This is a genomic window from Bradyrhizobium sp. Leaf396, from assembly GCF_001424605.1.
Lineage (GTDB): Bacteria > Pseudomonadota > Alphaproteobacteria > Rhizobiales > Xanthobacteraceae > Bradyrhizobium > Bradyrhizobium japonicum_C.
This window is the reverse complement of record NZ_LMQJ01000056.1, coordinates 168,063-225,392: the sequence shown is the minus strand read 5'-3', so window position 1 is coordinate 225,392 and position 57,330 is coordinate 168,063. Positions and strand designations below refer to the sequence as shown.

Here is a 57,330-nt window from a genome sequence, read left to right as displayed (position 1 = left end):
TCCCCCCGGTGGATGAGCCGCCGGCCGGGCACTTTGCTCTCACCGCCAAGATTGCCGCACGCAATGGATTGAAGAATCTCTCGATGGGCATGAGCGCGGACTTCGCCACCGCCATCATGTTGGGTGCCACCCATGTGCGGGTGGGAAGCGCGATCTTCGGGCACCGGTGAGAGCCGTTAGCGAGGAACGCGCTGGCAACCGCCATCGATGACGCGGAGTGAGCCGCCTACACGAACCCCACCGACACCTTTCCCAGCACGCCGAAATCCGCGGCGAAATGATCGCCGCCCTGGATCGGCAGCGGCGGGTGGCATGTGCCCGTCGTCACCACCTCCCCTGCCCGCAAGGTGATGCCGAGCCCGCGCAGCTCGTTGGCAAGCCAGGCAAGCGCAATGCGGGGATCGCCGAGCACGTTCCTGCCGTGGCCGATATGGCGCTCGCCGCGCAGTGCGATCTGCGGCCGTTCCGCAACGAGATCCATCGCCCGCCAGTTCGCAATGGTCGGCGCGCCCAGCACGAACAGATGCGCGCAGGCGTTGTCGGCGATGAGCTGCGCCTCGCCCGCGCTGACGAAATCGGCAAAGCGCGAATCGGGAATCTCGATCGCGGGATGCAGGGTCTCGACGGCGGCGAGCACCTCGTCGGCGCTGTAGGGCGTCGCGCGCGGCGGCAGATCGCGCCCCATGCGGAAGGCGAATTCAGGTTCACCGACGCGCATCTCGTTGCCCTTCATCGATGCGGTCCCGCCGTCGGCGATCACGGTGTCGCTCATGATGCGCCCAGCCAGCGGCCCCGTGACGTTGATGTGCTTCTGGCCGGCCTCGCTCGTGGCTGCGATCTTCCAGCCGAACAATGTCCCGCTCGATCGTCGTTCGAGCGCGGCCTGGATGGCGTAGCCTTCAGCGCGACTCTGCGGCCGCAACCGCGTCTCCAGCGCGTCGAGCTTGGTGCCGTCGCGCCAATGCCTGACCAGGAGCTCTGAAGCGGCGTCGATCTGATCCTTGTCGAGCATGCACCCTCACCCGATGATGATTCTCGTTCGCGGGCCCAAGCGCCGCAGCAATTGCAACATCGCAGATTTCGTCATGGAGACGCAGCCCGCGGTCGGGCCGAAATTATCGCGCGCCAGGTGCAGGAACACCGCGCTGCCCCGGCCGGCGACGCGCGGCCGGGTGTTGTGGTCGATCTCGACGATAAAGTCGTAGAGATGGTCGGCCCGCTTGAGCCGGTCACCGCCCTGTCCCTCGCCGAGCCGGATGCTCTGGTTGTAGTGACGGTCGCCTGGATCCTCGCACCAGGCATCCGCCGCTGTGATCATCCGGGTCGGCAGGAATGTCTGGGGGCGGCTGTGCCGGTCGCCCCGCCACCACAGCCGCCTGGGACGGAAGCTGCCTCTCGGGGTGCCGCCATCGCCCTCGCGCTTGTTGGCGAGAATACCGCCCCGCCCCAGCGCAACCGGGATGGTCAACGCTCCGGCCGTCAGCCAGCCCCGGCGCGGATTACCTGCAGCAGGCCTAACACGGATCGCAGAGAGCGGCCCAGCGCTGCGAGTCTCGTTGTAACCGACTGAAACTGCTTTATTTTTCATGTGAACGTGCAATGTCGAATTCATTACAGGACATTCATCAAAACGGCCTGCTATTCTGAGTTAGAGTAGTTCTGGCTTGTGAATCGGTAACAGCCCACTACTTCAACACGAACAACAAAAATAACGGCGACCCCTAAACTTCCCCTCGCGGCTGGGCGCGGCATGGATGCGCGCCGAGCCGGACTCCAAAAGGATGACTTCCCATGCCCAACGCCCGCAAGATCCTGATCGTGGATGACGATACCGATCTGCGCGACACGCTGGTGGAGCAATTATCGCTGCACGAAGAATTCGAAGCCTCCGCCGTGGATACCGGCGCGAAGGGCGCGAGCGCCGCGAAGGCGAATTCTCCCGATCTCGTCCTGATGGACGTCGGCCTGCCCGACACCGATGGCCGCGAAGTGGTCCGCTCCCTGCGCAAGGGCGGCTTCAAGGCCCCGATCATCATGCTGACCGGGCACGACACCGATTCCGATACGATCTTGGGGCTGGAATCCGGCGCCAACGACTATGTGGCCAAGCCCTTCCGCTTCGCGGTTCTGTTGGCCCGCATCCGCGCGCAGCTCCGCCAGCACGAAGCCAGCGAGGACGCGGTGTTCTCGGTCGGCCCCTACTCCTTCCGTCCCGGCTCCAAGATGCTGACCGCGGCCAATGCGCGCAAGGTCCGGCTCACCGAGAAGGAGACCGCGATTCTCCGCTTCCTCTACCGCGCCGGCCAGATGCCGGTGTCGCGTGAGACCCTGCTCCAGGAGGTCTGGGGCTATAATTCCGGCGTCACCACCCACACGCTGGAAACCCACATCTACCGTCTGCGCCAGAAGATCGAGAAGGACGCGGCCAACCCGGAAATCCTGGTCACCGAAGCCGGTGGATACAAGCTGGTGCCGTGATACGTTCCGGAAACGCGCGATTCGTCGTAAATTGGCGCGTTCCTCGAGCCACGGACCGGAATGTCAATCGACGACGACGTAGCGCTTCTCGAGCGTGTCCCGACACTGCGCCTGTTGGGGGACGCCTCGTTGCGCATGCTGGCGATCGGCTCCGAGCAGCGCGACTTCGTCCGCGGTGACGTCCTCTTCAATCTCGGCGATGACGCCGATGCCGGCTTCGTGGTCCAGCGCGGCGCCTTCAGGGTCGAAGACGGTGCCGGTGCCGAAATGATCGCCGGGCCCGGCGCACTGATCGGCGAGCTCGCGCTGGTGGTGCCGATGAAGCGGCCATCGAGCGCAATCGCGCTGGAGCACGCCTCCGTCATCCGCATCGCACGCAGCCTGTTCCAGCGCGTGCTCGAAAGCGACCCTGCCGCTGCGGTTCGCCTTCGCGACGAGTTCGCGGTGCGTTCGAGTCAAATCGCGAGTGATATCCTCATGGCCGGTGCGAAGCTGACGTCCTGAGTGTCTCTGTTGTCATTCCGGGCTCGCGCTGCGCGCGCCCCGGAATGACAGGTGACGGTCATAGATCGAGCGTCACCGTGACCGGGACATGGTCCGACGGCCGATCCCAGCTCCGCGCATCACGCAGAATTCTAAAATCCTGCACCGAGTCCTTCAGCGCCCGCGAGACCCAGATGTGGTCGAGCCGGCGGCCGCGGTCGCCGACGGTCCAGTCGGGGGAGCGGTAGCTCCACCACGTATAGACCTTCTCCGACATCGGGATGCGCTCCCGCGCGACGTCGACCCATTCGCCCGCCTCGAGTGCCGCCTTCAGCTTCTCGGTTTCGACAGGCGTGTGCGAGACGACCTTCAGAAGCTGCTTGTGCGACCAGACGTCGTTCTCGTGCGGGGCAACGTTGAGGTCGCCGACCAGGATGTGACGGTCCTCGCCGCGCGGATGCAGCGGCTCGCACGCCTTCATCTCGTCGAGGAAACGAAGCTTGTGATCGAACTTCTCGTTCAGCGCGGGATCGGGAATGTCGCCGCCGGCGGGCACGTAGAAATTATGCAGCACCAGCGGCTTTGCGATGCCGGCCTTCTCGCCGAACGACACCGAGATGTGACGCGAATCAACCTTGTCGCAGAAGGTGCGGATGTCCTTCGTCTCGAACGGGATCTTCGAGACGATGGCAACGCCGTGATAGCCCTTCTGCCCGTTCAGCGCCACGTGCTCATAGCCGAGCCGCTTGAATCGCTTCAGCGGAAAGGCGTCATCGATGCACTTGGTCTCCTGCAGGCACAGCACCTCCGGCCGCGCGCTCTTCAAGAACTTCGCGACCAGGTCGATGCGCAGCCGCACCGAATTGATGTTCCAGGTGGTCAGGGAAAGTCGCATGGCGACGGTCTAACAAACTCCATCAGTCATGGCCGGGCTTCACCCGGCCATCCACGCCTTTTTATAAGGCCCAAGACGTGGATGCCCGGGCAAGCCCGGGCATGACGACCGTCGCAGACGCCATCAGCCATCAACCCGGCGATGGTCCGTAATTGGTGAAATCGATCTTGAACATGCCGGGGTCGAGCTTCTTGCTCGAGTCCAGATTGTAGACCGCGATCGTGGTGTCGTAGCCCTGCGGGTCGGTGACGGTCCACTGCTTGAGCTGGCCGTCCTTGGCGCCGAACATCAGGAGCAGCCGGCTGGTGCCGACCAGCGCCTGCTTCTCCTCGATGGTGACGCTGACATAGACGTCGTCGGCCGAGACGTTGACGACGTTGGTGTCCTTCATCAGGTCGATACGGTCGGACAGCAGGAAGCGCAGCGGCGTCTGCGACAGCGGATAGACGTCCTGGGTCGCGAGCTTGCGGTCGCGCACCACGAGCGAGGATCCGTCCGCGACGATGTCGATCGGGCTCGGCGCGTCATATTCGAAGCGCACCTTGCCGGGCTTCTGGATGTAGAATTCTCCCTGCGTCTTGCTGCCGTCGGGGCCGACCTGGACGAAATTCCCGACCAGCGTCTGAAGCGACGACAGATAGGCGCTGACCTTGGCGGCCTGCGCCTTCTGATTGGCGTCGAAGGTCTGGAAGATGCTGCTCGGCACGTTGCGACGCGGATCGGGGATGACCGGGTTCGGCGGCGTTTGCATCGCGCCGGTGACGGTTGGCCCACCGCCGGCTGGAGCACCTTCGCGGCCTTTCGGTGCGGGCTTCGGCACCGGCACGGTTTGCGCGAACGATGCACCGGTCACCATCGCGGCGGTGACGAGAAGCACGCCGGCCACGCGCGCGCTTCGCGCAGCGATGAAGGCAGCGTATCGAATGTCCGGATGTCTGATCAACGCCTCGTCCTGTATTGCTGGGCGCCCTTTTAGCGTGATTTCGGGCAAAAGCAGATATCGATTCTGCGTGAAATGATGTTCAGAGGCGCCTCGCCTCACATATGGCTGTCTTCTTCCTCGACCAGGATCTCGCGCTTGCCGGCGTGGTTGGCGGGACCGACGATGCCCTCCAGTTCCATGCGCTCCATCAGCGATGCGGCGCGGTTGTAGCCGATCTGCAGGCGGCGCTGGATGTAGCTGGTCGAAGCCTTGCGATCGCGCTTGACGATGGCAACCGCCTGCTGGAACAGATCGCCGCCGCCATCGCCGCCCATGCCGGTGGCGTCGAACACGGCGCCATCCTCGTCCTCGGTGGGCTCTTCGGCCGTAACCGCCTCGAGATATTCCGGCTGTCCCTGCGTCTTGAGATGACGCACCACCTTCTCGACTTCCTCGTCAGAGGCAAACGGTCCGTGCACGCGGCTGATGCGGCCACCGCCCGCCATGTAGAGCATGTCGCCCTGACCGAGCAGCTGCTCGGCGCCCATCTCGCCGAGGATGGTGCGGCTGTCGATCTTGGAGGTGACCTGGAAGGCGATGCGGGTCGGGAAGTTCGCCTTGATGGTGCCGGTGATGACGTCGACCGACGGGCGCTGCGTGGCGAGGATGACGTGCAGGCCGGCGGCGCGCGCCATCTGCGCCAGACGCTGCACCGCGCCTTCGATGTCCTTGCCGGCGACCATCATCAGGTCGGCCATCTCGTCGACGATGATGACGATATAGGGCAGCGGGTCGAGCGAGAGCTTCTCTTCCTCGTAGATCGCCTTGCCGGTTTCCTTGTCGAAGCCGGTATGCACCGTGCGTGTCGGCTCCTCGCCCTTGGCCTTCAATTCGAGCAGGCGCGTGTTGTAGCCGTCGATGTTGCGGACGCCGAGCTTGGCCATGTTCTTGTAACGCTCTTCCATCTCGCGCACGGCCCATTTCAGCGCGACAACCGCCTTCTTCGGATCGGTCACGACGGGCGTGAGCAGATGGGGAATGCCGTCATAGACGGAGAGCTCGAGCATCTTCGGATCGACCATGATCAGCCGGCACTGGTCCGGACGCAGCCGGTAGACCAGGCTGAGGATCATGGTGTTGATGGCAACCGACTTGCCCGAGCCGGTGGTGCCGGCGATCAGCATGTGCGGCGTGCGCGCGAGGTCGATGATGACGGGGTCGCCGCCGATGGTCTTGCCGAGGCACAGCGGCAGCTTTGCCACCGTGTCGGTCGCCTCCTTTGCGACGAGCAATTCGCGCAGATAGACCTTCTCGCGATGCGCGTTCGGCAGCTCGATGCCGATCGCGTTGCGGCCGGGCACGACGGCGACGCGCGCGGACAGCGCGCTCATCGAGCGGGCGATGTCGTCGGCAAGCCCGATCACGCGCGAGGACTTGATGCCGGGCGCCGGCTCCAGTTCGTACAGCGTGACCACGGGGCCCGGATTGGCCTTCACGATCTCGCCGCGCACGCCGAAATCCTGCAGCACGCCTTCGAGCGAACGGGAATTGGCCTCAAGCTCGGCCTTGCTGAGCGGCTGGCGATCGCCGGCCTTCGGAGCGGCCAGCATGGAGACGGACGGAAGGTCGAACTTGTCGGAGGACTTCTTGGCCGCAGTCTTCGGCGCCGCCTTCTTGCGCGGGGCGCGCGCGGCGGGCTGCTCCTCTTCCTCCTCCTCGCCTTCCTCCTCTTCGTGCTCGTCCTCGGTGTCCTCGTCTTCGGACTGCGGCGAGATGGAAGGCGCGGCGCGGCCACCGCCCAGATTGGGCTCCTGGCGGCTGAACTGCGTGGCCTTGGTCTTCGGTCCACTCGATACCAGTGAGCGGTAAGCGGCGCCAAGCAGCCAGCCCAGCCGAGCCTTGGTGCTCATCAGGGCATGGAACAGCCAGCCCAGCGACACCGAGCCACGATCGCTCTCCTCGTCTTCGTCGAGCGGCTTGTCCTCGTCCTCGATCGCCGAGAGCTCTTCGTCACGCTCGCGCGCGCCGAGACCGCAGGCGATCAGGAAGGTCGCCGTCATCGCGACGAACAGGATCGTGCCCAGCACGATGCGGTAGATGGTGCCGGCCGGCCCGAAGATCACCGCCGGTGCGCGCACCAGCGCGTCGCCGACCACGCCGCCGAGTCCGGTCGGCAGCGGCCAGGCGCCGCCATGCCGCCAGCAGCTGGCGAAGCCCGCTGCGATCACCGTGCAGAGAATCCAGGAACCGAGCCGCAACGCCTCGCGGTCGAACGGGCGATGCGTCATCATCCGCCAGCCCCAGACCGCGACGGTCAGGACCAGCATGATCGCGCCGAGCCCGAGGATCTGCATGGCAAGATCGGCGCCGATCGCGCCGGCATAGCCGAGGATGTTCCGGATTGGCCGCGAGGTGGCATGGCTGAGGCTGGGATCCTGCACCGACCATGTCATCAGCGCGGCCGAGGCGACGCCTGCCAGCGCGATCAGGCCGAGCCCGGTGAGCTCGCGCATGCGACGCGCCAGCCCCTCTCGGATCGAGGGCGGCAGATGCCCGACCAGTGGAATGACACGTTCGATTGCCGACATGCTCATGGGCCCGCCTAACCCAGAGTCTCGACCAGGCGGTGCAGCGCCTGCGCCGTGGTCTCGCCGTCCTGCACCAGCGCGAGCCGGATGTAGCCCGCACCTGGATTGAAGCCGTCGGGCTGAACGCGGGCCAGATAGCTGCCGGGCACCACGCGCACGCCTGCTTCCTTGAAGAGTCTCAGCGTCACCGACACGTCGTCGCCGACTGCGGATGTGTTGAGCCAGACGCAGAAGCCGGCGTCGGGCCGGCGGTAGCCGTAACGATTGCCGATGATCTGGTCGGCGAGATCGAACTTGATCCGATAGAGCCTGCGGTTCTCCTCCACATGCGCCTCGTCGCCATAGGCGACGGTCGCCACGTGCTGGAGCGGCACCGGCACCTGGGGCGCTGCGATGTTACGCAGCTCGAGGAACATGCCGATGAACCTCTTGTCGCCGGCGGCGAAGCCGACGCGCAGGCCCGGCAGGTTGGAGCGCTTCGACAGCGACTGGAACGCGACCACGCGGGTGTAGTCGGGGCCGGCGCATTCCAGCGCGCTGCCCGGGGCCTCGCGCGTGTAGATCTCGGAATAGCACTCGTCGCTGAGAATCACGAAGCCGTAGCGGTCGGCGAGCTGCTTCAAGCGCCTGAAATAGTCAGGCTTGGCGACCGAGCCTTGCGGATTTGCGGGCGAGGCCAGGTAGATCGCGACCGTGCGCGCCAGCGTCGTCTCGTCGATGGCGTCGAGGTCGGGCAGGAAGCCGTTCTCGACCGTGGTCGGCAGATGAACCGGCTCGCAAGCCGCTGCGAGGGCGCCTGCGCCATAGACCGGATAGAACGGGTTCGGCATCAGGATGGCGGGCTTGCCGGGACGCGGGCCGACATATCGCGCAGCCGCGATCGCAGCGAGGAACAGGCCTTCGCGGCTGCCATTGAGGACGAGAATCTCGTCCTCTGGGTCGAGCGGTCGCGGCAGCTTGAAGCGCGACGACAGCCAGGCGCCTGCAGCCTTGCGGAACGGGTCGGTGCCCTTGTTCGCGGGGTAACGGCCGAAATCTGCGATGTGCTTGGCCAGGACCGGGCCGACGAAGTCGGGCACGGGATGCTGGGGTTCGCCGACCGCGAGCGAAATCAAAGGCTTGCCGGGCTGATGCGGCGCCAGCAGCTCGTTCAGCCGGACGAAGGGCGAGCGTTCGCTGTCGGAGCTTCCACTGGCCTGCGGCGCACGGGATGAAGCGGTCATGACCATTCTGGGCGCCAGCACTCTTGGAACAGCCGGTCGCGCGAAGGCACCGGCGGGAAGCGGTTCAGTTCACCATAGATAGGGCGAGGTTAAGACGCGATTAACCATCGGCCGGCGCCTGCGTCCAGAGCAGGAATAATGAAGCCGGATAACAGCGGGTGCACGGCCGTTCAACCTCTCCCCCGCAAGGGAACCGACCAAAAGAAAGGGGCTCCAGCTTGCGCTGGAGCCCCTCAACGGTCAGGGCATTGCCGGGTATGTGCCCGAACCGTAGTTGTGGACGCGGTTTCCGGGGAGACCGCGCCCGGGAGGAGGGCTTACATGTTGTAGGCGCGCTCGGTGTGCTCGGTGATGTCGAGGCCTTCGCGCTCACTCTCGATGTTGGTGCGCAGACCGACGATCACATCGACCACCTTGTAGAGGATCGCCGAACCGATGCCCGACCACACCAGCGTGGTGACGACGGCCTTGATCTGGGCGAGCATCTGCGTGGCGAAGTCGTAATCGGCGACCTTCGGCGGGATGGCCGAGTAGTCGATGATGCCGGCGCCGCCGAGCGCGGGGTTGACGAGAATGCCGGTGCCGATGGCGCCGACGATGCCGCCGACGCAGTGCACGCCGAACACGTCGAGCGAGTCATCGTAGCCGAGCGCGTTCTTCACGACGGTGCAGAAGAACAGGCAGACCACGCCGGCCACGAGGCCGAGCACGATTGCTCCCATGATCCCGGAGAAGCCCGCTGCAGGGGTGACGGCAACGAGGCCCGCGACCGCGCCGGAAATGACGCCGAGCACGGAAGGATGACCCTTGACGATCCACTCCGCGAACATCCACGACAGCGCGGCGGCTGCGGTGGCGACGAAGGAGTTGGTCATGGCGAGTGCAGCGCCGCCGCTGGCTTCGAGGTTGGAGCCGGCGTTGAAGCCGAACCAGCCGACCCAGAGCAGCGAGGCGCCGATCATCGACATGGTCAGCGAGTGCGGGGCCATCAGCTCCTTGCCGTAACCGACGCGCTTGCCGATCAGGAGAGCGCCGACGAGGCCCGCGATGCCGGCGTTGATGTGCACCACGGTGCCGCCCGCGAAGTCGATCGCGCCCATCTTGAAGATCCAGCCGGCGTCGGCATTGAGCTCGTCGAGCTTGGCCTGCGCCGCGGTCTTTGCCGCCGCGTCAGTGGCGGCAGCGAGCGCCTTGGCCGCATCCTGGATCAGGTCCGGACCCTGCCAGTACCAGACCATGTGCGCGATCGGGAAATACACCAGCGTGACCCAGAGGGGGACGAACAGCGCGATCGCGGCGAACTTCATGCGCTCGGCGAAGGCGCCGACGATGAGGGCGGGCGTGATCGCCGCGAAGGTCATCTGGAAGCACACATAGATGAGCTCCGTGATGTTGGTGTCGACCGAGAAGGTCGCAGCCTTCGTCTCGGGGGTGACGCCCATCATGAACGCCTTGGAGAAGCCGCCAATGAAGTCGGAGCCGCCGGTGAAGGTCAGGCTGTAGCCGTACACGGCCCAGATCACGGTGACGACGCAGACGGTGTAGAACACCTGCATCAGGACGGAGAGCATGTTCTTGGAACGGACGAGACCGCCGTAGAACAGCGCGAGGCCGGGGATCGTCATCAACAGCACCAGCACTGTCGATGTCATCATCCAGGCGTTGTCTCCCTTGTTGACCGTTGGCTCGGCATAGGCCGCGGTCGCAGCGAACAGGCCGACTGCGAGAGCCGCCAATCCCGCGCCATGGGGACGCTTGAACGTCATATCATTCACTCCTGATTGGATAAGGTTGAGCGCGAAATCAAAGGGCCGCGGCATCGGCCTCGCCGGTGCGGATGCGCACCGCATGGTCGAGGTTGATGACGAAGATCTTGCCGTCGCCGATCTGTCCGGTTTTCGCCGCGGACGTGATGGCGTCGATGGTCTTGTCGACCTGGTCGGATGCGACAGCGACCTCGATCTTGATCTTGGGCAGAAAGCTCACGGCGTATTCGGCGCCGCGATAGATTTCCGTATGGCCCTTCTGGCGGCCATATCCCTTGACTTCCGTCACCGTGAGACCGTGAACGCCGATGGCGGTCAGGGCGTCACGGACTTCTTCCAGCTTGAATGGCTTGATGATCGCCATAACAATTTTCATGGGTCCTATCCCCGCTTGGGCCCGGTCCGGACGTGGCCGGGCGTTCTCGACTGGTTCGCCACGAGGGAGAGTTCACTACGCGGGCACAGCCAGGACCCTTAGAATCAAATGCCGTGCCAGATCGGCATATTGCCTAATGGACTATGAAACCGCGGGTTTTCACGTCGGGCGGGTACTGCGGTGCGGTGCGCTATTCCGTCGCGCCCAAATCGTGACCATGTCTGCCCAAAATACGGGCATGACAGGCTGCCGACACAATGTTGCTCACGTGTCGGGCAGGATAGTGGTAATTCAGTAGTGTGTGCGCCTATTGCAGCGCTTCTCCGTGCTGCGAAATATCCAGCCCCTCGAGCTCCTGCTCACGGGATACGCGCAGCGGCACGAACAGGCCGACGAGCTTGAGCAGGATGAAACTGACGCCCGCCGACCAGACGAGGGTGACCGCAACACCGTAGAGCTGGATCAGGAGCTGTTGAGGATTGCCCTCCAGCAGGCCGGCGGTGCCGCCGATGGCGCTGGTCGCGAACACGCCGCCAAGCAGGGTGCCGGTCAGGCCGCCGATGCCGTGGACGCCGAACACGTCGAGCGAATCGTCATAGTTGAAGCGGTGCTTCAGCCAGGTGCAGGCCCAATAGCAGACCGCCCCGGCGACGATGCCGATGACGATGCCATGCCAGGGCGCGACGAAGCCCGAGGCTGGCGTGATGGTGCCGAGGCCCGCGACCGCGCCGGAGATCATGCCGAGCACCGAGGGCTTGCGCCGCGTCGACCATTCGATCACGGCCCAGGTCAGCGCGCCGGCGCAGGCCGCAAGATGGGTCGCGGTGATCGCCATCACTGCGCGTGAGTTCGCCGCCAGCGCCGAGCCGCCGTTGAAGCCGAACCAGCCGACCCACAACAGGCCGGTGCCCATCACCGCGAGCGAGAGGTCGAACGGCGAGAGATTCTCGGTGCCGTAGCCGTGACGGCGTCCCAGCACCTTGGCCGCAACCAGGCCGCCGGTGCCGGCCGACAGATGCACCACGAGGCCGCCGGCGAAATCCAGGACGCCCATGCTGGCGAGGAAGCCGCCGCCCCACACCCAATGCGCCAGCGGAATGTAGACGAAGATGAACCAGGCGACCGAGAACAGGAGATAGGCGGAGAACCGCATCCGATCGGCCACCGAGCCCGCGACCAGCGCCACCGTGATGATGGCAAAGGTCATCTGGTACAGCATGAACAGCGATTCCGGGATGGTCTTCGCAGCCGGATTGACGCTGTCCATGGTCATGCCGGCGAGAAACCAGCGATCGAGCGTGCCGATCCATGGGCCATCGCCGACGAAGCATAGCGAATAGCCGAACGCCACCCAGAGAATGGAGATCAGCGCCACCGCGGCGAGGCTCTGCGCCATGGTCGCAAGCACGTTCTTCTTGCGCACCATGCCGGAGTAGAACAGCGCAAGTCCCGGGATCGTCATCATCAGGACCAGCGCCGTGGCAACGATCATCCAGGCGGTGTCCGCGGTGTTGATCTCGGAGCCTGCGGCGTACGCCGACGATGTTGCAGCCGACGCAAATCCGATTCCCGCAGCCATGGCAGCTGCGCGGCGCAAATATCCCGCCATCTCGTTTCCCCCAGCGTAGAAATTACGTCGCACGCTGTGGCGTATTGCCCGGTGCGATCGACGAAGACGTTATCGGAGCGCTTTCGAGCGGAGTGGATACCGGCTCGCGGCAAGAAAGCGCGTCAAACCAAGCCTAGAGCGCGTCGCTGTCGGTTTCGCCGGTGCGGATGCGCAGCGCATGATCGATCGGCGTGACGAAGATCTTGCCGTCGCCGATCTGCCCGGTGCGCGCGGTCGCGGTGATCACGCTGACGGCCTTGTCGGCGAGGTCGGAGGCGACCGCGATCTCGATGCGGAGCTTCGGCAGGAAATTCACGACATATTCGGCGCCGCGATAGATCTCGGTGTGGCCCTTCTGGCGGCCGTAGCCCTTCACCTCGGTCACGGTCATGCCGTGGATGCCGATTGCGGTCAGGGCCTGGCGGACCTCATCGAGCTTGAAGGGTTTGATGATCGCGACGACGAGTTTCATGGTCAGCCCTATTCCCCGGGATGCGCTGCGGCGTATGTCCCCGGCGCAGCGTCAATCTGGCATCTTTCCGGGCAGATGGCATAAAAAAGTTGCAGATTGAAGCGGAAAAACACCTGACCACGTCAACGGGCGCCTCTGTACAGGGCAACCGTTCATCCTTCACAATGCATTTTTGGCATGGATGCGGTGAACCCAGGCGTTCCGGCTGGTACAAAAGTATGTTTGAGGGGGACTCTACATGGCGAGTTGGTTCTACGCATCCGAGGGCAAGCAGCAGGGGCCCTTTCCGGAAGGGCAATTCCGCGACCTGATCGCCCAAGGGGTCGTGCGCCCGGACACCCTGGTCTGGACCGAAGGCATGGCCGGCTGGCAAAAGGCCGCCGAAATCCCCGGCCTGATCGGAGGCGGCGGCGCCCCGCCGATGATGCCTGGCGGCCCGCCGATGATGGGCTCGGGCGGTTATGCCGGCGCGGGCGGCTATGGCGGCCCGGGTGGAGCATCGCTCGCGGTCGATTTCGGCATCCTCGAGTTCACCTGGCGTACGCTCGCGCTGGTGATCGGTTCGTTCTTCATCATCCCGGTGCCGTGGCTGTTCGTCTGGTACACGCAATGGATCGTGTCCTGCGTGAAGGTCCCGGGCCGGCCGAATCTCAGCTTCACCGGCAATGCAATGACGCTGGTGCCCTGGTTTTTCGGCTTCATCGTTCTGGCGATCGCGATCGGCTATATCGGCAGCGAAATCCTGAGCAATCTGCTGTTCATCGTGCAGATCGTTCTCTACTGGCTCCTGATCAAATGGATGATTGCGAACCTCGCCTCCAACGGGCAGCCGCTGGGCCTGAGCTTCACCGGCTCGATCTGGGCCTATATCGGCTGGAATCTGCTGTTTGCGATCTCCATCATCACCATCATCGGCTGGGCCTGGGTGGCCGCGGCGCAGATGCGCTGGTTCTGCCGCAGCATCGAAGGGACCCGGCGCGAGATCGTGTTCAAGGGCAGCGGTCTCGACATTCTCTGGCGGGGTATCGTGGCCGTGATCCTGTGCAGCCTGATCATCCCGATCCCGTGGGTGTATCGCTGGATCATGAACTGGTTCGCCTCGCAAACCGAGCTCGTTGCGCGAGGCTCCGTTACAGCGTGACCTGAAGGCTCCTGTTGCGCGATGAGATCAGGATGATGGTCATCGCGCCTTCGGCCGTTGTTTGCCCGGTGGCCTGGAGCGATCAGGACTTCCGCTCGCGCACAGAACCCTCCTGCGCGACGGAGGCGACCAGCGTGCCGTCGGGCTTGAAGATCGAGCCGCGCGTCAGGCCGCGGCCGCCGCGCGCGCTCGGCGAGTCCTGCGCGTAGAGCAGCCATTCGTCGGCGCGGAACGGGCGGTGAAACCACATCGCGTGGTCGAGGCTCGCCGGCATCATGCGCTTGTCGAACAGCGTGCGGCCGTAGCGCGCCATGATCGCATCGAGCAGCGAAAAGTCCGAGGCGTAGGCGAGCGCGCACATGTGCAGGGCCGGATCGTCCGGCAGCGTCGCTGCCGTCTTGATCCAGACGTGAATGCGGCCATCGTCGATCTTCTGGCCGAAGTAGCGTCCCAGCTCGACCGGACGCAATTCGATCGGACGATCGGATTCATAATACCGGCGGATGAACTCCGGCATTTCCTTGAACATCGGCTGCTTCGCCACCTCCTCCGCCGTCAGCTTCTCCGGCGGCGGCACGTCGGGCATCGTATCCTGATGATCAAACGCGCTCTCTTCCTCGGTGTGGAAGGACACCATGATCGAGAAGATCGCGTTGCCGTGCTGGATCGCGGTGACGCGCCGTGTCGAATAGCTCTTGCCGTCGCGCAGGCGCTCGACCTGGTAGATGATCGGGATCTGCGGATCGCCCGGCAGGATGAAATAGCAATGCAGCGAATGCGGCAGCCGTCCCTCGACGGTGCGGCAGGCCGCAACCATCGCCTGCCCGATCACCTGACCGCCAAACACGCGCTGCCAGCTCGTCTTCGGGCTGTTGCCGCGGAACAGGTTCACCTCGAGCTGCTCGAGCTCGAGGATCGCAATGAGGTCGATCAGGCTTTTGGACATGATGGTGCTTTCGAGATCTCGTCATTCCGGGGCATCGCGATAGCGATGAACCCGGAATCCCGAGCTGACAACCTCTGGATTCCGGGTTCGCGCGTCGCGACCCCGGAATGACGGAACGAGGGGCTAGCCGCCCTTGTTTCACCGCACTGTTTCGCCCAGCTCAAGTCTGCTAGCAAGACCGAGAATTGGCCGGGAAACTTGGTATGTCGGTACAGGGTAGCATTGTCATCGGCGGCGGCGCATTTGCGGGCCTGGCCTTGGCCCTGGCATTGCGCCAGGGGCTCGGGCCCGAGATCCCCGTCATCGTCGCCGACCCCGCGCTTGGCGCACGGCCGAGCCGCGATCCTCGCGCCACCGCGATCGTGGCTGCCTGCCGCCGCCTGTTCGAGGTGATCGGCGCCTGGGACGCCGTCAGGGGCGAAGCACAGCCGATCCTCGACATGGTCGTGACTGATTCCAGGCTGGAGGACGCCACCCGTCCGGTGTTCCTGAACTTCGCCGGCGACGTCGCGCCGGGCGAGCCCTTTGCACACATGGTCGAGAACCGCCGCCTGATCGATGCACTGGTGGCACGCGCGGAAGCCGAGGGCATCGATCTCCGCGCCACCACCGTTGCGTCCTACGACGCGCGTTCCGAAGGCATCGACGTGACGCTCGGCGACGGCAGCGTGATCGCCGCGAGCCTCTTGGTCGCCGCCGACGGCGCGCGCTCGAAGCTGCGCGAGCGCGCGGGCATCGCTACCCATGGCTGGGAGTACGACCAGTCCGGCATCGTCGTCACCGTCGGCCATGAGCGCGATCACGAGGGCCGCGCCGAGGAGCACTTCCTGCCGGCCGGCCCGTTCGCGATCCTGCCGCTTTCGGGCAGGCGTTCCTCGCTGGTGTGGACCGAGCGCCGGGCCGAAGCCGCGCGCATCGTCGCGCTCAGTGACGAGGAGTTTCACGCCGAGCTCGAGCGGCGTTTCGGCCTGCATCTCGGCGAGGTCAAGGCGCTCGACAAGCCGCGCGCGTTTCCGCTGTCCTATTTCGTTGCGCGCTCCTTTATCGCAGAGCGCCTCGCGCTGGTCGGCGATGCCGCCCACGTCATCCATCCGATCGCGGGCCAGGGCCTGAACATGGGGCTGAAGGACGTCGCAGCGCTGGCCGAAGTGGTGGTCGATGCTGCACGGCTTGGCATGGACATCGGCGGGGCGGACGTGCTCGAACGCTATCAGCGCTGGCGTCGCTTCGACACGATGGCGATGGGGGTTGCCACCAACTCGCTGAACTTCCTGTTCTCCAACGAATCGACGCTGCTGCGCACGGTGCGCGACATCGGTCTCGGCCTCGTCGACCGTGCCCCGCCGCTGAAGAATCTCTTCATCCGCCAGGCAGCGGGGCTCACGGGCGAGGTGCCGCGGCTGTTGAAGGGCGAGGCTCTGTGAGGGACGAATGGTGAGTAGCGAACAGCGAGTGATTTTCCATTCGCCATTCGCCGCTCCCTACTCGCCATCCTCAATCGATCTTGCGCGCTTCTTCCGGCAGCATGATCGGGATGCCGTCGCGGATGGGATAGGCCAGCTTGGCGCTGCGCGAGATCAGCTCCTGCTTGGCGGAATCGAACTCCAGCGGACCCTTGGTCAGCGGGCAGACCAGAATCTCCAGCAATTTGGGATCGACGCTGGCTTCGGGACGTTCGGTGGCGGCGTTCATTGAAGTCTCCGGCAATGCCTTGCCTGTAGCACAGAAATTCCCGGCTGCCATCGCGGGGCGGATGCGGGGGAAGAGGGACGCAGGGTCCTCGCGGAAGCCTGCTCCCTCACTGCAGCGGCGGATCGCCGCTGGTGCGCTTCTTGGCGAGATCCATCTCGGTGACGGCGATAAGGATCTCGGCCCGGGTCTTCAGGTCAGGCGCCTCCAGCATGGCCTGCTTCTCCGCCGGGCCATAGGGTGACATCATCGCCAGCGCGTTGACGAGTGCCTCGTTGGGCGCGCTTTCGACGCCTTCCCAGTCGACCTTGAGATTGTTGGCTTTGAGGAAGTCAGCCAGCACCGCCAGCAGCGCCTCGCGGTCGACGTCGTCCTCGCCCATCCGCGCGGTGAAGTCGTCGACGAAGGCGAAGAAATCCACCTTGCACTGCCGATAGGGGGTGAGCACCTCGAGCTCCTCGACCACCTTGAAGCGCGACACGCCGGTGAGCTCGAGGATGTAGCGGCCGTCGCCGGACTCGGCGAGCTGGGTGATGCGGCCGACGCAGCCGACCCGAAACAGCGCCGGCTTGTCGGAATTCTTCGGCGTGTGCGCCACGTCGGGCTGGATCATGCCGATCAGGCGATGTCCGTCGCGGAAGGAATCGTCGACCATCGCGAGATAGCGCGGCTCGAAGATGTTGAGCGGCATCTGGCCGCGGGGCAGCAGCAGCGCGCCCGGCAACGGAAAGACCGGAATGATCTCCGGGAGGTCGGCGGGCCCGCGATATTCGATGTTGATTGGCATCTGCCCGGTCCCCTTGGCGTCGCCAGCAAGTCCCTTATGAAAATAGGATCGTCGACAAACGCTTGCGTCCCTCGACGGTTGCATCATCCGTGCCGCCCCAGGCCTCGAAGAATTGCACCAGCTGCTTGCGGGCGCCATCATCGTTCCATTTGCGGTCGCGCTTGATGATCTCGAGCAGCTGCTCGGTCGCCGCCGCGCGATTGCCTTGCGCGTTGAGCGCGGTGGCGAGGTCGAATCGGGCCTGATGATCGAGCGGGTTTGCGGCGACTTTCTGTTCCAGCTCGGCGACCGGTCCGAGCGATTTTGCCTGCTCGGCGAGATCGATCGCGGTCTGCACCGCCTTCACGGCAGGGTCATTGCGCTTGGATTCCGGCACCATGGCCAGCGTCTGCTTGGCCTGCTCCATCGCCCCGGAGACGGCGTAGCACTTCGCGAGGCCCGCAAGTGCCGCGATATTGGTCGACTCGTGCTGCAGCGCCTCGGCATAGATCTGCGCCGCTGCCGCCGCGTCGCCCTCGGCGAGCACCGCTTCGGCCTCCTGCACGATCTCGGCGACGTTGACCTCGCCCGGCGCGGTGACGCCCTTGGTCAGCCGCTCGATGAAGGCATTGACCTGGCTCTCCGGCACCGCACCCATGAAGCCGTCGGCCGGCTGGCCGTTGACGAAGGCGATCACGGCGGGGATCGACTGGATGCCCATCTGGCCCGGGATCGCCGGATGGTGGTCGATGTTCATCTTGACCAGCTTGACCTTGCCCTTGGCCGCCTTCACCGCCTTTTCCAGCACGGGGGTGAGCTGCTTGCAGGGGCCGCACCACTCCGCCCAGAAATCGATCAGCACCGGCTGGCGCTTCGATTCCTCGATCACGTCCTTCACGAAGGCTTGGGTGGTGGTGTCCTTGATCAGGTCGGCCGCAACCGGGCCCGCCGCTCCGTTACCCTGGTCGATGATCGTCACGGGATCCCCTCGTCATGTCTGGAATGGCGGCTCTTAGCACGCCGCCATATCATATGCTTGCTGTTGGCTCCTAAATTGGGCCGAATGGGCCGAATTTCAATCCAGGCGACCCGATTCGCCGGTTCCGGGGCACTTTCGCGCGGTTTGGCCGCATCCGGGGTCCATATAGGGCCTCCGATTGCGCATTGATGCCGCCGGTAGCTGTTGCATTCCCTGTCCGCTTTTGGCATACGACAGCCGTTGCCGGCGCGTCACGCGACCGACACAGGATGCGGGTGTAGCTCAGTGGTAGAGCACGACCTTGCCAAGGTCGGGGTCGAGGGTTCGAGCCCCTTCGCCCGCTCCAATTTTTCCGAGCATCAGCAATGAATTAGCAGTCCCCACCCGGGGCGAGCCGACGCGCCGATTGGAAGCGGGGTAAAGCCAGGGTAAAGTGCAGGGGTCGCGGCATGCTTCCGGCCCGGCTTTCCGCTTGAGAGGCCGTGCGAGACCCCAGGTTGAGGCTGAATCTCCTCCGCAACACATATTAAGGAATTTCCCAGCTTTCTCCTCTTAAGCCTTAGTTGCGCTTCCCATTCCCGCAATTTGCGATATGCATTGCTTAAAAGCGAGGGGGAACTGGGTGAAGGCTTCGGCACAGGTTAAGTATAAAGGCCATCCTCTTCCGGCAAGCTGCCCTCCACAAGGTGCTTCAATTACCTCGAACAGCACCTATCTCAGGTTGGTCCCAGCGTCTAAGGTGACGGCCGACGACTTTAAGTCGGGCGACGCGCTTGGTCGAAAGAAGCCATCCCACGTCGATGAGTGCACTTGGAAAGCCTGTTCGGTGTTCGTGGATACGACGCCGCGCCACAAGCTGGCTGATCTGACCAAGTTGCCCAACTTGAACCACATGAAGTTTGTTGCGCACCTAAGTGTCGACAAATCCGCGGGCATGGTCAAACCTCACGCGCGCGACCCGGAACACATTAGCTTTTGGATGTACGCCAGCTACGAGCCCGAGAAAGCAGTAATCAAAATCGAACCGCTGTCATGACGGCTCAAGCAAAAACAGCAAAGGTGGTGGAGGACCTCGTTGACTACGAGGGGCCTCAGTTGTTGCTGCTAAAAACCAACCGAAAATTTCACATGCTGGCGGTTGCGATTCAGCGAGAAGGATTTGAGTCCGCTTTTTTTGGCTGCGAAGTGACCGAGAAAGTGTTCGAAACTTATTTTGATGAGATTGCTGATTTGAATTTTGTCTTCCAGCGCGCCTATGGAAAGAATTATTACTTTTTCGACTTGTCTAGCGCTGACAATGGGGAGGTGGCGCTCCAAAAAGCATCCGTCGATGACTCGCAAAAGCCAGAGTACTGGCCACAGGTGGGTTTCTTTGCCCGCTCGCATACCAGCCCTTTACATCGCTCCAAGCGAGCGGGTTCAACAAAGACATTCAAGATCGACGGACGTTGGGGTGCGGACGATTTCTCGCATTTCCACGGCAAGATGGACGATCTGTACAGCCTCTTCGGTGTGATTGAGCGGCTTGATCCATCATACACCAACAGCGCTGAAGAAAATCACTTTATCAGGCAGGCGATCAAAGACCGCTTCTGGCAAGGTGGAGGAAGCTACGGCGGGTTTTATGGTAGCCTTACTGAGCGCAGCAAGCATACTAACTTTGCTCCCTTGGAAGTCGCGAGGATTGCTTATGCGTCTCCGGGAGAGATTTCTCTTCGCGGGAACAAGAAGGCGCTCACGGACATTGCCAACACAATTCAGACCTTCGACGAGCATTGGGAAATGCTTCGAGGTGCCTATCTGAATATCTACGGCGTCCTTCGAAAGGAAAAACTTCTATCCGCTCGACCGACCAAGTCTTTTTCTAGTGTTGCTGTTCGCAACATCATCAGAAAGAATTCAAGCGACTTGGCAATCAAGATGGGTATAGACAAGGTCGATGAGTTGTATGCGGTTTGCGACTCCAACACGCTTGTATTCAGCAAAGTAGTTCTTTCGATCTTTCGGCGCGCGAACGAGCTCTACCTCTATTACGCCGAGGGCCGAGTTCAGGCTGCGGACTAAAGGGACGCCGGTCCTTCGAACGCGTTGTGCGTTTATGTAGTTGATCGGACCCGTTTTAGTTTGATCATTCGGACATCGGCCAACAGCTCAGGCTTCGACTTTTCGACTCGATCAAGAATATCGGAAACGCCGTAAGGCCAATGTCTAGCGTTCTCACCGAGAATGGCATCGAGCAAGGACAGCACACTTTCGGGGTACTTTTCCACCAGTCGCTCGTTATCGTGCCGTTCTATGGGAAGGTTGATGTAGTCCTGATCCGTAGGAACCAGCAACGGAAGAATGCAGTCAACGAAGAGTGGAAATCGGCTGCCTTGCGCAAAAGCTAGTTCCGCCAGCTTCGCAGAAATCCTTGGGGTCTTAAGTGAGATCTGTTTCGGCCACACGCGCTTGAGCAAATTAAAAGCGTCTTCTCGCCACTTCTCATCTGCTCGTTTTGTCCAATTTTGCAAATGCCAAAGCAACTGCTCACGGAATTCGTCATCGGCCTCCTGCAAGGTGTGTGTTAGCTCGGCATCGCTAACAGCTCGCGCATCTCCATCATCTACTCTGGCGCCCCAACCTGCCAATATCATTCCGGCTAGAATTTCCGCATGTTTGCGCCGGGTCTCGGACTGCCTGTGCGCAAGGCGGAGCAGAGCTGGCTTGATCAGCTTAAATAAGGGCGGCTGCGGAATCCTGGCTCCCCAAAAGAAACCTGCCCAGAAAGCATCGCTGTCAGCATCCTGGCGCTGAATACATGGAAGCAAGGAGCTGATTACCCAGGCTTCGTCCCGCGCAAACAGCCAAACGAGATTGTGACAGAGAATCGCGAGGGCATGACGACGATGATCTTTTGGCAACGAAAGAAGCTCGTCAGCACGAATCTTCCACCAATCTGGCATTCGGTCGTTTCGATCCAGTTTGCCTATGACGGAATCTGTCAAAAGTAGCTGTGCGAGATATCCCACAGGGGAATTCAGGGCCTCCGTGGCCCAATCAACACTTTGGGCGCGAGCGCCCCCTCGATCGCGCTCGGCATCTGGTCGTGCTAAGAGGGGCACTAGCCGGCCCCAGAGATCATTCAAAATTTCGCGGTGGTCGGGCAGCAAGTTCTTGTGAACGCGCAGCATCCAATCGGATGCGGCGTTCAGTATCTTGCTCAGCGATTCATCTGGCAGGCGAGCTAGACGGCAGGCTATCAATACTGAAAAGCGTACTTTTTCCTGTCGGCTACTTGTGTGATTGAGAAACTCTCTCCAGAACTCGTCCCTGAATTTCCCATCTCTCAATGCAGCATTCAGTGCTCCGAAAGCACGAACGGGCTTTGTGTCACAGAGTCCAGCGAATGGGTCGCGCTCGACGAAAAATCGATCTTGCGCTCGTCCTGATAGAGACGCGGCAACGTCCAGAATCTCAGATAGCGGCTTGTCTTGCAGCTCGTCGCTTCGGGTGTCTGTCTTTACCCAACCTGTGCGCATACCCATAGAGAATGCGGCCCCCTTCGCCCACTCGGGCTTCCACTGAGGCGCATCGGCTTGGAGCGTTCGCGAAACGGCATCTATGTCAAAGGTGAAGACACATTGTTTAGAGTGGAGATAGTGTATCCGATTGAGAATTGCATGGGCTCTGCTCTCTTTGAAGTCATTACCTGATTCTCGCGGCCACCTTTTCCTTCCCTGCAAAATTCGTCGTTCGATACTCTGCTTTGTGCGGGTGGGCATCTCGCTCCAGCGCGCCGACAACGCCAATAATAGGTCTCGCTGGTGGGCGCTGTTCCAAAACTCTTCACGCGAAACGATTCTAAGTACATCCGCGATTTCGTTTCTAGGAACGAGCCGTTTGTCGTTCAAAGACCAGATTATCAGGTGCGCTGCAATCGGGCCAGTTGACCCTCTCCATGAGCCGATCTCGGATTTTGCGGCGAGAGCGTCGACTTTTAGCAGGGCCTGCAAAAGATCGAAATATCGGAAAAGAGGACTATTGATGCCGTGCTTATACTCGCGTTCCGAAGTTTCCTCGCCTTCCTCTTTCTCGATCGAGAGCAAGCTGTGCAATCCATATCCGCCCAGCTCCTCCTCTAGAGCCGCACCTAATTCGAGATTGTCGCGAAACGTCTTGATCACAGCTGGAAGAAAGGAATCAGGTATCGTGAGCCCCTCGTCGTGCACAGGATATGTCACGTCCAGGTGCATCAGGTCCCCTAGCCGCTCTACAGCGTTCGGGGGCCGCGGCGAACTATTGAAAGGCCTATCGACTTTCACAACGGGACGAAGGATTACTCCGAGAGCACGGACCGCTTCCGGAGTCCATCCCTCAGCTTTTACTTGGGCTACCCATTGGTAATACTCATCAGAGGCGTCCCGATTGCGGGTCCTCCAAGAATTTATCAAATAGCGCCAAGCCTTTCTGACTAAGGGTGCCGAAGTCGGTTCCGCCCGCTCACTGCTATACACAATTTGGCGCTGTATGTCGGGATGGAGACCGTGTTGGAACGCAGCCCACCAGATTGCAGCCGGTTGATCTGCGACCCTTTGAAACCAACGTCCAAGATGGGCAATCCTAGGTGCCAAGCGAGGAGCGTTGATTGCCCAATGACCTCGCAGCGCAGAAACTTGATCTTCTTGCAAGTTCTGGCGATCCTCACGCGTGAGTGAGAAAGCGCTCCACGCATTCGCGGGTATTTCGAAACGATCAAACGCACTACTCTCGGGATCAGCGAGGGGCGGCACCGGATCGCTGTCAAGCCCGTACGCGTCAAAAGGAGCGAAGTGACGGCCGGGATTCGCGAGCGATCCGGTGCGACCCGGTCTAGCGAAGCGAAAGAATGGATCAAAGGTGCATAACCACTCTGCTGGCAGCGCATCAACATTCGTGGCAATGCGCCTTGCTCCATCTAGCGTGGACGCAACATGAGCAATTTGACCCCGAACGTGAGGTTCACAAGCTTCAGGACCCCCCATCGCTGTGGCCAGAAGACGCGCATGCCAATCGCTTGGATTTCGTGCTCTCTGAGCCCACAATTCCAGCGAACTCCACAGAACATCATGATTGCCAGCCTCGTACACAATCGGCTTCACGCCCTTCTGCATCCACCGAGCTTGAGCATCCTCATACGAGCCGGATTGCAGCGCGTAAGCCCCGCTGAATTGACCGGGAGAGCGGTTGAGCGCCTCAAGCAAATATTGCATTGGCGGATCGTCGGCTGAATATCCAACGAACACGACGAAATACCGCTCCAGTACTTCCTTTATAAAGTCCGACGCCCACCGTTCGGATAGATAGGCACGGCCAAACTCCGCACTCGAAATAATAAGGCCATCACCAGCGGCGTCGGTATAGTCCGGAGTGACATGCCCATGGAGGTGAATGATCCCGCGGAACTCATCACCGCGTCTGGGGTCTGGTAGTCGCGGATATCTCGAAACTGGAATCGATTTCTCGCAATCCTCAAACAATAGGTCGAAGTTGGTAGTTATCAGTCGAACCGTTCCATCCGGCCCACGTGCGAGGTCGATGAGCACGCGGTGCGCCGTCAAATCCGGAGTCCCTTCCGGTTTCAAAGATTCCGCGATCGCGCGGTGTATATCCTTAGCCCGGAAGTCCCGCTCCATTAAGCCAAACACGCGATCGGCCGATATTAGTCCACCTACCCCTTCGATAGCTGGACTATTTGCAATGGCGTCAATCACCTTGCGTGCAGGATTATCTGCTGAGACAAGCAACCGGTCTGCAACGTCGCGAGCCAGGCCTATAAAGTCACGCAGTCCTGCCTTAGCTCGCGAAACACCAGCTCCACAGAAAAAGACAACCCGTCCTTCGTCGCGAGCCACGAGGAGTTCGCCGGGAAAGTCGGGTCCTTTGGCCGAAAATCGCACCGTTCTATTCCCTGTCTCGAAGCAATCCGAATCGATGCGAATTGCCAATACGTGTCAGTGTACCAAAATCGCCTCGAAGCCTTTAATCCATCTCCTACGGGTTTGTTTATGGTTGAACAGTCGATGATTTCCTGCGCTCCGTTCTTGCCCTCATAGCGACTGCGGACCGCGGAGGACCCGAAGAAAAATTTCATAAGCATGCACGCGGCAAATATTTCTCTTCTTGACCGCGCAAAAAAATTCTCATCGATCGATACACACGTCACGCCCAACGCGGCGCTATTGAGCAATGCAGATGCAGCACTCGACGCTTTCAGCACGCGAGTTGGAGGAATCGTTTGTGGGGTCATGTGATTGATAAGAAAAACAAAAGACGGAATTGGCCGCGGGCCGCCATCACCATTCCGATATACACGGTGGCGTTTGGTCAGCATGTATTAAGTAGCTGATATCTAACAATAATCGTGCTGACCATTCTTTGGTCAGCATGGAGAGTTTGGTCAGCATGGAGATGGTCAGCATGCTCCATGCTGACCAAGGCTTGGTCAGCACTCCCACCCCTATTTTTATAGGGTTTCGTTCATGCTGACCAAAACTCCCCGTGTATATAAAGGTCAGCAAGCCCCAACAGCGGACGTCCGGCTCTTTTTCGCGGCTTCTGCAAAGGGCCATCAGCGGAAGTCCGGATTCGCGCGCGGGGGCGAGGCCTACCTATCAATGGGCGAGAATGAGCGCACGACCTCATATATGCCCGGCTCAAATTTCGCGATCGTGAGCGCCTCTTCGAGAAAGGGTAGCGGTCCAGGATCCTGGCGCATGGACTCATAGTCTTCCGCGCTGCGCCACTGCGCATACATGGTCACTTTCGTGCCGTCGAGGCTCCGATGAAGGGTCGAGGAAACAAAGCCAGGTGCCCGGCTGACGAATTCATCGGTTGCGCGCGTGAGCAAAACGAGGAGCCGGTCCTGGTTGGCGGGATCTACCGTGAAGACATTTATTAGGCTGATCATACGGTCGGTCCTTTCTTTTGTTGCCTGATGTCTTGCCTATCACGGGGGGAGTCCAATAGGACGGTCACCATCTTCAGCCTCACGCCGGATTTACCGCCCGAGGTCGTTGTTGGACGCAAATGACGCGCCCCTGAGAGAACCCTATCAAACCAGAGGTGGGCCGCACCGGGTCAAGGCCATTGATGCCCGTTGCGGGTCACAAGCCGCCATCGCGCGTAGCGCGGCAATGTCCGCTTCGGCGCCTAGCCGAAGTCGATCTCGGGGCCGGGAAGGGACCACACGTAAGCGGAACCCTTGCCAAAGCCGCTGCGCTCGCTCCTAACGCCAATACCTTCGAAGGCAGCGCGGCGGACGGTGCGCCAACTATGGCCCCGCTCTTCCGCCCGGTCCTTTAATTTGTCAGACGGCTTAGGCCCGCTTGCCAATTCGTCCTCTAGGAACGTGATCGCCGCTTCGAGGGCCGAACCCTTCTCCTGTTCGCCACCGTTGTCCATCTGGCGGAAGACCTGCCCGGCGGACATCTCCGTTTCGCCGGTCCATTTGATACGCGGCACCTTCAGCACAAGCCCGGCGGCGGTCGTGACGGTCGTCTCTTCAATCTCATATGTGAGTCCCGGCACAGGGGCGCCGATGTTGCTCTTACCCTTGACAAAGAACTTGCGGGCGGTTTCCTTCCTATCCCGCATCTCCGGCGCAACGAACCACCCACAGCGCGCAATCGCGGTGAACGCCTGCGAGTCGAGCATGCGCGTGAGCGGGGCATTGCCGCCGCTATTCTTGGTAAGATGGGACAAGAATAGCACCGCCACGTCATGGCGTTCGGCGAGGTGGCCGAGTGGACTCAAGACGGAACGGACTTCGGACGCCTTAAATGTGTCGGTCCCATTGCGCCCGCCGGCGCCCATGTAGGAATTGATTGGATCGATTACAACAAGCGCAACGTCGTTGCAGGTCCGAATAAGCTCCGCCAAACCGGGCAGATCGTTGGCAAGGTTGAACATGCGCTCAGGCCGACCCTTCAAGGGTTTGACCATCATCTGCACAATCATTACCCTCGAAACATCGGCACCTGCAGCCTTTAGGCGCGGAACGATGGTGTCCCCGGCGTCATCCTCTGCGGCCAGTACGATGACCGAGCCCGGCGCCGGCTCGCCGGACTTATCGGGCCATGCGACCCCTGTTGTGACGCGAGCGATCAAATCAATAGTAATTTGAGACTTGCCCTGATCGGGTGGCCCGGCGAGGAAGTTCAGCTTTCCGCGCGCAACCCGGTTCGGCCATAGCCAGTTGATCGGCTCCGGTTCGACCTCACTTGCGAGTTGATACCGAACCCCGCTATCGGTCCTATAGACTGTTGCATTCTTCGGGCAGTCTTCAACCGATTCAAAATCCCATTTCAGCGCGGGGTCCTCCTCAAAGTCTTCATCAGGCGTCGCGCGACCGAAGATGACATTCAGGTTCTCCGGGCTGATACCGTTGTCCAATAGTCGGCGCCGCAAGGTGCCAGCGCCACGGCCGCCCGGCTTGTCGGCGGTAAACGAGTCCCATCTAAGTTCGTTCGCGTCGCGGTGTTCCTGGCCCGCATAGTTCGGGTCTTCCTGACACCAATCAAGAAAGAATTCTTTGACGTCGTGGTCGTTGTTGCTGAGCGTGTGCAGCGCCATCGCGACTTCTTCCCATTCGGGGTTGCCGGGGACGATGTGCGCGGGGTCTGCATCCTTGAGCATCAATTCAACGTCTTCAAGCCCGATAGTGTCGAACCCTTCGGGGGGCTCATCGCTGGGCGCCGTCTCGTTTCGGCGTAGCCGCGGCAGCGCCTCGTCTAACGCTGCCATCGTATGCGGCTGCTCGTATTGCCGCGCCTCAATGATTCGGCTGACGAACGGCTTGCCCTTCTGATGCTTGAAGCCGGGCATGCGCAGCACACGCGGCACATCGCAAACGCTAGGATCGCCGCCGTATGCTTTCGCAAGGCGCTGAACCATCTGCTTCGCTGCGACGAAGTCGTTCGTGGGTTCAATGATGAAAATGCATTGGTGCTTGCCCGGCGAGGTCTCGATAATCACGTGAGGCTCTAGGCCGCGGAGCCACTTTTTCGGCAGCGGTGCTGTGTCAAGATCAAGTGGCAGCGCCAAGACCTTCCGGAAGTTTGCGCGTTTGGTGCCTTTGCCATCTGAAAGATTCAGGGTGTAATAGATGGCGAAGCCCTTATTGTTGAGGCGCTTCAGCTTGTCCCACAGATCCGGCAGCGTGCCGCGGTGACGCAAGCGAATGGGGCGGCTGGTGAGCGCTTTCTTCGCGGCGTCTGTCTCGGGGATGGCTCGGAAGTCCATGATGGCGCCGGCGTCGCCACGAAGAGTCTCGATTAGCTCCAATCCCGCCGTGAGTGTTCCTTTGTCTCTTTGACCGTTTCCCGGCATACTCATCTGCTCAACTCCACACTGCCTTCACTGCCCCGACCGCGTTGCATCCGCGGCTGGGGTTTCCTTTTGAGTCGCCGGGGAGCGTTTCGTCTATGATCTGATGCGATGTCCCTCAAAAGCTTCTCGAATAGCGCGTCGTCGAAGCTGTTGTTCAGCCGGGCGTGCAGGAGCGCCCCAATTAGGCCTAGCTCTTGCTTCGATACGTTCCACGGCCACTCACATGCCTTTTCGGCGAAGTACATGGTCGGGGGACAGAAGACCCCTGCCAGCTTCTGTAGTGGCGTGTGGCCGGCTTCCGCGCGAAGGCGCTGCGCACGTTTCAAGACAGCTAGAATGAATTCCCGAGTCATAGCGCATCAGCCAAAGCCAAACGTGTTGGCGATGTCGTGGGCGGCCTCACGCTCATCAGCGAGCTTCTGAGCAGCCTCTTCCGCCTTCAGTTCGTCGTAGCCGATGCGGTATAGTTCCAACTCAAAGGCGGCACGCATTTCATGGCGAGCCTGCCAGCGCCGCCAATAGGTGGCCGCCGCGGCGTGGTTCGCTTCCGGGATGTCAGCCGGCTTGCCGGTCTTGCTGCCATAGCGCCGGCAGATAACTTCGAGCGATTCGTCATGGGCTTCGCGCTGATAAGCCATCTGATCGTCGAACCAGGGCTTCCACTCCGCCGGCACATTCTCCGGGGTTTCATCGGGAGACCAAGCTCGGAAACACAGGTACTTGACGCGCGACTCGGGAACACGTGCGCGCATGGCGCTCACCGGCCCTTCATGACGCGAGCCCGACTCGCAATAATCGTCGAGATACATCGTGTCGTATTCTGGATTGAACGGCTGGGTGAAGCTCTTCATTAAGCCGCTGTGCAGCAATGCCGGGCGTTTCAATGCCTTGCGATGCCATGCCTCTGTTTCGGCTTGGCTGTGATGCGCAGCCAAAATAGCGGCTTCCTTATCTGCGGCCGTCTCGCAAAAGCGTAGAGCATCCGCCTGCCACAGGGCTGCATACTGTTCTTCATAGCGGTAGCGGGCCTTTAGCCGGCGCCGGTCGAATTTGTTCGCGACACCTGCGACAGAGCCATCAACGCTGCCAAAGCAACGCGCGAGATATCGCTTACGTTGGGACCCCAGGAGGGCGGGCCATTCTGATGCTTCGGACATGATCGTGACTCGTTGGAGGGGCGGAAGCGGGGAGCGCTGCGCTTTCCGGTTACTTAGTGCGATCAGCGGGCGCCGGATTGTTCCAGCGCTCGAAGATTGCGACGGGATCAAGCTCGCAAGCCGGCTTCGGCCGTTCGCCGCGACCATAGGCGGCATTCGCCATCCGTTGCAGGCGCGACTCAGTCTTGGCCTGCCCGTCGTCGCCCTTGAAGGTCAGCTGCTCAAGGTCCGCGATTGCTTTCGCAACGTCGGCCTCTTTGACCTGTCGCCAACTATGCTGGCCTCGCGCACCATTCGTGTATTTCTGAATTGCCTTGTCGGCCGGTTCACGGCCGCGGGCAGCAAGCGCCGCAAGGTACGCCCGCTTCAGCGGCGCCATTTGGATTTCGTCTGACATGTTCATAGTCCTCTTAGATGTTGCACAACAGTTTCAAGCCGCCCCGCTATCCCGTCGCATTTCATCCCCGCCGAAAGGCGCTTTGGCGTGACAACGGACCGACTGACTCGACCGCGCGGGGACAAGGAGCCGCGTGGCCCGCCGCCGGATGGTAAGTTCAGCCAAAACCCATCCGACGGTCTTCCCCGACGCAGAAGCAAAGGATCGAAGAAACCTTGCGCCGGGAATTGGTTGATCACGCGAATTCGATATCCAAGATTGCGAGCGGACTCGCCGCCAAGCGCGGACCGGTGTTGATGCCGCGAGCCCGGCCGGTTCGGTAGATGAACTCAGCCTTCCGCTCGATTTCCAAAATCTCAGCTTCGATCTTCTTCAGCATGGCGGGCCGATCGGCGATGGGAATGGCGTTCTCAGCGTCGTGGCCGGCGAGAGCCATTGCTTTCAGCCGCTCACGAATCTCAGTGCCAAAGACAGCAAAGATCAATGTAGCGGTGTCGTTCAGCCGAGAGAGGCCGCCAGCACCATTCGGAATCGTCAGCATCGGCAATTCGAGAGACGGTGCGGAAAAGCGGCCCGATGAAAATTCGTTGGGAGTGTGCAGCTTCCGAAGAGCGTGCTCAATGCTTGCCGACGCGCCGGGAAGGACGCGATCAATCGCGGACGCGATGACAGAGGCGGGTACGTGTGCACGTCTGACGGCTTCCGCTTCATCGAGCTTGGCGGCGCGAGCGGCCCGACAGGCCTCATGCTCTGCGACCAGATTGTCGCCAAGCTCGCATTTGAAGTTGTACGACTTCAGCGGCCTAAGGACGTTGGCTTGGGCGAAGTCCTTGCAAGCCTGAGATTGGTTGCCCGGCTGTAAGCGGCGTTTGGCCTCGAAGTCCTCGTCAAGGGCGCTCAATTCCAGCTTCTTTGCCGCGACCGTTTCGTCGGCGGCCCTGTCAATCTCCTCTGACGGGATTTGAGCGCGTTCGTTGTTCCGCTTTTCATTCTGTGCCCGCGCAATTTCTAATCGGATTTCCGCGGCCCGCTGTTGTTTCCGCTCATACTGTGCGTATTCCAACTCAACGAGGTCGTCTTCGTGCTTGGCGATCTGCTGCGCTGTAGGCGGAAGATTGTCGATCGGCGCTTTGACAGCCGAACCGGGGTTGCTCGAAAAGTGGGTGATCTGTTCGGTGGGCATCGGACTTGCTCCGGGGTTTGAATGTCGATGAAGTCAGCCGTACACGCCCAAAGGTCTTCGAGTCTTACCCTGTTGTTGGGTAGTCACTGCGTCGAGGATGTGTCTGCATCTCACCAGCAAGTCCCTAAGGTGGGCTGCGTGACGTGCTTCGTCGGCGCGAATCCAATTGACGATTTCCTTGCCGTGGTCGCGTTCGCCGGTATCAAGAGCGCCGGTAAAGCCTTTCTCGGAAGCGCTGCCAAAGCCGTGGATGTGCTGGACGCACGCAAGACGAACATCTCTGTCTGAAACGCTCAGGCTTTCGCGAAACATCGTAGCCGTTGCGAAGGCTTGGGATCGTCTCGTTGGAGCCGATGCCTTTACGCTGAACAAGAAAGGCAAAGCGTCGGCGGCTGCGGCGAGTCCGTCCGTATCGTTGAATGCGACGAACCGGCGCAAAGCATCATCAATCTCCTGCATGTTGACGGTCATGGCCGCACCACACGGAAGGATGCGCGGCGACGTTCCGCTTCCACCTGTCTGCGTAACGCAGTTTGCTCCGCCTCTCGCCGCAGAACTTCGTCAACGAAGGCGGCGCGAGCGTCTTCCAATGTACGGGGTGGGTTCATGGCCGCACCACCTTTCGGGGGCGCGTCGGCTCGCGCGTTAGTGTGGCGAGGTCCCAAGCATCGAGTTCGTCGGCAGCCCAGAAGCGGTCAGCGCCGTCGAAGTAATATGGCTTGGGAAACCCTGCCTCTCGCGTCTTGCGGCGAATCCATTCGTCGGACGCGTTACCATAGCGCTCGCGAACCTGCGCAACACGAAGATATCTTTTCAAGGGAGGTAGGTTAGACAACATGGGGCAACCTCCGCGCTTTGCGCGTTGGTGCCGTTTATGTTGTCACTCGGCTGCCGGATGCATGAGGACAGGCCATAACGGGCCGAATAGCTAGTCTTTCACATATGCCCATCTGTGCGAACGTTCAACCGCTGAGCGTTGCTTCAGTTAACGCCACGACGTCATTCTTGTTTGCCGGCCTAGTCAACGGAACTACGTTCGATGACTGTCCGCTGACAATGCGGTCAATCTCCCGGGCGAGCGCTTCAAATGCCATCACCTTCTCGGCGGCGTATGCGTGTCGGTCATAGGTACCGTCTACGCCGCCACTTGCATGGTTGCTGCAAGCCCGGCGCACTTCTAGAGGGATTTTGATTCGCTGCATCAAGCTCCGCGATGTTCTCCGAAGGTCGTGCAAAACCCAGTGCGCGACGGCGTCGCCCGTGAGCTCATCGAGCTTTGCCTTCCAATCGGAGAAGCCGCCCATGGGTCGATCGTGGTGACGGCCTTCGAATACGAACGGCGAGTTCGATTTCTTCAGCAGCGGTTCGATGATAGCGTTTAACTGCGGCGTCCGGTGCCAATCCATAGGCAGCCCGTTCTTCGTTCTGTGTCCCTCGCAGGACCATAGCGACGGCGATAACTCGGCGCGGTCCATCAAGGCGGCTTCGTTGCGTCGCGCCATTGTGAGCATCAGCGTTCGAACAAGGGCGCCGAAGTTGCCAAGGCTGGGGTCTGCGCAGGCGTTCCACACAATTCGAATTTCGTCGTCGGTCAGAATGCGCTCGCGCGAATCGGCTGTCTCCGTTTGAATCCCCGCGGCCGGATTGGCCTTCACCGTTGCATTGCGGTCCATCACCCAGCCGAAGAAGTGCGACAGGCGGGTTTTGCCTTTGCGCCGAGCGTCCTTGAACTTGGCGAGCCCGTCGAGCAGGCTAACGCAGTCTTGGCGAGTGATGGACCCGACCGCCCTGCGGCCCCACGCGGGTAGGACGCGGCGCACAAAGAACGACCGCGTTGCAGCAGCCGTCTCGACGCCGATTTTAGGATCAACCGGGTTGCCCTTGGCGTCGGTCTCGGCGGGGGCAACTTCCTTAGTTTCGTGATCGGTATATGGGCGGCCCCATGACAGGTGTCCGCGGTCATAGTCCTTGAAGGCAGCCAAGACGGTGTTCGCAGGTGCGGCTTTGCGGGTTTCCGCCTTGACCCCGGCAGGGTCGCGTCCGTTGGCAACCTCGCCCCTAGCCGTCGCGGCCTCGGCGCGGGCAGCTTCGAGCGTAAGGGCCGGATACTGCCCCAGCGTGAGCTTCCGGGTGGCCCCCGCAATAACATAGCGGAAAGCCCACGACTTCGCCCCGGAGGGCTGCACGATTAAATAAAGGCCCGGGCAGGCCGCGTCCGGGACCTCGCGTCGAGCGGTGCCGGGCTTCTCACTTTCGACCCGATCGCGGGTCAGCTTTTTGGCGGGCATTTCGGCCTCGGGGTAAAGCGGGGTAAAGAATTCCCCGTTTTCGAAGTGTGGGCGTACGTGGACCACGCGCGGCCGGCAATAGCAATTCCTAAGCGAAAACAATGTTAAAGGAGCCTATTATGAGTGCCACATAAGCCCACATTTCCCGTCCCCTACGACCTTGCCAAGGTCGGGGTCGAGGGTTCGAGCCCCTTCGCCCGCTCCAGTTTTTCCCAAGCGTCCAGCTAAGCCAGGGTCGGGCCGTGGTTTCCACGCCGCTGACGGCTGAATTGTTGGGTTCGACATGACCATTTTGATCACCGGCAGCGCCGGCCACCTCGGGGAGGCCATCCTGCGGACGCTCCGTGAGCGCGGGTCGCCTGCCCGCGGGATCGATCTAAAGCCCTCCCCCTTCACTGATGCTGTCGGCTCCATCGTCGATCCCGCCTTCATGCGGCGCCAGATGGACGGCGTCACCGCCGTCATCCACACCGCGACGCTGCACAAGCCGCATGTGGCGACGCACTCCAAGCAGGACTTTGTCGACACCAACGTCACGGGCACGCTCAACCTGCTTGAGGCGGCCGCGGCGGCGGGCGTGAGGAGCTTCGTCTTCACCAGCACCACCAGCGCGTTCGGTTCGCAGCTTCGTCCCGAGGCGGGAGAGGCGGCCGTGTGGGTTACCGAGGACCTGGCGCCGGTGCCGAAGAACATCTACGGCACGACCAAGCTGATGGCCGAGACTCTCTGCGAGCTGTTCTTTCGCGAACGCCGCTTGCCCGTCGTCGTGTTGCGGACCTCGCGCTTCTTCCCCGAGGAGGACGACGATCCTTTGATGCGGTCGGCCTACGCGCTCGATAACGCGCAGGCCAACGAGCTGCTCTATCGCCGGCTCGATATCGCGGATGCGGTGAGCGCGCATCTGCTCGCCGTCGAGCGCGCACCGAAGATCGGCTTTGGCCGCTACATCGTCTCGGCGACGAGCCCGTTCGAGCAACGTCATCTGGCGGCGCTGGCGCGCGATGCGGCGAGCGTCGTGCGCGAGCTCCATCCGGAGTGCGCGCGGCTCTACGCGGCGCGTGGCTGGCGCCTCTTCCCCGCGATCGACCGCGTCTATGTCAACGACCGCGCGCGGCGCGAGCTCGGCTGGCGGCCTGAATTCGACTTCGCGCATGTGCTGCGCAGCCTGCGGGATGACCGCGATTTCCGCAGCGCACTGGCGCGCGAGGTCGGATCGAAAGGCTATCACGACAGGCTGTTTGACGGCGGGCCCTACCCCGTCGCCCCGTGAGCCCGCGCTCGTCATTTCTCTCGGTGCATCAAGTGTCTGTCCGGCGTCGCCGCGCGCGGAGCGGCCTGCGCCGTTCTACTGTGCATGGGGTTGTTTTCGCAGTTTGGGTGTTGGCCCCTCTCTTGCGCTGTCCGAAGGCGAGCTCCTGTCCGTCGGATTCCGCGTTGCAGCGAGAGCGCTGCCGACGCGGTGCTCGTGCCTCATCGACACTCCGTCTCAATTTTGAACGAGCGCAACTGCAGCACACGCGATGCTCTTCTCAGCGCTCGCAGATGTGCTAGCCTTTTTGCGTCTGCCTCCAGCAGACTCCGAACCTCGCCTCTCGACTAGCAAAACAAGATAAATCGCAGCCTTGCCGGCTGCCTTAGGGGAGTGACGCGATGACATCGATGTTCCATCGATCCGTGTTGGCGCTTGCGGCCGTGGCCATTCTCGCCGGGACCAGCGCCGGCAATGCGCAACAGCAGGACAAGAACCGGGCGCTGAAGAAATACGAATCCGGCACCAAGGAATTCTGGACCCATCCGCCGGACGATTGGTTTCTCGGCGACGAGACCGAGGCGCAGAAGGGCCTCGCTCCGCCCTCGGGCCCGCCGACCGGCGCCTCCGACGCCGAGCTCGCCAACATCGTCAAGAAGATCAAGCTGCCGTCCGGCTTCAAGATCGAGGTCTACGCCTCGGGCGTGCTGGCGGCGCGACAGATGGCTTGGGGTGACAAGGGCACGCTGTTCGTCGGCTCGTTCGGCCTCGGCAACGTCTATGCCATCAAGGACAACAACGGAAAGAAGGAGGTCAAGACCGTCCTCAAGGGCCTCAACATGCCCACCGGTCTCGCCTTCAGGGACGGCGCGCTCTACGTCATCGCCGTCGACAAGCTGATCCGCTACGACAACGCCGAAGCCAATCTCGACAATCTCGGGCAAGGCAAGGTCGTCTATGACGACATGCCCTCCTATGCCGCGCATGGCTGGAAATACATTGCGGTCGACAAGGAAGGCTGGTTCTTCCTGCCGTTCGGACCGCCGTTCAACATCGGCATTCCGCCGACCAGCGTGTCGCAGATCCGCCGCGTCGATCCCAAGACCGGCAACGCCGAAATCTGGGCGCTTGGCGTCCGCAACTCGGTCGGCGGCGACGTCGATCCGCGCACCGGCAAGCTCTGGTTCACCGAGAATGCCCGCGACTGGATCAGCGACGATCTGCCCTCGGACAAGCTGAACATGATCAACCGGATCGGCGAGCATTTCGGCTATCCCTATTGCCACCAGGGCAATTTGCCCGACGACAAGTTTGCGATGGGCCACAAGTGCTCGGAGTTCACGCCCCCCGTGCTGAATCTCGGCGCGCACGTCGCTCCGCTCGGCATGAAGTTCTACACCGGCGATCAATTCCCCGCCGAGTACAAGAACAATATCCTCATCGCCGAGCACGGCTCCTGGAATCGTCACAAGTACCAGGGCGCGCGCATCGTGCGCGTGATCGTCGGGCCCGACGGCAAGAATCCCAAGCGGGAGATCTTCGCCTCCGGTTGGCTCGAGGGTGACCAGGGCTATCTCGGCCGGCCCAACGACATCATCATCGCCAAGGACGGCTCGATCCTGGTCGCCGACGATTGGGCCGGCGCGATCTATCGCATCAGCTACACCAAGAAGTAGCGCGTACGACATGGGGCTGCGGTGGCCGCAAGGCGCTGCAGCCCCTTCCGTCTGATTCATTGTCGTTCCGGATTGCGCCACTTGCGCGCAAGTCCGGAACCCATAGCCGCGATCCGCGGTTATGGAGTCCCGGCCAGCGCCAAGGGCGCGCCCCCGGAATGACGACATCGCTAGATCGGAATCTTCCCTCATGCGCCGACAAGTCCTCTCGCACGCAATGGGCGCGGTTGCGCTCCTGGCGCTCGGCGCATTCTCTGCGAGCGGCGCCGACAATGCCGCGATCAAGGAGAAAGCCTCCGCCTGCGCCGGCTGCCACGGCGCGAACGGCATCTCGCAGACGGAGAACATTCCCTCGCTCGCCGGCCAGCCCGATCAATTCCTGCAGTGGCAGCTGGTGTTCTTCCGCGCCGGTGCGCGCAAGAACGAGCAGATGCAGCCGATCGTCGAGCAGATGACCAACGAGGATATCCGCAATTTCGGCGCTTACTTCTCGCAGCTCACGCCGCCGAAAGGTCCGGAGGACAAGGATCCGGACCTGTCGAAAAAGGGCGCGCAGGTGGCTGCCGGTCGCCGCTGCGCCTCATGCCACACGGACAGCTATGCCGGCACCAAGGGCGTCGCCCGGCTCGCCGGCCAGCGCCAGGAATATCTCGTCAAGGCATTGCACGACTACAAGGCCGGCCAGCGCATCGGCAACGGCGTCGCTGCGATGGTCGATGTGGCCTATCGCATGAGCGACGAGGAGATCACTGCCGTCTCGCATTATCTCGCTCATCTGAAATAGCAGCTGAGCTGCTGCCGCAAACTCCATTGTTGTCCCGGACAGGCGAGGCGCCGATCCGGACGACATTGGAGAATGAAATCAGCTCCCCCGCTGCCTCTCATACGCCTTCAGATGCGTATAGGCGATGCGCAGCTTCGGCACGGGCACCTTGGCGGCATCGGCGCGCGCAATGAGATCGCCGATCACGTGGTCGGCCTCGACCGGCAGGCCTGCCTTGATGTCGCGGAACATCGAGGCCGTCATCGGCGAGCCCTCGGCGGTGAGGTTGCCTTTCACGCGTTCGAAGAAAGGGCCACCCGGCGGATAACCCGACGCGGTGGCGACCGCGCTGGTCTCGTCCAGCATGCCGAGCAGGAAATCCCGGCCACCGGGAGCGGCAAGGATGTCGCCGACCGAGGCGCGCATGAGGCTGGTGGATGCCGCGAGCGAGGAGAGGAACACCCACTTCTCCCACATGTCCTGCATGATGTTCTCGCTCGCGGTGGCGCCAGTGATGCCGCTCTTGAAGGCCTCGTCGATCGCCTTCACCCGGTCCGACATCTTGCCGTCGCGCTCGCCGTAATTGATCGACTGCATCGGCTGCAGCTGCACCACCTCGCGCTTCTCGTTCAAGGTTGCGGCGATGGCGCAGAGGCCGCCGAGCACGCGCTCCGAACCGAACCTCGCGTCCAGCGTATCGAGATGCCTCATGCCGTTGAGCATGGGGATGATCGCGGTGTTCGGCCCGACCGCCGCGGCGAACGACTTGATGGCGTCGTCGAGGTCGAACGCCTTGCAGCTCAAGAGCACCACGTCGAACTTGTCCTTGAGCGCGTCCGCCTGCACGGTCGGTGGGTTTTTCAGGGTCACATCGCCATTCGGGCTTTTGATGACGAGGCCTGCGCTCGCAAGCTCGTTGGCGCGCCGTGGTCGGACCAGGAAGGTGACATCGCGGCCGGCCTGCAACAGCCTGCCGCCAAAATAGCCACCGATGGCGCCGGCGCCGACGACGAGGATACGCATGGAAATGCTCCGTTCCATTCCTGGCGAGTGGTGAACAGGGAGTAGCGAATAGCAGGCGCGATTTCCACCCGCTATTCGCTACGCGCCATTCGCGCGCTTCACTTTCCCGACACCATCTCCTCGACCTCGCGCAGCTGCTCCTTGCCGAAGAACATCTCGTCACCGACGAAGAAGGTCGGCGAGCCGAACGCGCCGCGCGCCACCGCTTCCTCGGTGTTCTTGATCAGTCTGCCCTTCACGTCGGGTTCCTGGGCCCGGGCGAACAGCTTTTGCGCGTCGAGCCCGGAGGACGCCAGCGCCTTCGCGGCGATCTCAGGATCGTCCATCTTCTTGGGCTCGCGCCACATGTGATGGAAGGCGGCCTCGACGTATTGCTCGAACACGCCCTCGAGCTCGGCCGCGATCGCCGTGCGCATCAGGTTCAGCGTGTTGACCGGGAAGTGCGGATTCCAGACATAGGGCTGGACATGGAAGCGCTTGATGAAGCGCTCGGTCTCGACCCGATGGAACTCGCGCTTGTTCTTGATGCCGGCGAGCGTCTCGGCCGGCGACTTGTTATTGGTCGATTTGAAGATCCCGCCGAGCAGGATCGGCACATAGTCGAACTTGACCCCGATCCGCTGCTCGATCGCCGGAATCGCCAGATGACTGAGATAGGCGTTGGGACTGCCGAAATCGAACAGGAATTGCGGGGCGGTACGGGTCAAGATCATTCTCCCTGAGGTCGCTTTTGTCCATTGTGGCGCAGGGCGTGCCACAGGTCCACCGTTTAATGATGGTCATAATACTTTGACGGTCAGATCAGACGGCGGATCGCCCGCTTGCGCCACACCAGAAGGTAATAGCCCATCTGCAAAACGAACATGGCGCAGAACACGATCGGATAGGCAGCCCATACGCCGTCGATGCCGATCGTGCGGCTCAGGATGACCGCGGCTGGCAGCTCGATCACGACGATCGCGAAGATCGACAGCAACATCGGCGTGAAGGCGACGCCGCCAGCACGCATCGCACCCGAAAACACGGTCGCCAGGCCGAACGGCACCGAGCTCCACAAGGCGATGTACAACAGCCCTTTTGCCAGATCGAGGACGGCGCCGTCCGTGATGAAGATGCCAAGCACCGCGCGCGGCGCGAGATAGATCAGCGCCACCAGCCCGCCGGTCAGCACGAGGTTGAACGCAAGACCGGCGCGCACGATGCCGTCGAGGCGCGCTCTGTCACCGCCGCCAATCGCCTGCGCACCGAGGATCGAAACCGCGATCGAAATCGACATCGCCGTGAACTGCGTGTAGCCCATCACCTGGTTGACGGCACCGTACGCGGCCGTGGCGTTCGAGCCGAAGCTGTTGACGAGCCCCAGCAGCACCAGCTCGGCGATTGCCATGGCCATCATGCCGATGGCGCTCGGCAACCCGATGCCGAGTATGTTTCGCAGTACGGCGCCGTTAAGCCGAAGATGGCGCATCATGACAGCGTCCGGTGCGAGCGCGTGCTTCCTTCGCAGCAGATGGATCGCGAGCACGATCAGCGTCGCCGCGTTGGCGATCGCCGATGCCCATGCCGGACTGATGATTCCGGCCGCCGGCAGTCCTGACGTGCCGCGGATCAGCAATGGCGTCAGGATCAGGCCGATCGCAGTCGACAATGCCAGCGCCAGCAGCGGCGTCAGCACATCGCCGACGCCGCGAATCATCGCCGTCATCAGCAGGAAGACGAAGCCGAGCGGCATGGTCAGCAGCATGACCTTCGCATAGGCGCTGGCCTGATCGAGAATGTCCGGCGGCGTGGCGAGCACCATCATCAGTTCACGGCTGCAGAGCCCGCCAATCAGTGCGATCGGAATCGACAGCAGCAGGCCGACTGCGAGCGTCGTGCCCGCGATGATCTTGATCCGGCCGTGCTCGCCTGCGCCAAAGGCCTGGCCGATCAACACGGTGGCGCCGGTGCTGAGGCCCATGACGAAGGCGAAGAGAAAGAACATCACCGGAAAGAAGGCCGAGACCGCGGCGAGCGCGTCGACGCCGATCATCTGGCCGAGATAGACGTTGCTGACGGTGCCGAACAGCGATTGCAGCGCGTTGCTCAGCATCAGGGGTGCGAGGAAGCGGACGAACGTGGTCCAGAGCGGCTTCGGGGCGGACATGGATCGGCCTTTCATCAGGACGTGCGAAGCCGTTGCGACGCGAAGCACGCGTGGCCCGGCCGTCGATGGGGTTATGAGAACGGTGCCTTAAGCGCGGTCGCTGTAGGCGAGCTTGACGATGTGGTCGCGGATATCAGCCGGCCAGTCGGCTATCAGTCCGGTGAAGCGCCGCCGGTCGTCCGCGAACAGCGCGCGCGAGGCCTCCTCGAACTGCGGCAGATCGCCGGCCATGGCCGACATGAAGCGATAAGCCGCATCACGCGCCTGACGCTCGCGATCCTTGTCGCCGCTGGCGCGCCGCGCCTCTTCGACAAGCTTGCGCAGCGCGACCGAGGCGCCGCCGGGTCGGGCGTTGAGCCACTCCCAGTGCCGCGGCAGCAACGTCACCTCCCGCGCGACCACGCCGAGTTTCGGCCGGCCGCGGCCGCGTGGCTCGCTGGGTGCTTCAGCCGTCTCGGCCGGCGGCATGAGCTGCGCCAGCCGCGCCAGCACCTCACGATCGTCGCCGCGCAGGTCGAAGTCGATCGACCGGCCCGTGCCGTCGTCGAAGATGATGATCGGCTGGTCCAGCGGCTGTGTCGCCCGCTTGACCGCGAGCGCGACATCGCCCGCCGTACCGGAGGCCAGCCGGCGCTGGCCGGCAAAAGCTGTGTAGGTCCCGTGCATTGGAATCATGACCCTATTGATCGTATTACCAGCTTTAATACCCGGGTAAATTAGCGAGGTCAATATACCCGGGTGAAAATACCCGCAGCGGTGGCTCGACAATGTGTTCCCGGGCTGGCACGAACGGCGCGGCCGATCGACCACGTCCAAGCCTTGAGGATCCACGATGCTGACCGTTCACCACCTCAACAATTCCCGCTCGCAGCGCGTGCTGTGGCTGCTCGAGGAGCTGGGCGTTCCTTACGAGATCGTGCGCTATCAGCGCCAGCCGGACATGCGCGCGCCGAAGGAGCTGCGCGCCATCCATCCGCTCGGCAAGTCGCCTGTCATCACCGACAACGGCAACACCATTGCCGAGTCGGGCGCGATTATCGAATACATCATCGCCACCTACGGCAATGGCCGGCTGATCCCCCCACCGAACACGCCGGAGCGGCTGCGCTACACCTATTGGCTGCACTATGCGGAAGGATCCGCGATGCAGCCGCTGCTGCTCAAGCTCCTATTCACGCTGATGCCGAAGCGCGCGCCGGCACTGCTGCGTCCGCTGGTGCGCAAGGTCTGCAACCAGGCGCTGACCGCGCTGGTCAATCCGCAGCTCAAGCAGCACATGGACTATTGGGAAGGCGAGCTTGGCAAAGCCGAGTGGTTCGCCGGCAGCGAATTCACCGCGGCCGACATCCAGATGAGCTTTCCGCTGGAAGCAGCCCAAGCGCGTGGTGGGCTCGAGCAGGGCCATCCCAAGGCGATGGCATTCCTGGAGCGAATCCATGCGCGGCCAGCCTACAAGCGCGCGCTGGAGAAGGGCGGACCGTATCAGGTCGGGCGGTGATTGTTTCCATCGTCATCTCGGGGCGGTGCCGAGCACCGAACCCGGAATTCCGAGGTTCTCAGGTGCGCAGTCGCGCACCATGGTTCGCGTTCGAGCGCCCCGGAACGGCGCCTCTCGATCAATCCGCGTACAGCACGCGTCCGCGCGTCTCCGGCAGCGCGAACGCGGCGATGAAGAACACGGCGTAAGCCACCACCGCAAAAATCGCGATCGCATTTGCCAGCGACGTCGTCGCCGATAGCGCGCCGACCAGGAACGGAAACAGCGCGCCGATGCCACGACCGAAATTATAGCAAAAACCCTGGCCGGAGCCACGCAGCCGTGTCGGGTAGAGCTCGGTCAGGAACGCGCCGATCCCTGAGAAATAGCCCGAAGCGAAGAAGCCGAGCGGGAAACCGAGCACCCAGAGAATCTCGTTCGTCAGCGGCAGTTGCGTATAAAGCAGCACGACCGCCATCGCGCCGATCGAGAAGATCAGAAACAGATTGCGTCGTCCGATCCGGTCGGCGAGCCACGCACCGACGAGATAACCGATAAAGGAGCCGATGATCAGCGTCGCCAGATACCCAGTCGAGCCGACGATCGAGAGATGCCGCTCCTTGGTCAGGAACTGCGGTACCCAGAAGGTGACGGCGTAGTAGCCGCCCTGGCAGCCCGTGGCCATCAGAGACGCCAGGATCGTGGTCTTGAGGATCGGGCCGGAGAAGATTTCCCAGAGTGCCGGCCGATCGCCGCTCGCAGCCTGTCTTGCGCGGGTCTCTGCCGAGATCTGGGGCTCAGTGACCGACCGGCGGATGTAGAACACGAGCAGCGCCGGCAGCGCGCCGATCACGAACATCCAGCGCCACGCCGTCTCCGCCGGCATCAGTGAGAACAGGATCGCCTGCGACAGCACGGCGAGGCCCCAGCCGACCGCCCATCCCGATTGCACCGAGCCGACGGCGCGTCCGCGATATTGCGGCCGGATCGCCTCGCCCATCAGCACCGCACCGGCGGCCCACTCGCCGCCGAAGCCGAGACCGAGCAAGGCGCGGGCAATCAGCAGCTGGTCGAAACTCTGCACGAACGCGCAGATCAGCGAGAAGAACGAGAACCAGATGATCGTGATCTGGAGCGTCCTGACCCGCCCTATATGATCGGACAGATAACCGCCGAGCCAGCCTCCGATGGCGGAGGCGAGCAGCGTGACCGTGCCGGCAAGGCCGGCCGAGGCCGCATCGACCTTCCACAGGGCGATGATGGTGCCGATCACCAGCGGATAGATCATGAAGTCCATGCCGTCGAGTGCCCAGCCCGCGGCGCAGGCCCAGAACGTCCGCCGCTCCGGCATGTTCATGTCGCGATAGAAGGCGAGCAGGCTGGTGTCCTCGATCTCAGCACGTTCGATGCGCTGGTTCGGATCCGAGGTGGTCATGTGCGTTTCCCGGCAGTTTCTCGAAGGCTGCGCATTGGTAGCACGCATGGCAGCGAGAGCTAGCGGGCCTGCGCTCCCGTGCCATGCAATGACGCGGCTACTGCCCCGCCGCTTCCGCGCCGCGCGTCCGCGGATCGGCCGCGCCGAGCGGTCCCTCCGCTGTCACGCAAATCGAATTGGCCGATGTCTGCCCCATCGGTTCGACGATGTGGTGACCCATCGCCTTCAGTTCGCCCAGAACATCGCTGGGGAACCCGCGCTCGACGCGCACCTCGTCCGGGAGCCATTGGTGATGCAGCCGTGGTGCTGCGACTGCGGCCGCGACATCCATTTTGTAGTCGAGGACGTTCACGATCACCTGGAGCACGGTCGAGATGATGCGGCTGCCGCCGGGCGAGCCCGTCACCAGCACCGGCTTGCCCTCCTTCAGCACGATCGTCGGAGACATCGAGGAGAGCGGCCGTTTTCCCGGCCCTGGCAGGTTGGCCTCGAAGCCGATGAGGCCATAGGCATTGGAGGCGCCGACTGCCGCGGTGAAATCGTCGAGTTCGTTGTTGAGCAGTACGCCGGTGCCATCGGCGACGAGGCCGACGCCGTAGCTGAAGTTCAGCGTGTAGGTGTTGCTGACGGCGTTGCCGCGGGCATCGACGACGGAGAAATGTGTGGTGTTGCTGCCCTCGCGCGGCCCAGCAGAAGCGGACACGAGTTCCTTCGACGGCGTGGCGCGTTCGGAAGAGATGCCTGCGCGCAGCTTGGACGCATAATCTTTCGCGATCAGCGTCTCGATCGGTGCGTTGACGAAGGCGGGATCGCCGAGATAGCGCGCGCGGTCGGCATAGGCACGCTTCATGGCCTCGATCAAGAGATGCAGGGATGCCGCCGATCCCTGCTTCAGATCGGCAAGCTGATAGCCTTCGAGGATATTGAGCGTCTCGACGAGCACCACGCCGCCGGACGACGGCAGCTGCATCGAGACGATGTCATAGCCCCGATAGCTGCCGCGCACCGGTGCGCGGATCACCGGCTGATAGGCCTTGAGGTCGGCCGGCGTCATGATGCCGCCGGCGTCAGTCACCGCCTTGGCGAGTTTCTCCGCGACTGGTCCCTCGTAGAAGCCGCGTGGTCCCTGTGCGGCGACGGCCGACAGTGTTTCGGCGAGATCGGCTTGCACCAGTCGGTCGCCTTCGCCCAGCGGCGTGCCGTCCGGCCGCGAGAAGATCCTGGCCGAGGAAGGCCAGCGCGCCAGCCGCCGGTGCCAGCTCGGCAGCGTATCGGCGATGTCGTCGTTGACGATGATGCCGTCGCGGGCGAGCGCGATGGCGGGCGCGAGCAATTGTGCCAGCGTGAACCGGCCCGAGCCGTACTTGTCCAGTGCCAGCGCGAGGCCCGCGACCGTGCCGGGTATGCCGATGCCGAGCGCGGAATCGCGTGATTTTGCAGCATCGGGTGTGCCGTCAGCGCCGAGGAAGATCTGCGGCGTGGCGGCGGCCGGCGCCGTCTCGCGATAGTCGATCGTGATGTCCTCGTTGCGATCGGCGGAATGGATCACCATGAAGCCGCCGCCGCCGATATTGCCCGCGCGCGGGTAGGTCACCGCCATGGCAAAGCCGGTCGCGACCGCAGCGTCGACCGCATTGCCGCCGCGCCGCAGGATGTCGGCGCCGATCTGCGCGGACAGCTTCTCCTGCGCCACCACCATGCCGTGCTCGGCGGCGACGGCGCGCACCATGTCGCGCGCGGGCGGGACATAGCCCTGCCGCGCATCCTGTGCGGCCGCGGGAGCGAAACCAAACGCCAGAGTGGCAATGAAGGCGAAAAATGTCCGCCGTGTCGAATACGATGACATATCAAACTTCCGCCGCGGCCTCGGGCCAGTTCACACGCCTCGCTGCAATGCTATACGGTTTGCTCCAACAGAGGCAAAACTGTTCGTGATGAGGATTGCGTGACCACGACGATCGTTCCCGACGTGCGCATGGCCGGCGCAGCGCCGACCTATCCGCCGCGTGCCGCCGTCGTCAGCTGGATCTTCTTCGATTGGGCGGCGCAGCCCTATTTCACGCTGATCACGACCTTCGTGTTCGCTCCCTATTTCGCCACCAGCGTCGCGCCAAATCCGGCCACCGGCCAATCGCTGTGGGCCTTTGCAATGGCCGCGGCAGGCCTTTCGATCGCGCTGCTGTCGCCGGTGCTCGGGGCTATCGCGGATGCATCTGGCCGCAGGAAGCCATGGATCGCAGGTTTCGGCGCGGTATTGGTGGTGGCGTCCTGCACGCTATGGATCGGCAGACCCGGCGATCACGCCATCATTCCGTTGCTGCTCACCGCGGTCGCGCTCGCCAGCGTCGGAGCGGAGTTCGCCACGGTCTTCAACAATGCGATGATGCCGACCCTGGTGCCTCCGGAACGGATGGGCCGGCTCTCCGGCACCGGCTGGGCCACGGGCTACATCGGTGGCATCGTCAGTCTGATCATCGTGCTCGGCCTTTTCGCGGCCAATCCCGAGACCGGTCGCACGCTGCTCGGACTCTCGCCATTGTTCGGGCTCGATCCCGTCATGCGCCAGGGTGACCGTGCCGCCGGGCCGTTGACCGGCCTGTGGTTCATCATCTTCGTCACGCCGATGTTCCTGTTCACGCCGGATTATCCGGCGAAACGACCGCTGGGCGAAGCGCTGCGCGAAGGTCTGTCCGAGCTGAAGCAATCGATCAAGCGGCTGCCGAAGCAGAAGTCGCTCGCAGCGTTCCTGCTCGCCAACATGATCTACACCGATGGTCTGGTGTCGCTGTTCGCGTTCGGGGGCATCTATGCCGCGGGTACGTTCGGATGGCACACGATCCAGATCGGCACCTTCGGCATCATGCTCGCGATCGCCGGCGCGTTCGGCGCATGGCTCGGCGGCAAGTTGGATGATCGTCTCGGGCCGAAGCGCGTCATTGCCGGCAGTCTGCTCGTCCTGCTGCTGGCGGTGGCCGCGATCCTTCTGGTCGACAAGGAAAGTGTCCTGTTCGTCAAGGTCGCGCCGCCGCAAGCAGGCGCTCCTCTGTTCTCGAGCGCGGCCGAGCGCGCCTATCTCTTGCTGGGCTGCCTCATCGGTGCGGCCGGCGGCCCGCTCCAGGCTGCCTCGCGCACGCTGCTGATCCACCTCGCACCGAAGGATCGCATCGCGCAGTATTTCGGCCTGTTCGCGCTGACCGGGAAGGTGACGTCCTTCATCGGCCCGCTGTTGATCGGCACGATCACGGCGGTGACCGCCAGCCAGAAGGCCGGCATGGCCGTGCTGGTGGTGTTCTTCGTTGCGGGACTGGGGCTGCTGATGCGGGTGCGGAAGTAGCTGCGGGTCGCTATCAACTCTCTCCACGTCATTGCGAGGAGCGCAGCGACGAAGCAATCCAGACTTCCTCTGCGGGAAAATTCCGGATTGCTTCGCTGCGCGCTCAATGACGAAGTCGGTGAGTTCGTCCTAGCTCAATGCCTGAAGTGCCGCGTACCCGTGAACACCATGGCGATGCCGTGCTCGTCGGCGGCCTTGATCACCTCGTCGTCGCGCATCGAGCCGCCGGGCTGCACCACGGCGGTGGCGCCGGCTTCGATGCAGGCGAGCATGCCGTCGGCGAACGGGAAGAATGCGTCCGAGGCCACGACCGATCCCTTGGTGAGCGGCTCGGCGAGCTTCAGCTTGTTGGCCGCATCCTGCGCCTTGCGCGCGGCGATCCGCGCCGAATCCACCCGGCTCATCTGGCCCGCGCCGATGCCGACGGTGGCGAGATCCTTGGCATAGATGATGGTATTGGATTTGACGTGCTTGGCCACCCGGAATGCGAATTTCAGGTCGCGCATCTCGGCCTCCGTCGGCGCACGCTTCGTCACGACCTTGAAGGTCATGTCGTCGACCACGGCGTTGTCGCGGCTCTGCACGAGGAGACCGCCAGCCACCGTCTTGGCGGTGAGGCCCGGCGCACGCGGATCGGGCAGGCTGCCGGCGAGCAACAGGCGGAGGTTCTTCTTGCCGCCGATGATGGCGATCGCCTCCTCGCTGGCATCGGGCGCGATGATGACTTCGGTGAAGATCTTGGTGATCTCGCGCGCGGTGTCGGCGTCGAGCGGACGGTTCATCGCGATGATGCCGCCGAACGCGGATGTGGAATCGCAGGCCAGCGCCCGGCGATAGGCCTCGACGAGGTTCGATCCTTCGGCGACGCCGCAGGGGTTGGCATGCTTGACGATGACGCAGGCCGCGGTGCGCTTGGCGTCGAACTCGCCGATGCATTCATAGGCCGCATCCGTGTCGTTGATGTTGTTGTAGGAAAGCTCCTTGCCCTGGACCTGCCGTGCTGTGGAGACGCCCGGACGCTTGTCGGGCGTCGTGTAGAACGCCGCGGTCTGGTGCGGGTTCTCGCCATAGCGCAACGACTGGATCAGCCGGCCGCCGAAGGCGCGGAAGTCGGGTGCGTCGATCTCGAGCTGGCGGCTGAACCAGTTCGAGATTGCGGCATCATACGCCGCGGTGCGGGCATAGGCCTTCGCGGCAAGGCGCCGGCGCAGTTTCAGCGTGGTCGCGCCCTTGTTGGCGGCGAGCTCGTCGAGCACGGACTGATAGTCCTGCGCTTCGACCACCACGGCAACGTCGTCATGGTTCTTGGCGGCCGCGCGGATCATCGCGGGACCGCCGATGTCGATGTTCTCGATGCAATCTTCGAAGCCGGCGCCCTTCTCGACCGTCGCTTCGAACGGATAGAGATTGACGACCAGAAGGTCGATCGGCGCGATGCCGTGCGCCTTCATCGCCTCCGCATGCTCCTTGTTGTCGCGGATGGCGAGCAGGCCGCCGTGGACCTTGGGATGCAGCGTCTTGACGCGGCCGTCCATCATCTCGGGAAAGCCGGTGAGGTCGGAGACGTCCTTCACCTTGAGGCCGGCCGCGGCAATCGCTTTTGCAGTGCCGCCGGTCGAGACCAGCTCGACACCTTGCGCGGCAAGCGCCTTGGCGAACTCGATCAGGCCGGTCTTGTCGGAAACGGAGAGCAGGGCGCGGGTGACGCGGCGGGGATGGTCAGTCATGAGCAAGATCCTCTGTTGAGCGAGTGTCTATGCCCAGGCGCGCGGCTTCTATGTCCCGCGCTTCCCGATGGTGCTCCATCCAAGGTCGCCAGTCGCGCGAGCGCGCGTTCGTTAGCAGCTTTCGCCCGTTTTCACAACGACGAGATGCGCAGAATTCTCGCGTTACAGCGGAAGTTCCGGCTCGCGGCGAGCGTTGCGGCGGGCATTGGTCACGGCCGGCGAGGCGGTGGAACGGACAAAACTCCAGCGGATCGAGGGGGCCTGGCGGGCATTCTGACGGATCACGATCTGGGCGGTCCGCCGCGGCCCATCGTTGCCGGCCAGGAATACGCTGTCCTCAAGATCGACCTTGTCGTCCAATGCTTCGAAGGTCCAGACGTCGCGGTTCGGCAGCACCAGCATGACGCCGCGCGCGTCCGACAACCGGCTCGCCTTGACCGCCGGATGCAGATGGAAGCGCAGCGCGAAATCGGCGTCCGCGCCCTTGAAGCGTCCGCCCTGCGGCGGCGACAGCGTGTCCTCGCCGTCGATGCGCGCGCCGTCATCGGCGATCATCAGCACGCGGCGATGGATCGCTCCGAACCTGGCGAGATAGCCGTCGTGTGAGGTCGTGAGCAGCGTGCCGTTCTGCACGACCTCGCGATAGCTCTCCACCTCGACCGGGCCGCTGGTGACGGGCGCGCCGTGGAGCAGCCGCTTCATCGCCGACATCTCCACGAACTGACATGATGAGGTGTCGTGGTAGGTCAGCGTCGAATGCGCCGCCGTGCTGCGTGCGAAAGGCCGCCAATTGTCGCGGCCCGTGGTCGGCATGCCGCAATTGGTGACGATCCGGCTGGTGCCGGAAGACAGTTCAAATGAGAGGCAGCCGGCATGGGCGTCGTGGCTGACGCCCGCGGGCGGCGGCGGCCCAGTGTCGATGATCACCGTGGTCTGGCCGGCGTCGAGGCGCTGGAAGCCGGTATGCGGCATGTTCGCCATCGGCACGCCGTGGGTGTCGTCATAGGCGAGCAGCGTGGCGAGCAGATCCGAAGATGTCGCGCTCATGCCGTTGAACAGCGCGAAATTGCCATCGCCGTGCCGAAAGAACCGCAGCATCGGCATCATGCGGTCGATCGCATTGAGCAGCGCCGGCGGCGGCGCGATGTTGCGCGCGGCAAAGGTCTGCCGCAGCGGCAGCAGGTCGATCAAGAGTTCGATCAGCGCGCCCGGGTTGCGGGAAATGTGTCCGCCGTCGGGCAGGATCTGCCGCTGCAATTCGTCTGACAGCTTCTTCGATGCGCTGCGGATGTGACGCGTCTGGTTGGCGAGACACAGGGATGCGTAGCACAGCGCGATCAGCACCTGGAGCTTCGGCACCCCGTCCGGAATGTCGACCATGGTATAGCGCAGGAAGCGGATCTCGCGTGCCAGGGCACGCAGATAGCGGCGATAGAACTTGTTGTCGGTCTCGCTAAGCACCAAGGGCGCCTGCGACAGCAGCGAGATCACGCGTCGGGCCAGCACGTCGGCACGGCGCGCGACGGGACGGCGCTTGTTGGCGGGGTTGGCGATCCAGTCCTCGATCAACGCGCGCGCATTCGCCCGCGTCAGCGCCGTGTCGGCGGCGCGAAGATGGCGCAACCAGCCGAAGCCGAGCAGCGCAACCTCCCAATCCTCCGATGGGGGCTCGAGATCGAAGATCGAACGGCCGTGGCAATTGACGATCTTGCCGGCGAAAACGAAGCGGCCGGCGTAGATTTCGGCGGCCCGGGTCGCGTCCGCGGTGCGTAGATCGTGTGGCGCGATGATGAGGCGATCGGTGCGGCCCGGCCAGACTCGCGACACCGCAACGGAACCGCCGCTCGCGCGCGCGAGCACGTTCCGCGCGAAGCGGTTCATGACCAGCGCCGAGATATGTCTGCGTTGAGCGACCGACACGCCTTGCCTTGATGGGGAGAGGATCAGCAACGAATCCTTATTAATCCCAAAATCGGACGCCCGACACCACCTTGATTGGCGCGAATCAGGGTCGTGGTCGCAAAATCCAGTGCAAAATCAGGATTTAACGAGCCGGGCCGCGAAAAATCCGTCGAGGCCGCCGAGCTTGGGATCGGCGTTCGGCAGATGGCAGGGCAGGGTGCGAAGATCGCCGTCCCGGCTGAGGATTTCGTCGAGGCCCGCAACCTCCGACGCCTCAATCGGGACGCGCCGAAGCGCGGGCTCCGCGGCGAGCAGAGCCGCCACGGCCTGCTCGCCCTCCTCGGGCTCCAACGAGCAGGTGCAATAGACCAGCGTCCCGCCGGGCTTGAGCAGCGACAACGATTTTCTGAGCAGCCGCTGCTGGAGCGCGGCCAGGGCGGCGATATCGGATTCCTGCCGCAGCCATGCCACGTCGGGATGACGGCGGATCGTACCGGTCGAGGTGCAGGGCGCATCGATCAGAATGCCGTCGAAGGCCTCGGCCGGCCCGGCCCATTCCACGGCGTCAGCGACGACAGTCTCGGCCTGGAGCGACAGTCGCGCAAGGTTCTCGCGCAAGCGTGCCACTCGCGCCGGCGAGCGGTCGACGGCCGTGACATGCGCGCCGGCATGTGCCAGCTGCGCGGTCTTGCCGCCCGGCGCTGCGCAGAGATCGGCAATGGACTTGCCTTTCACGTCGCCGAACAGCCGGGCCGGCAGCGAGGCGGCGGCGTCCTGCACCCACCATTGTCCTTCGGCGAAGCCAGGCAGCATGGTCACCGACCCGTGCAGCAGCATGCGCACGGTTCCCGTCGGCAGTGTCTCGCCATGCAGGCGGCTCGCCCATTGTGCGGGGTCGGACTTCATCGTCAGATCGAGCGAGGGCTCGTGGCCGAGCGCGAGTGCCATCTCTCGCGCGGTCGTCTCGCCGTAATGCGCGCTCCAGCGCGCGAGCAGCCACGGCGGCAGGTCCTGCGATTGCGTCGCGACTTCATCGATCAGCGCCTTGCCCTCGCGCGCGCAGCGGCGCAGCACGGCGTTGACGAGGCCGGCATAGCGCGCGGCGCGGCGGTCGGACTGCACGAGGCGAACGGAGAGATCGACCGCGGCGTGGTCCGGCACGTCCATCCAGAGGATCTGCGCGGCGCCGATCAGAAGCGCGCTCTGCGCGCGCGGCGCATCGGAGGGAATGCCCTTGTCGAGCAGGCGTGACAGCACATGGCCGAGCGTGCCGAGCCGGCGCAGCACAGTCGCAACGAGGCGGCGCATCAGCGCGCGATCGCGATCGGGCAGCGTCTTCAATCCGGGATGGGCGCCGCTGCCGTCGAGCTGATCGTCGAGCGTACGGTGCTTGTGCAGCACGCCGTCGACGATGTCGGCGGCGATCCGCCGTGCCGCAAGACCAGGCACTTCGGATGGAGGAGCGAAACGTTGAGATGGCATGCGGAAGCAAGGTTCTGAGCGAGCGGCAGTTCCGCCGCAATGGGCGCATGCCTGGAGAGCCCGATCTCTGACACGCGAATATGCCAAATGTAAGAATCGCTTGCGGGTTTTTTCAGCCCTTGGGCCCGATTTCAGGAATGCGTTATTGGGGATCGCATTGCACCTGATCCTGCGCTAGAAAGCTGGGCGATGAGTGACCAGCCTCCCGTTCCCGATCGCAAGCCACTATCCCCAGCCGCCCAGCGCGCGCTGGCGGAAGCCGAGGCTCGTCGGCAGGCTGCGGCTGCGCTGGCCAAGGATGAGGCCAGGGCAAAGGAGTTGCAGGGGCCGAAAGGGCCCGAGCCCACACGCTATGGCGACTGGGAGCGCAAGGGCATCGCTTCCGACTTCTGAACATCTGCCGAAGAGGCAGGGCAGCGTTGGCAGGCTCGTTCCGGTCGCTACAGGTAATTGTGCTCTCGCAGGTAGCTGATGATGCGCTCGCACGCCGCCTCGCTCGACAGTTCCGACGTATCGATGGTGATCTCCGGTGCCGGCGGCGCCTCGTAGGGCTGCGCGATGCCGGTGAATGCCGGCAAGTCGCCCGCTCGTGCCTTGCGATAAAGTCCTTTCGGATCGCGGCGCTCGCATTCGGCAAGCGGAGTCGCGACATGGATCTCGATGAACTCCCCGGCCTCGAGCCGCTGGCGTGCCAGCTCTCGCTCGCTGCGGAACGGCGAGATCAGCGCGACCAGCGCGATCAAGCCGGCATCGACGAACAGCGCCGCGATCTCGGCCACGCGCCGGACGTTTTCAATCCTTTCTGCGTTCGAAAAACCGAGGTCGCGGTTGATGCCGTGGCGGAGATTGTCGCCGTCGAGCAGTGCTGCATGGCGTCCGAGCTCGGCAAGCCGTCGGTCGACGAGATCGGCGATCGTCGATTTGCCGGCACCGCTCAGCCCCGTGAACCACAGCACGCAGGGCCGTTGCTGCTTCAGCCGCGCCCTCACCGATTTGTCGACGGCACGCTGCTGCCAATGAATGTTGGTGGCGCGGCGAAGCGAAACGTCGATCATTCCTGCCGCGGCCGTGCGATGGCTGATAGGATCGATCAGAATGAAGCTGCCGATGTCACGGTCATCGCGATAGGACTCGAACACCAGGGGACGATCGAGATCGATATGAACGTAGCCTATCTCGTTGACATCGAGCCTGGTGGCGCCTTCCTTCGCCATGGTGTCGATGGCGATCCGGTGCTTCAGCGTCGTGATCACGGCGCCGGTCGAGGCGGTGCCGCATTTTAGCGAATAGCGCCGGCCCGCCACCATGGGTTCCTCGTCGAACCAGACGAGATGCGCCGCGAGCTGATCCGAGACCGGCGCGGCAGATCCGCCGGTCAGCACGTCGCCGCGGCTGACGTCGATCTCGTCGACCAGCGTAAGCGTGATGGATTCGCCTGCCCCTGCGCAATTGCATTCGCCGGCGGGCGTTAGAATGCGTGCGACGTGGGTCTGGTGTCCCGATGGCTGCGCGCGTACCGCGTCTCCGACTGCGATCGTTCCGCTCGCGATGCGTCCGCAGAAGCCGCGAAACTCAGCGTTCGGCCGGTTGACCCATTGCACCGGCAACCGGAACGGCCGCTGCGAGACGTCGCCGGCCACGTCCACGGCTTCCAGATAGGCGGTAACGGTCGGCCCCGTGTACCAGGGCATCCGCGCGCTCGCGGCAACGATGTTGTCGCCATCGGGTGCCACGACCGGGATGCACTGGACCTCGGAGATCCCGAGCTGCCCGGCGAGCGTCAGGTATTCGGCGGCGATGGCCGAGAAGCGGTCGCCGTCGAATCCGATCAGGTCCATCTTGTTCACGGCGAGCACGACGCGACGGATGCCCAGTAGCGACAGGATGTGGCTATGGCGCCGCGTCTGCGTGATCACGCCCCTGCGCGCGTCGACCAGCACCACGGCTAGATCGGCGTTAGAGGCGCCGGTCGCCATGTTGCGCGTGTATTGCGCATGCCCCGGCGTATCAGCGACGATGAAGCGGCGTAGCCGCGTGGCGAAGAACCGGTACGCGACGTCGATGGTGATGCCCTGCTCGCGCTCGGCCTGCAATCCGTCGACCAGCAGCGCGAAATCGAGATCGCCCCCGGTGGTGCCGGCGGTCTTGCTCTCGGAGGCGAGCGCGTCGAGCTGGTCCTCGAGCAGCGTCTTCGAATCGTAGAGCAGGCGACCGACCAGCGTGCTCTTGCCGTCGTCGACACTGCCGCAGGTGACGAAGCGCAGCGTCGGCCGATCGTCCTGCCCGAGCCGCGGCGCATCGGTCACAGCGATCGTCGGTGCCTCGTGATAGGACATCAGAAATAGCCTTCCGCCTTCTTGCGCTCCATCGATGCAGGACTGTCCCGGTCGATCACGCGCCCCTGTCGTTCGGAGCTGCGCGACGCCATCATTTCCCGCACGATCTCTGGCAGGGTTGCCGCCGTCGAACTCGTCGCGCCGGTGAGAGGATAGCAACCCAGGGTGCGGAACCTGACGGATCGCCATTGCGGTTCTTCGCCGGGCCGCATCGGCATCCGGGCATCGTCCACCATGATCAGCGCGCCGTCGCGCTCGACTACGGGCCGCGAATCGGCGAGATAGAGCGGAACGATCGGGATGTCCTCGAGCAGGATGTAGTCCCAGACGTCGAGCTCGGTCCAGTTCGATAGCGGAAACACCCGCATGCTCTCGCCGGGCGCGAGCACGGTGTTGTACAGGCCCCAGAGCTCCGGACGCTGGTTCTTCGGATCCCAGCGATGTGCCGCGCTCCGGTGCGAGAACACGCGCTCCTTGGCGCGCGACTTCTCCTCGTCGCGCCGCGCCCCTCCGATCGCCGCGTCGAAGCCGTGGAGGTCCAGCGCCTGTCGCAGAGCCTGCGTCTTCATCACGTCGGTGTAGCGGGCCGAGCCGTGGGTGAAGGGGTCGATGCCCTGGCTCAATCCGTCGTTGTTGGTGTGGATGATGAGGTCGAGGCCGAGTTCGCGTGCGCGGCGGTCGCGAAACGCGATCATCTCGCGAAACTTCCAGGTGGTATCGACGTGCAGCAGCGGAAACGGCGGCTTTCCAGGATGAAACGCCTTCATCGCCAGATGCAGCAGCACCGAAGAGTCTTTCCCGACGGAATACAGCATGACGGGTTTGCGGAACTCGGCTGCCGTCTCCCGCAGGATGTGGATGCTTTCAGCCTCCAGGCGTCGAAGATGGCTGGCGGCGTGAAGCTGTTTGCCGCCGGCGCGTCCAGGGAGGGCGGATTCGGCGGTCCTGGGAATGTCCAGCATGCTGATCACGCGGCCGCAGCAAACCAGTCGCCGAACAGGCGTGCCGACGTTGCGGCGCTCAGGCCGAGATCGCGAACGCAGGCCGCAACCGAGGCGCGGTAGGCATCGTTGACCCCGCAACGCTCCAGAACCGCGAGCTGGGCTTCGCCCAGCGAGGCCGTGGTCCGGCGCTGGTATCGATAGGCGCTATCGGAGGTGTGCAGATTGGGCACCTTGTAGATGGTCGCCTCGCTCGGGAAGATGACGCGTGCATTGCTTGCTGACGCGTCTCCCGGCTCCCGCCATGACGTCACGGCACTCTCCGTGAAGCTGCTCGAAAGGCCGAGGCGGTCGAACAAGACCCGGATCGACGCCAGCGCTTCCTTGCTGACCTCGTAGACATAATGAGTGACGGGAATGCCCTGTCGCTGGGCGTAGATCGCGACACGGGACGCGCCGAGAGCGGCGACGACATAGTGCCGCAGCAAGGTATCTGCAGGCGCGCGCGAGATCAGCTTGTCGAGCCACGACGCCAGCGAGCTCGCCGGCTCGCGATCGAGCATGATGAGATGCAGCCGGTGACGCGGATAGCCGGCCTCGACCAGGAGCTGCAGTGGATTGAACAGGCTCTCGGCAAGCACGTAGGGCCCGATCGTTTCCTTGCTGAAGATGTGCGGCTCGTCCTTCGCCGAGGGCACGATCCAGGGCGTCAGCGGGCGGTCGACGAGCGCGTTGCGCAAGATCGCCTTCAGCGGTTGATAATATGAGGGCATCCCCGTCATGCCGAACAGATTGCTCAGAGCCGTCGAGCCGACCCGAGCCTTGCCGCATGCAAAGTAAAGCATCGGAAAGTCTTCCGCCGGGCGATCCCGGAAGTTCTGCGCAAGGCATTCGGTGACCTCACGCGTCAAGGTCTCGAGCGTGACGGTCCTGGTCTGGAACTCGCCTACGGGCGAAAGCGGCAAGCTGTCGAGGGCGCTGGGCTGTTGTCGAAGCAGATCGGCGATTCGTTCGCACGAATCGGGGGAAGTCCCGTCAATATTCATGTGGGGAGCTCACTGCAGCATCTTCAGCAAGCAAAGTTGCTTGCTCGACTATATGCAGCTTAGAGTTGCCAATCGGGGCGGTCAAACCCGGGAAACTCCGGGGTACCGGGCACATCAGCGAGCGCCGCGAGCACTCGCCGACGTGGTCGTGGGATCAAGCCGCGCGCACCGTGTTGAGGAACTTCTCGACCTCCACCTTCAGGAGGCTGCTCTCGCTCGATAGCGACCGCGCCGATGCGAGGACTTGTCCCGACGCCGCGCCGGTGGCGCTCGCACCTTGACTGACATGCGAGATCTTGTCCGCGACTTCCACGGTACCCTTGGCGGCCTCGCTGACGTTGCGCGCAATCTCGGCCGTCGCCGCACCCTGCTGTTCGATGGTGGCTGCGATGGTCGTCGAGATGTCCGAGATGCGGGCGATGGTCGCGCCGATCTCCTTGATCGCGCCGACGGAGTCCTCCGTCGCCGATTGCATCCCCGCGATCTGGGCGCTGATCTCCTCGGTCGCTCGCGCGGTCTGCGCGGCCAGCGCTTTGACTTCGCTCGCAACAACGGCAAAGCCGCGGCCCGATTCGCCGGCGCGCGCCGCCTCGATCGTTGCGTTCAGCGCTAGGAGGTTGGTCTGCTCGGCTATCGCGGTGATCAATTTGACGACGTCGCCAATTCGGCCTGCCGCCTTGAGCAATTCGTTGATCCGCATGTCGGTTCGCTCGGCCTGCTTGACTGCATCGCTGGCGATACGGCTGGAATCATGCACCTGGCGGCCGATCTCGACGACCGATGTGCTCATCTCCTCGGCGGCGGACGCCACGGCTCCGACGTTGGTAGATGCTTCCTCTGAGGCAGCCGCGACCATTCCCGAGAGCTGCTGGGTCTGTTCCGCCGTCTCGGACAATGTGCCGGCCGCGGCCTCGAGTTGTTGCGAAGCTGCGGATACAGAGGCGATGATGCCGCCGACTGCAGCCTCGAACGCGCCGGCGAGCCGGGTCATCTCTTCCTTGCGCTGAGCGGCCGCAGCGGTTTGCTGTTCCTTCTGCTCCGCTTCCATCTGCTCGATGCGGATCAGATTCTCCTTGAAGGTCTGAGCTGCGCGGGCGTTGTCGCCGACTTCGTCGCCGCGGCCCGTGTAGGGAATCTCGACCGCCTTGTTGCCGCGGGCGAGATCCAGGAGCACGTCGCCGATGCGCCGGATCGGCCGGGCGATGCTCAACACGGAAAAGACCGCGGAGCCGATCAACGTCAGGACGACGAACATGCCGACGATCAATGCGAAATTGGCGACGCGATCCAGTTCGGCCAACATCTCGCCCTTGCGGCGCGCGGCGAATTCGTTGGCAACGCCGACCAGGTCGTCGATGCGCTTGCTGACCTCCAGGGCTGCTGGACGCATGCGCTCTGCAAGGATGCTGGCCTTGGCCGATTCCGCAGCAATCCTGGCGCCTCCGGCAGCGGCGCCGATGATGGCCTTTTGCGCTGCCGCCAGTTCGATGCCGCTGGCCAGATATGCATCGACGAACTTCCTTGTCTCACGGTAGGCGTCTTGGGTGACTTTCCGCGTTGCCCGCTCCGTCGCGGCATCGATTTCCGTGCCGGCTTCACCGGCCCGGGCGCGGAGAATCTCGAGGAGCCTGTCGACCTCTCCGCCTGAGGGCGCCGCGCCGATTTCGAGAGCTGCGATCTGTGCCCGCGCCATCGCCGTCTGGGCCGCCTGGGCATTACCCTTGTTGAGATAGTTGATCGTGACCAGACGATTGGATTCGGCAATCGATCGGTTGCCGAGCATCTGGTTCGTCAGCATACCGCCGACGAGCACGACGCTTATACCCGTCACGATGCCGAGCTTGGTTCCAATGCGAAACCTGAATGATCCCACCGCCGCCTCCTTGGACTGTGACCACACCTCAAGGGTCTTCGCAACCAAAGATTGAGATTTGGAAAACATTCAATGGTGACCGTAGAAGTACGGCCGGATCACGAATGTCACGTGACGATCTCGACCCGTACAACTACAGGGAGTATCTGCCGGAGAGCGCTTGGAACGCCGTCTTGAGTGACGTAATCGGAGTTGCAGTTTGGATGAGACACGC

General features: G+C 62.9%; 48 protein-coding genes, 1 tRNA gene and 1 riboswitch (1 of these 50 cut by a window edge). Of the genes, 15 read left to right on the top strand and 34 right to left on the bottom strand.

Translation table 11 applies throughout. The features are described 5' to 3' along the window. Positions 1-170: the end of a YggS family pyridoxal phosphate-dependent enzyme gene (locus ASG57_RS30660; protein WP_057198768.1), read on the top strand. The gene continues 520 nt to the left of window position 1, outside the view; 170 of the gene's 690 nt are visible here — the last part of the coding sequence; the start codon falls outside the window, past its left edge; the stop codon is at positions 168-170. Between the two features lie 56 nt (positions 171-226). Here the strand turns inward: ASG57_RS30660 and ASG57_RS30655 are convergent, their stop codons facing one another. Next, positions 227-1,012 carry a 2-keto-4-pentenoate hydratase gene (locus ASG57_RS30655; RefSeq protein WP_024338710.1) on the bottom strand — a complete coding sequence of 262 codons (786 nt, stop codon included), beginning with the start codon at positions 1,010-1,012 and terminating at the stop codon, positions 227-229. A 6-nt stretch (positions 1,013-1,018) separates the two neighbouring features. Then, the gene (locus ASG57_RS30650) at positions 1,019-1,588 is read right to left on the bottom strand and encodes a L,D-transpeptidase family protein (RefSeq protein WP_035698006.1); all 570 of its coding nucleotides are present in this window, start codon (positions 1,586-1,588) and stop codon (positions 1,019-1,021) included. A 203-nt stretch (positions 1,589-1,791) separates the two neighbouring features. Here ASG57_RS30650 and ASG57_RS30645 point away from each other — a divergent pair, with 203 nt between their 5' ends. Together ASG57_RS30645 and ASG57_RS30640 are read left to right on the top strand one after the other, a co-directional pair. After that, on the top strand, positions 1,792-2,478 hold the full coding sequence (locus tag ASG57_RS30645) for a response regulator transcription factor (protein WP_024338712.1): 687 nt from the start codon (positions 1,792-1,794) through the stop codon (positions 2,476-2,478). A 60-nt stretch (positions 2,479-2,538) separates the two neighbouring features. Further along, the gene (locus ASG57_RS30640) at positions 2,539-2,982 is read left to right on the top strand and encodes a cyclic nucleotide-binding domain-containing protein (protein ID WP_024338713.1); all 444 of its coding nucleotides are present in this window, start codon (positions 2,539-2,541) and stop codon (positions 2,980-2,982) included. A 58-nt stretch (positions 2,983-3,040) separates the two neighbouring features. Here ASG57_RS30640 and xth read toward each other — a convergent pair whose 3' ends face one another. The 8 genes from xth to ASG57_RS30600 form a co-directional block, all read right to left on the bottom strand. After that, the gene (xth, locus tag ASG57_RS30635) at positions 3,041-3,856 is read right to left on the bottom strand and encodes an exodeoxyribonuclease III (RefSeq protein ID WP_057198767.1); all 816 of its coding nucleotides are present in this window, start codon (positions 3,854-3,856) and stop codon (positions 3,041-3,043) included. A gap of 130 nt (positions 3,857-3,986) precedes the next feature. Beyond that, positions 3,987-4,742: an outer membrane lipoprotein carrier protein LolA gene (locus tag ASG57_RS30630; RefSeq protein WP_057198824.1), complete on the bottom strand. Its 756-nt coding sequence runs from the start codon at positions 4,740-4,742 to the stop codon at positions 3,987-3,989. Positions 4,743-4,894: 152 nt separating this feature from the next. Next, positions 4,895-7,372 (bottom strand): DNA translocase FtsK, encoded by a 2,478-nt coding sequence (locus ASG57_RS30625; protein WP_057198766.1) that lies wholly within the window; start codon positions 7,370-7,372, stop codon positions 4,895-4,897. An 8-nt stretch (positions 7,373-7,380) separates the two neighbouring features. Continuing rightward, the gene (locus tag ASG57_RS30620; protein WP_024338717.1) at positions 7,381-8,595 is read right to left on the bottom strand and encodes an aminotransferase class I/II-fold pyridoxal phosphate-dependent enzyme; all 1,215 of its coding nucleotides are present in this window, start codon (positions 8,593-8,595) and stop codon (positions 7,381-7,383) included. A gap of 311 nt (positions 8,596-8,906) precedes the next feature. Beyond that, positions 8,907-10,355 carry an ammonium transporter gene (locus ASG57_RS30615; RefSeq protein ID WP_024338718.1) on the bottom strand — a complete coding sequence of 483 codons (1,449 nt, stop codon included), beginning with the start codon at positions 10,353-10,355 and terminating at the stop codon, positions 8,907-8,909. Between the two features lie 37 nt (positions 10,356-10,392). Further along, complete coding sequence (locus tag ASG57_RS30610) at positions 10,393-10,731, bottom strand: P-II family nitrogen regulator (protein ID WP_008142813.1); 339 nt, start codon at positions 10,729-10,731, stop codon at positions 10,393-10,395. Between the two features lie 307 nt (positions 10,732-11,038). Next, positions 11,039-12,340, bottom strand: coding sequence for an ammonium transporter (locus tag ASG57_RS30605; protein WP_057198765.1), 1,302 nt, complete (start codon positions 12,338-12,340; stop codon positions 11,039-11,041). A 133-nt stretch (positions 12,341-12,473) separates the two neighbouring features. Then, complete coding sequence (locus ASG57_RS30600) at positions 12,474-12,812, bottom strand: P-II family nitrogen regulator (protein WP_024338720.1); 339 nt, start codon at positions 12,810-12,812, stop codon at positions 12,474-12,476. Between the two features lie 238 nt (positions 12,813-13,050). Between ASG57_RS30600 and ASG57_RS30595 the strand changes: the two genes are divergently transcribed. Further along, positions 13,051-13,953, top strand: a complete 903-nt coding sequence (locus tag ASG57_RS30595) for a DUF4339 domain-containing protein (RefSeq protein WP_057198764.1) — start codon at positions 13,051-13,053, stop codon at positions 13,951-13,953. A gap of 82 nt (positions 13,954-14,035) precedes the next feature. On the opposite strand, the gene tesB is transcribed toward ASG57_RS30595, so the two are convergent. Then, positions 14,036-14,899 (bottom strand): acyl-CoA thioesterase II, encoded by an 864-nt coding sequence (gene tesB, locus ASG57_RS30590; RefSeq protein WP_024338722.1) that lies wholly within the window; start codon positions 14,897-14,899, stop codon positions 14,036-14,038. 203 nt (positions 14,900-15,102) lie between these two features. On the opposite strand from tesB, the gene ASG57_RS30585 reads away from it, so the two are divergent. Next, positions 15,103-16,323, top strand: coding sequence for a ubiquinone biosynthesis hydroxylase (locus ASG57_RS30585; protein WP_024338723.1), 1,221 nt, complete (start codon positions 15,103-15,105; stop codon positions 16,321-16,323). Positions 16,324-16,393: 70 nt separating this feature from the next. On the opposite strand, the gene ASG57_RS30580 is transcribed toward ASG57_RS30585, so the two are convergent. From ASG57_RS30580 to trxA, 3 genes are all read right to left on the bottom strand, one after another. Further along, on the bottom strand, positions 16,394-16,591 hold the full coding sequence (locus ASG57_RS30580) for a Trm112 family protein (RefSeq protein WP_024338724.1): 198 nt from the start codon (positions 16,589-16,591) through the stop codon (positions 16,394-16,396). A 106-nt stretch (positions 16,592-16,697) separates the two neighbouring features. Beyond that, positions 16,698-17,375, bottom strand: coding sequence for an LON peptidase substrate-binding domain-containing protein (locus tag ASG57_RS30575; RefSeq protein ID WP_024338725.1), 678 nt, complete (start codon positions 17,373-17,375; stop codon positions 16,698-16,700). A 34-nt stretch (positions 17,376-17,409) separates the two neighbouring features. Beyond that, complete coding sequence (gene trxA, locus ASG57_RS30570) at positions 17,410-18,333, bottom strand: thioredoxin (RefSeq protein ID WP_024338726.1); 924 nt, start codon at positions 18,331-18,333, stop codon at positions 17,410-17,412. Positions 18,334-18,604: 271 nt separating this feature from the next. On the opposite strand from trxA, the gene ASG57_RS30565 reads away from it, so the two are divergent. The 3 genes from ASG57_RS30565 (at position 18,605) to ASG57_RS30555 (ending at position 20,397) form a co-directional block, all read left to right on the top strand. Further along, a tRNA-Gly gene (locus tag ASG57_RS30565) sits at positions 18,605-18,679 on the top strand. A 393-nt stretch (positions 18,680-19,072) separates the two neighbouring features. Beyond that, positions 19,073-19,369, top strand: coding sequence for a hypothetical protein (locus ASG57_RS30560; RefSeq protein ID WP_156402865.1), 297 nt, complete (start codon positions 19,073-19,075; stop codon positions 19,367-19,369). Continuing rightward, the gene (locus ASG57_RS30555; RefSeq protein ID WP_057198762.1) at positions 19,366-20,397 is read left to right on the top strand and encodes a hypothetical protein; all 1,032 of its coding nucleotides are present in this window, start codon (positions 19,366-19,368) and stop codon (positions 20,395-20,397) included. The genes ASG57_RS30560 and ASG57_RS30555 overlap by 4 nt, the downstream gene beginning before the upstream one ends. A gap of 32 nt (positions 20,398-20,429) precedes the next feature. Here the strand turns inward: ASG57_RS30555 and ASG57_RS37295 are convergent, their stop codons facing one another. From ASG57_RS37295 to ASG57_RS38240, 4 genes are all read right to left on the bottom strand, one after another. Beyond that, the gene (locus tag ASG57_RS37295) at positions 20,430-24,251 is read right to left on the bottom strand and encodes an SIR2 family protein (RefSeq protein ID WP_156402864.1); all 3,822 of its coding nucleotides are present in this window, start codon (positions 24,249-24,251) and stop codon (positions 20,430-20,432) included. A 707-nt stretch (positions 24,252-24,958) separates the two neighbouring features. Next, positions 24,959-25,261, bottom strand: coding sequence for an antibiotic biosynthesis monooxygenase family protein (locus ASG57_RS30545; RefSeq protein WP_057198760.1), 303 nt, complete (start codon positions 25,259-25,261; stop codon positions 24,959-24,961). 242 nt (positions 25,262-25,503) lie between these two features. Next, on the bottom strand, positions 25,504-27,687 hold the full coding sequence (locus tag ASG57_RS30540) for an AAA family ATPase (protein WP_082529085.1): 2,184 nt from the start codon (positions 27,685-27,687) through the stop codon (positions 25,504-25,506). Positions 27,688-28,040: 353 nt separating this feature from the next. Next, the gene (locus ASG57_RS38240) at positions 28,041-28,838 is read right to left on the bottom strand and encodes a hypothetical protein (RefSeq protein WP_156402863.1); all 798 of its coding nucleotides are present in this window, start codon (positions 28,836-28,838) and stop codon (positions 28,041-28,043) included. Between ASG57_RS38240 and ASG57_RS38235 the strand changes: the two genes are divergently transcribed. Further along, complete coding sequence (locus ASG57_RS38235; protein ID WP_156402862.1) at positions 28,837-29,232, top strand: hypothetical protein; 396 nt, start codon at positions 28,837-28,839, stop codon at positions 29,230-29,232. The genes ASG57_RS38240 and ASG57_RS38235 overlap by 2 nt on opposite strands. Before the next feature lie 238 nt (positions 29,233-29,470). On the opposite strand, the gene ASG57_RS30520 is transcribed toward ASG57_RS38235, so the two are convergent. The 3 genes from ASG57_RS30520 to ASG57_RS30515 all read right to left on the bottom strand — a co-directional run bounded on the left by ASG57_RS30520 (position 29,471) and on the right by ASG57_RS30515 (position 32,706). Then, positions 29,471-30,418 carry a hypothetical protein gene (locus tag ASG57_RS30520; RefSeq protein ID WP_057198755.1) on the bottom strand — a complete coding sequence of 316 codons (948 nt, stop codon included), beginning with the start codon at positions 30,416-30,418 and terminating at the stop codon, positions 29,471-29,473. Between the two features lie 33 nt (positions 30,419-30,451). Beyond that, on the bottom strand, positions 30,452-30,889 hold the full coding sequence (locus ASG57_RS38230; protein WP_156402861.1) for a hypothetical protein: 438 nt from the start codon (positions 30,887-30,889) through the stop codon (positions 30,452-30,454). A 491-nt stretch (positions 30,890-31,380) separates the two neighbouring features. Next, positions 31,381-32,706 (bottom strand): tyrosine-type recombinase/integrase, encoded by a 1,326-nt coding sequence (locus ASG57_RS30515; RefSeq protein ID WP_156402860.1) that lies wholly within the window; start codon positions 32,704-32,706, stop codon positions 31,381-31,383. 283 nt (positions 32,707-32,989) lie between these two features. On the opposite strand from ASG57_RS30515, the gene ASG57_RS30510 reads away from it, so the two are divergent. The 3 genes from ASG57_RS30510 to ASG57_RS30500 all read left to right on the top strand — a co-directional run bounded on the left by ASG57_RS30510 (position 32,990) and on the right by ASG57_RS30500 (position 36,415). Then, complete coding sequence (locus ASG57_RS30510) at positions 32,990-33,976, top strand: NAD-dependent epimerase/dehydratase family protein (protein WP_024338727.1); 987 nt, start codon at positions 32,990-32,992, stop codon at positions 33,974-33,976. A gap of 380 nt (positions 33,977-34,356) precedes the next feature. Further along, positions 34,357-35,631, top strand: a complete 1,275-nt coding sequence (locus tag ASG57_RS30505) for a PQQ-dependent sugar dehydrogenase (protein WP_057198753.1) — start codon at positions 34,357-34,359, stop codon at positions 35,629-35,631. Positions 35,632-35,821: 190 nt separating this feature from the next. Then, positions 35,822-36,415 (top strand): c-type cytochrome, encoded by a 594-nt coding sequence (locus tag ASG57_RS30500; protein ID WP_024338729.1) that lies wholly within the window; start codon positions 35,822-35,824, stop codon positions 36,413-36,415. A 78-nt stretch (positions 36,416-36,493) separates the two neighbouring features. On the opposite strand, the gene panE is transcribed toward ASG57_RS30500, so the two are convergent. The 4 genes from panE to ASG57_RS30480 all read right to left on the bottom strand — a co-directional run bounded on the left by panE (position 36,494) and on the right by ASG57_RS30480 (position 40,229). Beyond that, positions 36,494-37,417: a 2-dehydropantoate 2-reductase gene (gene panE, locus ASG57_RS30495; protein WP_024338730.1), complete on the bottom strand. Its 924-nt coding sequence runs from the start codon at positions 37,415-37,417 to the stop codon at positions 36,494-36,496. Between the two features lie 98 nt (positions 37,418-37,515). Beyond that, positions 37,516-38,124 carry a 2-hydroxychromene-2-carboxylate isomerase gene (locus tag ASG57_RS30490; RefSeq protein ID WP_024338731.1) on the bottom strand — a complete coding sequence of 203 codons (609 nt, stop codon included), beginning with the start codon at positions 38,122-38,124 and terminating at the stop codon, positions 37,516-37,518. An 89-nt stretch (positions 38,125-38,213) separates the two neighbouring features. Continuing rightward, on the bottom strand, positions 38,214-39,563 hold the full coding sequence (locus ASG57_RS30485; protein ID WP_200948592.1) for an MATE family efflux transporter: 1,350 nt from the start codon (positions 39,561-39,563) through the stop codon (positions 38,214-38,216). A gap of 87 nt (positions 39,564-39,650) precedes the next feature. Next, on the bottom strand, positions 39,651-40,229 hold the full coding sequence (locus ASG57_RS30480) for a DUF2239 family protein (protein WP_057198752.1): 579 nt from the start codon (positions 40,227-40,229) through the stop codon (positions 39,651-39,653). 166 nt (positions 40,230-40,395) lie between these two features. Here ASG57_RS30480 and ASG57_RS30475 point away from each other — a divergent pair, with 166 nt between their 5' ends. Then, positions 40,396-41,061 carry a glutathione S-transferase family protein gene (locus tag ASG57_RS30475; protein WP_024338734.1) on the top strand — a complete coding sequence of 222 codons (666 nt, stop codon included), beginning with the start codon at positions 40,396-40,398 and terminating at the stop codon, positions 41,059-41,061. Between the two features lie 118 nt (positions 41,062-41,179). Here ASG57_RS30475 and ASG57_RS30470 read toward each other — a convergent pair whose 3' ends face one another. After that, positions 41,180-42,475, bottom strand: a complete 1,296-nt coding sequence (locus ASG57_RS30470) for an MFS transporter (protein ID WP_057198751.1) — start codon at positions 42,473-42,475, stop codon at positions 41,180-41,182. Between the two features lie 97 nt (positions 42,476-42,572). Next, positions 42,573-44,321 carry a gamma-glutamyltransferase gene (ggt, locus tag ASG57_RS30465; RefSeq protein ID WP_057198750.1) on the bottom strand — a complete coding sequence of 583 codons (1,749 nt, stop codon included), beginning with the start codon at positions 44,319-44,321 and terminating at the stop codon, positions 42,573-42,575. Between the two features lie 129 nt (positions 44,322-44,450). On the opposite strand from ggt, the gene ASG57_RS30460 reads away from it, so the two are divergent. After that, positions 44,451-45,809 carry an MFS transporter gene (locus ASG57_RS30460; protein WP_028145865.1) on the top strand — a complete coding sequence of 453 codons (1,359 nt, stop codon included), beginning with the start codon at positions 44,451-44,453 and terminating at the stop codon, positions 45,807-45,809. 134 nt (positions 45,810-45,943) lie between these two features. Here the strand turns inward: ASG57_RS30460 and purH are convergent, their stop codons facing one another. From purH to ASG57_RS30445, 3 genes are all read right to left on the bottom strand, one after another. Then, positions 45,944-47,536 (bottom strand): bifunctional phosphoribosylaminoimidazolecarboxamide formyltransferase/IMP cyclohydrolase, encoded by a 1,593-nt coding sequence (gene purH / locus ASG57_RS30455; RefSeq protein WP_057198749.1) that lies wholly within the window; start codon positions 47,534-47,536, stop codon positions 45,944-45,946. Between the two features lie 24 nt (positions 47,537-47,560). Further along, a riboswitch (ZMP/ZTP riboswitch) is annotated at positions 47,561-47,642 on the bottom strand. 56 nt (positions 47,643-47,698) lie between these two features. Next, positions 47,699-49,417 carry a heparinase II/III family protein gene (locus ASG57_RS30450; RefSeq protein ID WP_024338739.1) on the bottom strand — a complete coding sequence of 573 codons (1,719 nt, stop codon included), beginning with the start codon at positions 49,415-49,417 and terminating at the stop codon, positions 47,699-47,701. A gap of 156 nt (positions 49,418-49,573) precedes the next feature. After that, the gene (locus ASG57_RS30445; protein ID WP_024338740.1) at positions 49,574-50,920 is read right to left on the bottom strand and encodes an RsmB/NOP family class I SAM-dependent RNA methyltransferase; all 1,347 of its coding nucleotides are present in this window, start codon (positions 50,918-50,920) and stop codon (positions 49,574-49,576) included. Positions 50,921-51,109: 189 nt separating this feature from the next. Here ASG57_RS30445 and ASG57_RS30440 point away from each other — a divergent pair, with 189 nt between their 5' ends. Continuing rightward, positions 51,110-51,313: a DUF1674 domain-containing protein gene (locus ASG57_RS30440; protein ID WP_024338741.1), complete on the top strand. Its 204-nt coding sequence runs from the start codon at positions 51,110-51,112 to the stop codon at positions 51,311-51,313. Positions 51,314-51,360: 47 nt separating this feature from the next. Here the strand turns inward: ASG57_RS30440 and cysN are convergent, their stop codons facing one another. The 4 genes from cysN to ASG57_RS30420 all read right to left on the bottom strand — a co-directional run bounded on the left by cysN (position 51,361) and on the right by ASG57_RS30420 (position 57,116). After that, the gene (gene cysN / locus ASG57_RS30435; RefSeq protein WP_057198748.1) at positions 51,361-53,256 is read right to left on the bottom strand and encodes a sulfate adenylyltransferase subunit CysN; all 1,896 of its coding nucleotides are present in this window, start codon (positions 53,254-53,256) and stop codon (positions 51,361-51,363) included. Next, positions 53,256-54,218: a sulfate adenylyltransferase subunit CysD gene (gene cysD / locus ASG57_RS30430; RefSeq protein ID WP_057198822.1), complete on the bottom strand. Its 963-nt coding sequence runs from the start codon at positions 54,216-54,218 to the stop codon at positions 53,256-53,258. The genes cysN and cysD overlap by 1 nt, the downstream gene beginning before the upstream one ends. 5 nt (positions 54,219-54,223) lie before the next feature. Beyond that, complete coding sequence (locus tag ASG57_RS30425; protein WP_057198747.1) at positions 54,224-55,243, bottom strand: sulfotransferase family protein; 1,020 nt, start codon at positions 55,241-55,243, stop codon at positions 54,224-54,226. A gap of 154 nt (positions 55,244-55,397) precedes the next feature. Beyond that, the gene (locus ASG57_RS30420) at positions 55,398-57,116 is read right to left on the bottom strand and encodes a methyl-accepting chemotaxis protein (protein WP_028145863.1); all 1,719 of its coding nucleotides are present in this window, start codon (positions 57,114-57,116) and stop codon (positions 55,398-55,400) included. Between the last annotated feature and the right edge of the window lie 214 nt (positions 57,117-57,330).

Coding starts and splice junctions, on each gene's coding strand:
- ASG57_RS30655 (WP_024338710.1), bottom strand. CDS start 1,012: ATGCTCGACAAGGATCAGATCGACGCCGCTTCAGAGCTCCTGGTCAGG.
- ASG57_RS30650 (WP_035698006.1), bottom strand. CDS start 1,588: ATGAAAAATAAAGCAGTTTCAGTCGGTTACAACGAGACTCGCAGCGCT.
- ASG57_RS30645 (WP_024338712.1), top strand. CDS start 1,792: ATGCCCAACGCCCGCAAGATCCTGATCGTGGATGACGATACCGATCTG.
- ASG57_RS30640 (WP_024338713.1), top strand. CDS start 2,539: ATGTCAATCGACGACGACGTAGCGCTTCTCGAGCGTGTCCCGACACTG.
- xth (WP_057198767.1), bottom strand. CDS start 3,856: ATGCGACTTTCCCTGACCACCTGGAACATCAATTCGGTGCGGCTGCGC.
- ASG57_RS30625 (WP_057198766.1), bottom strand. CDS start 7,372: ATGAGCATGTCGGCAATCGAACGTGTCATTCCACTGGTCGGGCATCTG.
- ASG57_RS30620 (WP_024338717.1), bottom strand. CDS start 8,595: ATGGTCATGACCGCTTCATCCCGTGCGCCGCAGGCCAGTGGAAGCTCC.
- ASG57_RS30615 (WP_024338718.1), bottom strand. CDS start 10,355: ATGACGTTCAAGCGTCCCCATGGCGCGGGATTGGCGGCTCTCGCAGTC.
- ASG57_RS30610 (WP_008142813.1), bottom strand. CDS start 10,731: ATGAAAATTGTTATGGCGATCATCAAGCCATTCAAGCTGGAAGAAGTC.
- ASG57_RS30605 (WP_057198765.1), bottom strand. CDS start 12,340: ATGGCGGGATATTTGCGCCGCGCAGCTGCCATGGCTGCGGGAATCGGA.
- ASG57_RS30600 (WP_024338720.1), bottom strand. CDS start 12,812: ATGAAACTCGTCGTCGCGATCATCAAACCCTTCAAGCTCGATGAGGTC.
- ASG57_RS30595 (WP_057198764.1), top strand. CDS start 13,051: ATGGCGAGTTGGTTCTACGCATCCGAGGGCAAGCAGCAGGGGCCCTTT.
- tesB (WP_024338722.1), bottom strand. CDS start 14,899: ATGTCCAAAAGCCTGATCGACCTCATTGCGATCCTCGAGCTCGAGCAG.
- ASG57_RS30585 (WP_024338723.1), top strand. CDS start 15,103: ATGTCGGTACAGGGTAGCATTGTCATCGGCGGCGGCGCATTTGCGGGC.
- ASG57_RS30580 (WP_024338724.1), bottom strand. CDS start 16,591: ATGAACGCCGCCACCGAACGTCCCGAAGCCAGCGTCGATCCCAAATTG.
- ASG57_RS30575 (WP_024338725.1), bottom strand. CDS start 17,375: ATGCCAATCAACATCGAATATCGCGGGCCCGCCGACCTCCCGGAGATC.
- ASG57_RS30555 (WP_057198762.1), top strand. CDS start 19,366: ATGACGGCTCAAGCAAAAACAGCAAAGGTGGTGGAGGACCTCGTTGAC.
- ASG57_RS30545 (WP_057198760.1), bottom strand. CDS start 25,261: ATGATCAGCCTAATAAATGTCTTCACGGTAGATCCCGCCAACCAGGAC.
- ASG57_RS30540 (WP_082529085.1), bottom strand. CDS start 27,687: ATGAGTATGCCGGGAAACGGTCAAAGAGACAAAGGAACACTCACGGCG.
- ASG57_RS38235 (WP_156402862.1), top strand. CDS start 28,837: ATGATCGTGACTCGTTGGAGGGGCGGAAGCGGGGAGCGCTGCGCTTTC.
- ASG57_RS38240 (WP_156402863.1), bottom strand. CDS start 28,838: ATGTCCGAAGCATCAGAATGGCCCGCCCTCCTGGGGTCCCAACGTAAG.
- ASG57_RS30520 (WP_057198755.1), bottom strand. CDS start 30,418: ATGCCCACCGAACAGATCACCCACTTTTCGAGCAACCCCGGTTCGGCT.
- ASG57_RS38230 (WP_156402861.1), bottom strand. CDS start 30,889: ATGACCGTCAACATGCAGGAGATTGATGATGCTTTGCGCCGGTTCGTC.
- ASG57_RS30515 (WP_156402860.1), bottom strand. CDS start 32,706: ATGCCCGCCAAAAAGCTGACCCGCGATCGGGTCGAAAGTGAGAAGCCC.
- ASG57_RS30510 (WP_024338727.1), top strand. CDS start 32,990: ATGACCATTTTGATCACCGGCAGCGCCGGCCACCTCGGGGAGGCCATC.
- ASG57_RS30505 (WP_057198753.1), top strand. CDS start 34,357: ATGACATCGATGTTCCATCGATCCGTGTTGGCGCTTGCGGCCGTGGCC.
- ASG57_RS30500 (WP_024338729.1), top strand. CDS start 35,822: ATGCGCCGACAAGTCCTCTCGCACGCAATGGGCGCGGTTGCGCTCCTG.
- panE (WP_024338730.1), bottom strand. CDS start 37,417: ATGCGTATCCTCGTCGTCGGCGCCGGCGCCATCGGTGGCTATTTTGGC.
- ASG57_RS30485 (WP_200948592.1), bottom strand. CDS start 39,563: ATGTCCGCCCCGAAGCCGCTCTGGACCACGTTCGTCCGCTTCCTCGCA.
- ASG57_RS30480 (WP_057198752.1), bottom strand. CDS start 40,229: ATGCACGGGACCTACACAGCTTTTGCCGGCCAGCGCCGGCTGGCCTCC.
- ASG57_RS30475 (WP_024338734.1), top strand. CDS start 40,396: ATGCTGACCGTTCACCACCTCAACAATTCCCGCTCGCAGCGCGTGCTG.
- ASG57_RS30470 (WP_057198751.1), bottom strand. CDS start 42,475: ATGACCACCTCGGATCCGAACCAGCGCATCGAACGTGCTGAGATCGAG.
- ggt (WP_057198750.1), bottom strand. CDS start 44,321: ATGTCATCGTATTCGACACGGCGGACATTTTTCGCCTTCATTGCCACT.
- ASG57_RS30460 (WP_028145865.1), top strand. CDS start 44,451: ATGGCCGGCGCAGCGCCGACCTATCCGCCGCGTGCCGCCGTCGTCAGC.
- purH (WP_057198749.1), bottom strand. CDS start 47,536: ATGACTGACCATCCCCGCCGCGTCACCCGCGCCCTGCTCTCCGTTTCC.
- ASG57_RS30450 (WP_024338739.1), bottom strand. CDS start 49,417: ATGAACCGCTTCGCGCGGAACGTGCTCGCGCGCGCGAGCGGCGGTTCC.
- ASG57_RS30445 (WP_024338740.1), bottom strand. CDS start 50,920: ATGCCATCTCAACGTTTCGCTCCTCCATCCGAAGTGCCTGGTCTTGCG.
- ASG57_RS30440 (WP_024338741.1), top strand. CDS start 51,110: ATGAGTGACCAGCCTCCCGTTCCCGATCGCAAGCCACTATCCCCAGCC.
- cysN (WP_057198748.1), bottom strand. CDS start 53,256: ATGTCCTATCACGAGGCACCGACGATCGCTGTGACCGATGCGCCGCGG.
- cysD (WP_057198822.1), bottom strand. CDS start 54,218: ATGCTGGACATTCCCAGGACCGCCGAATCCGCCCTCCCTGGACGCGCC.
- ASG57_RS30425 (WP_057198747.1), bottom strand. CDS start 55,243: ATGAATATTGACGGGACTTCCCCCGATTCGTGCGAACGAATCGCCGAT.